Origin of the sequence: Arthrobacter oryzae, assembly GCF_031454875.1 — a bacterium.
Lineage (GTDB): Bacteria > Actinomycetota > Actinomycetes > Actinomycetales > Micrococcaceae > Arthrobacter > Arthrobacter oryzae_D.
In genome coordinates this window covers 282,200-337,820 of sequence record NZ_JAVDRQ010000004.1, presented here as the reverse complement: position 1 = coordinate 337,820, position 55,621 = coordinate 282,200, and the positions used below count along the sequence as shown (strand labels likewise).

Annotated in this window: 55 protein-coding genes, 1 tRNA gene, 1 pseudogene and 1 riboswitch (2 of these 58 cut by a window edge); of the genes and pseudogenes, 31 read left to right on the top strand and 26 right to left on the bottom strand. The window is 67.0% G+C overall.

Translation table 11 applies throughout. The features are described from left to right. Positions 1–232, top strand: partial view of a YhgE/Pip domain-containing protein gene (locus J2805_RS09765; protein ID WP_309975587.1) — the end only. 1,805 nt of this gene lie to the left of the window's left edge; the window shows 232 of its 2,037 coding nt (coding positions 1,806–2,037); its start codon lies off the left edge, out of view; the stop codon is at positions 230–232. Then, positions 229–846 (top strand): TetR/AcrR family transcriptional regulator, encoded by a 618-nt coding sequence (locus J2805_RS09760; protein WP_309975585.1) that lies wholly within the window; start codon positions 229–231, stop codon positions 844–846. The genes J2805_RS09765 and J2805_RS09760 overlap by 4 nt, the downstream gene beginning before the upstream one ends. 545 nt (positions 847–1,391) lie before the next feature. On the opposite strand, the gene J2805_RS09755 is transcribed toward J2805_RS09760, so the two are convergent. The 5 genes from J2805_RS09755 to J2805_RS09735 form a co-directional block, all read right to left on the bottom strand. Then, complete coding sequence (locus tag J2805_RS09755) at positions 1,392–2,489, bottom strand: EamA family transporter (RefSeq protein WP_309975583.1); 1,098 nt, start codon at positions 2,487–2,489, stop codon at positions 1,392–1,394. An 87-nt stretch (positions 2,490–2,576) separates the two neighbouring features. Continuing rightward, positions 2,577–3,245: a hypothetical protein gene (locus tag J2805_RS09750; RefSeq protein ID WP_309975581.1), complete on the bottom strand. Its 669-nt coding sequence runs from the start codon at positions 3,243–3,245 to the stop codon at positions 2,577–2,579. Between the two features lie 95 nt (positions 3,246–3,340). Then, positions 3,341–3,871 (bottom strand): SixA phosphatase family protein, encoded by a 531-nt coding sequence (locus tag J2805_RS09745; protein ID WP_307052370.1) that lies wholly within the window; start codon positions 3,869–3,871, stop codon positions 3,341–3,343. Positions 3,872–3,927: 56 nt separating this feature from the next. Further along, positions 3,928–4,131 (bottom strand): dodecin family protein, encoded by a 204-nt coding sequence (locus tag J2805_RS09740; protein WP_309975577.1) that lies wholly within the window; start codon positions 4,129–4,131, stop codon positions 3,928–3,930. A gap of 358 nt (positions 4,132–4,489) precedes the next feature. Then, complete coding sequence (locus tag J2805_RS09735) at positions 4,490–5,362, bottom strand: winged helix-turn-helix domain-containing protein (RefSeq protein WP_309975575.1); 873 nt, start codon at positions 5,360–5,362, stop codon at positions 4,490–4,492. Between the two features lie 683 nt (positions 5,363–6,045). On the opposite strand from J2805_RS09735, the pseudogene J2805_RS09730 reads away from it, so the two are divergent. The 5 genes and pseudogenes from J2805_RS09730 to J2805_RS09710 all read left to right on the top strand — a co-directional run bounded on the left by J2805_RS09730 (position 6,046) and on the right by J2805_RS09710 (position 10,662). Further along, positions 6,046–6,793, top strand: a pseudogene (locus J2805_RS09730) (response regulator transcription factor). Between the two features lie 3 nt (positions 6,794–6,796). After that, the gene (locus tag J2805_RS09725; protein WP_309975573.1) at positions 6,797–8,329 is read left to right on the top strand and encodes a HAMP domain-containing sensor histidine kinase; all 1,533 of its coding nucleotides are present in this window, start codon (positions 6,797–6,799) and stop codon (positions 8,327–8,329) included. A gap of 214 nt (positions 8,330–8,543) precedes the next feature. Beyond that, a riboswitch (cyclic di-AMP (ydaO/yuaA leader) is annotated at positions 8,544–8,719 on the top strand. Then, the gene (locus J2805_RS09720; protein WP_309975571.1) at positions 8,719–9,504 is read left to right on the top strand and encodes an aggregation-promoting factor C-terminal-like domain-containing protein; all 786 of its coding nucleotides are present in this window, start codon (positions 8,719–8,721) and stop codon (positions 9,502–9,504) included. Its footprint overlaps the riboswitch before it by 1 nt. 242 nt (positions 9,505–9,746) lie before the next feature. Next, entirely contained in the window at positions 9,747–10,223 is a 477-nt protein-coding gene (locus tag J2805_RS09715; RefSeq protein WP_309975570.1) for a hypothetical protein, read from the top strand. Between the two features lie 223 nt (positions 10,224–10,446). After that, positions 10,447–10,662, top strand: a complete 216-nt coding sequence (locus tag J2805_RS09710; RefSeq protein ID WP_396134282.1) for a hypothetical protein — start codon at positions 10,447–10,449, stop codon at positions 10,660–10,662. Here the strand turns inward: J2805_RS09710 and J2805_RS09705 are convergent. The 5 genes from J2805_RS09705 to J2805_RS09685 form a co-directional block, all read right to left on the bottom strand. After that, positions 10,649–11,017, bottom strand: a complete 369-nt coding sequence (locus tag J2805_RS09705) for a DUF7793 family protein (protein ID WP_309975568.1) — start codon at positions 11,015–11,017, stop codon at positions 10,649–10,651. The genes J2805_RS09710 and J2805_RS09705 overlap by 14 nt on opposite strands. A gap of 64 nt (positions 11,018–11,081) precedes the next feature. After that, the gene (locus J2805_RS09700) at positions 11,082–11,786 is read right to left on the bottom strand and encodes an HAD-IA family hydrolase (RefSeq protein ID WP_309975566.1); all 705 of its coding nucleotides are present in this window, start codon (positions 11,784–11,786) and stop codon (positions 11,082–11,084) included. Positions 11,787–11,830: 44 nt separating this feature from the next. After that, positions 11,831–12,208 (bottom strand): glyoxalase superfamily protein, encoded by a 378-nt coding sequence (locus J2805_RS09695; RefSeq protein WP_309975564.1) that lies wholly within the window; start codon positions 12,206–12,208, stop codon positions 11,831–11,833. Between the two features lie 128 nt (positions 12,209–12,336). Continuing rightward, positions 12,337–12,972 (bottom strand): uracil phosphoribosyltransferase, encoded by a 636-nt coding sequence (gene upp, locus J2805_RS09690; protein WP_011690514.1) that lies wholly within the window; start codon positions 12,970–12,972, stop codon positions 12,337–12,339. Positions 12,973–12,984: 12 nt separating this feature from the next. Further along, positions 12,985–13,833 carry a phosphatase PAP2 family protein gene (locus J2805_RS09685; RefSeq protein ID WP_396134281.1) on the bottom strand — a complete coding sequence of 283 codons (849 nt, stop codon included), beginning with the start codon at positions 13,831–13,833 and terminating at the stop codon, positions 12,985–12,987. 61 nt (positions 13,834–13,894) lie between these two features. Between J2805_RS09685 and tadA the strand changes: the two genes are divergently transcribed. Beyond that, positions 13,895–14,398: a tRNA adenosine(34) deaminase TadA gene (gene tadA, locus J2805_RS09680; RefSeq protein ID WP_309975562.1), complete on the top strand. Its 504-nt coding sequence runs from the start codon at positions 13,895–13,897 to the stop codon at positions 14,396–14,398. Here the strand turns inward: tadA and J2805_RS09675 are convergent. The 4 genes from J2805_RS09675 to J2805_RS09660 are packed head-to-tail and all read right to left on the bottom strand — an operon-like array spanning position 14,395 to position 18,283. Then, positions 14,395–15,663 carry a DNA glycosylase AlkZ-like family protein gene (locus J2805_RS09675; protein ID WP_309975559.1) on the bottom strand — a complete coding sequence of 423 codons (1,269 nt, stop codon included), beginning with the start codon at positions 15,661–15,663 and terminating at the stop codon, positions 14,395–14,397. The genes tadA and J2805_RS09675 overlap by 4 nt on opposite strands. Before the next feature lie 5 nt (positions 15,664–15,668). Further along, entirely contained in the window at positions 15,669–16,847 is a 1,179-nt protein-coding gene (locus J2805_RS09670) for a glycosyltransferase (protein WP_309975557.1), read from the bottom strand. A 2-nt stretch (positions 16,848–16,849) separates the two neighbouring features. Continuing rightward, entirely contained in the window at positions 16,850–17,260 is a 411-nt protein-coding gene (locus J2805_RS09665) for a 6-pyruvoyl trahydropterin synthase family protein (RefSeq protein WP_309975555.1), read from the bottom strand. 3 nt (positions 17,261–17,263) lie between these two features. After that, positions 17,264–18,283, bottom strand: coding sequence for a zinc-dependent alcohol dehydrogenase (locus J2805_RS09660; protein WP_309975553.1), 1,020 nt, complete (start codon positions 18,281–18,283; stop codon positions 17,264–17,266). A gap of 106 nt (positions 18,284–18,389) precedes the next feature. Between J2805_RS09660 and J2805_RS09655 the strand changes: the two genes are divergently transcribed. Then, positions 18,390–18,479 (top strand) — tRNA-Ser (locus J2805_RS09655). Positions 18,480–18,561: 82 nt separating this feature from the next. On the opposite strand, the gene J2805_RS09650 is transcribed toward J2805_RS09655, so the two are convergent. Next, a complete protein-coding gene (locus J2805_RS09650; protein WP_309975551.1) occupies positions 18,562–19,338 on the bottom strand; it encodes a type 1 glutamine amidotransferase domain-containing protein in 777 nt (258 codons plus the stop codon). Between the two features lie 217 nt (positions 19,339–19,555). Between J2805_RS09650 and J2805_RS09645 the strand changes: the two genes are divergently transcribed. From J2805_RS09645 to J2805_RS09625, 5 genes are all read left to right on the top strand, one after another. After that, the gene (locus tag J2805_RS09645) at positions 19,556–20,119 is read left to right on the top strand and encodes a hypothetical protein (protein ID WP_309975549.1); all 564 of its coding nucleotides are present in this window, start codon (positions 19,556–19,558) and stop codon (positions 20,117–20,119) included. Beyond that, a complete protein-coding gene (locus J2805_RS09640) occupies positions 20,109–20,576 on the top strand; it encodes a hypothetical protein (protein ID WP_309975547.1) in 468 nt (155 codons plus the stop codon). The genes J2805_RS09645 and J2805_RS09640 overlap by 11 nt, the downstream gene beginning before the upstream one ends. An 11-nt stretch (positions 20,577–20,587) precedes the next feature. Next, the gene (locus J2805_RS09635) at positions 20,588–20,995 is read left to right on the top strand and encodes a hypothetical protein (RefSeq protein ID WP_309975545.1); all 408 of its coding nucleotides are present in this window, start codon (positions 20,588–20,590) and stop codon (positions 20,993–20,995) included. Next, complete coding sequence (locus tag J2805_RS09630) at positions 20,992–21,297, top strand: NIPSNAP family protein (RefSeq protein ID WP_309975543.1); 306 nt, start codon at positions 20,992–20,994, stop codon at positions 21,295–21,297. The genes J2805_RS09635 and J2805_RS09630 overlap by 4 nt, the downstream gene beginning before the upstream one ends. A gap of 335 nt (positions 21,298–21,632) precedes the next feature. Then, the gene (locus tag J2805_RS09625) at positions 21,633–22,214 is read left to right on the top strand and encodes an adenylate kinase (protein ID WP_309975715.1); all 582 of its coding nucleotides are present in this window, start codon (positions 21,633–21,635) and stop codon (positions 22,212–22,214) included. 4 nt (positions 22,215–22,218) lie between these two features. Here the strand turns inward: J2805_RS09625 and J2805_RS09620 are convergent, their stop codons facing one another. The 5 genes from J2805_RS09620 to J2805_RS09600 form a co-directional block, all read right to left on the bottom strand. Further along, positions 22,219–23,679, bottom strand: a complete 1,461-nt coding sequence (locus tag J2805_RS09620) for an amidase (protein ID WP_309975541.1) — start codon at positions 23,677–23,679, stop codon at positions 22,219–22,221. After that, positions 23,676–24,908, bottom strand: a complete 1,233-nt coding sequence (locus J2805_RS09615) for a M20 family metallo-hydrolase (protein WP_309975539.1) — start codon at positions 24,906–24,908, stop codon at positions 23,676–23,678. The genes J2805_RS09620 and J2805_RS09615 overlap by 4 nt, the downstream gene beginning before the upstream one ends. 44 nt (positions 24,909–24,952) lie before the next feature. Next, positions 24,953–26,338, bottom strand: coding sequence for an MFS transporter (locus J2805_RS09610; RefSeq protein WP_309975537.1), 1,386 nt, complete (start codon positions 26,336–26,338; stop codon positions 24,953–24,955). A 359-nt stretch (positions 26,339–26,697) separates the two neighbouring features. Beyond that, positions 26,698–27,615, bottom strand: a complete 918-nt coding sequence (locus J2805_RS09605; RefSeq protein ID WP_309975535.1) for a LysR family transcriptional regulator — start codon at positions 27,613–27,615, stop codon at positions 26,698–26,700. A 77-nt stretch (positions 27,616–27,692) separates the two neighbouring features. Further along, the gene (locus tag J2805_RS09600) at positions 27,693–29,465 is read right to left on the bottom strand and encodes a PucR family transcriptional regulator (RefSeq protein WP_309975534.1); all 1,773 of its coding nucleotides are present in this window, start codon (positions 29,463–29,465) and stop codon (positions 27,693–27,695) included. A 121-nt stretch (positions 29,466–29,586) separates the two neighbouring features. On the opposite strand from J2805_RS09600, the gene J2805_RS09595 reads away from it, so the two are divergent. Together J2805_RS09595 and J2805_RS09590 are read left to right on the top strand one after the other, a co-directional pair. Beyond that, complete coding sequence (locus J2805_RS09595) at positions 29,587–31,074, top strand: CoA-acylating methylmalonate-semialdehyde dehydrogenase (RefSeq protein WP_309975532.1); 1,488 nt, start codon at positions 29,587–29,589, stop codon at positions 31,072–31,074. A gap of 26 nt (positions 31,075–31,100) precedes the next feature. Beyond that, positions 31,101–32,474: an aspartate aminotransferase family protein gene (locus tag J2805_RS09590; protein ID WP_309975530.1), complete on the top strand. Its 1,374-nt coding sequence runs from the start codon at positions 31,101–31,103 to the stop codon at positions 32,472–32,474. A 117-nt stretch (positions 32,475–32,591) separates the two neighbouring features. Here the strand turns inward: J2805_RS09590 and J2805_RS09585 are convergent, their stop codons facing one another. Then, positions 32,592–32,942 (bottom strand): hypothetical protein, encoded by a 351-nt coding sequence (locus tag J2805_RS09585; protein WP_309975528.1) that lies wholly within the window; start codon positions 32,940–32,942, stop codon positions 32,592–32,594. 223 nt (positions 32,943–33,165) lie between these two features. Here J2805_RS09585 and J2805_RS09580 point away from each other — a divergent pair, with 223 nt between their 5' ends. The 7 genes from J2805_RS09580 to J2805_RS09550 all read left to right on the top strand — a co-directional run bounded on the left by J2805_RS09580 (position 33,166) and on the right by J2805_RS09550 (position 43,598). After that, complete coding sequence (locus J2805_RS09580) at positions 33,166–33,384, top strand: hypothetical protein (RefSeq protein ID WP_309975526.1); 219 nt, start codon at positions 33,166–33,168, stop codon at positions 33,382–33,384. A gap of 222 nt (positions 33,385–33,606) precedes the next feature. Next, positions 33,607–34,239 carry a hypothetical protein gene (locus J2805_RS09575; RefSeq protein WP_309975524.1) on the top strand — a complete coding sequence of 211 codons (633 nt, stop codon included), beginning with the start codon at positions 33,607–33,609 and terminating at the stop codon, positions 34,237–34,239. Between the two features lie 152 nt (positions 34,240–34,391). After that, positions 34,392–35,135, top strand: coding sequence for a YcnI family copper-binding membrane protein (locus J2805_RS09570; RefSeq protein WP_309975522.1), 744 nt, complete (start codon positions 34,392–34,394; stop codon positions 35,133–35,135). A gap of 108 nt (positions 35,136–35,243) precedes the next feature. Next, positions 35,244–35,876 (top strand): DUF4232 domain-containing protein, encoded by a 633-nt coding sequence (locus J2805_RS09565; RefSeq protein WP_309975520.1) that lies wholly within the window; start codon positions 35,244–35,246, stop codon positions 35,874–35,876. Positions 35,877–36,030: 154 nt separating this feature from the next. Further along, positions 36,031–37,554 (top strand): FAD-dependent oxidoreductase, encoded by a 1,524-nt coding sequence (locus tag J2805_RS09560; RefSeq protein WP_309975518.1) that lies wholly within the window; start codon positions 36,031–36,033, stop codon positions 37,552–37,554. 184 nt (positions 37,555–37,738) lie between these two features. Beyond that, entirely contained in the window at positions 37,739–42,766 is a 5,028-nt protein-coding gene (locus J2805_RS09555) for a DNA glycosylase AlkZ-like family protein (RefSeq protein WP_309975516.1), read from the top strand. Beyond that, positions 42,759–43,598, top strand: coding sequence for an Fpg/Nei family DNA glycosylase (locus tag J2805_RS09550; RefSeq protein ID WP_309975514.1), 840 nt, complete (start codon positions 42,759–42,761; stop codon positions 43,596–43,598). The genes J2805_RS09555 and J2805_RS09550 overlap by 8 nt, the downstream gene beginning before the upstream one ends. Before the next feature lie 25 nt (positions 43,599–43,623). Here the strand turns inward: J2805_RS09550 and yczE are convergent, their stop codons facing one another. Next, the gene (gene yczE, locus J2805_RS09545; RefSeq protein ID WP_309975511.1) at positions 43,624–44,313 is read right to left on the bottom strand and encodes a membrane protein YczE; all 690 of its coding nucleotides are present in this window, start codon (positions 44,311–44,313) and stop codon (positions 43,624–43,626) included. A 61-nt stretch (positions 44,314–44,374) separates the two neighbouring features. Between yczE and yczR the strand changes: the two genes are divergently transcribed. Then, positions 44,375–45,868 (top strand): MocR-like transcription factor YczR, encoded by a 1,494-nt coding sequence (gene yczR / locus J2805_RS09540; protein WP_309975509.1) that lies wholly within the window; start codon positions 44,375–44,377, stop codon positions 45,866–45,868. A 10-nt stretch (positions 45,869–45,878) separates the two neighbouring features. Here the strand turns inward: yczR and J2805_RS09535 are convergent, their stop codons facing one another. Beyond that, positions 45,879–46,571, bottom strand: coding sequence for an SRPBCC family protein (locus tag J2805_RS09535; RefSeq protein ID WP_309975507.1), 693 nt, complete (start codon positions 46,569–46,571; stop codon positions 45,879–45,881). Next, complete coding sequence (locus J2805_RS09530; protein WP_309975506.1) at positions 46,564–47,193, bottom strand: helix-turn-helix domain-containing protein; 630 nt, start codon at positions 47,191–47,193, stop codon at positions 46,564–46,566. Before J2805_RS09530 ends, J2805_RS09535 begins: the two co-directional genes overlap by 8 nt. A gap of 156 nt (positions 47,194–47,349) precedes the next feature. Here J2805_RS09530 and J2805_RS09525 point away from each other — a divergent pair, with 156 nt between their 5' ends. Then, complete coding sequence (locus J2805_RS09525) at positions 47,350–48,294, top strand: RluA family pseudouridine synthase (protein ID WP_309975713.1); 945 nt, start codon at positions 47,350–47,352, stop codon at positions 48,292–48,294. A gap of 24 nt (positions 48,295–48,318) precedes the next feature. Further along, positions 48,319–48,975 carry a DedA family protein gene (locus tag J2805_RS09520; protein WP_309975504.1) on the top strand — a complete coding sequence of 219 codons (657 nt, stop codon included), beginning with the start codon at positions 48,319–48,321 and terminating at the stop codon, positions 48,973–48,975. A gap of 15 nt (positions 48,976–48,990) precedes the next feature. Here J2805_RS09520 and J2805_RS09515 read toward each other — a convergent pair whose 3' ends face one another. Further along, a complete protein-coding gene (locus J2805_RS09515; RefSeq protein WP_309975502.1) occupies positions 48,991–49,296 on the bottom strand; it encodes a hypothetical protein in 306 nt (101 codons plus the stop codon). Between the two features lie 81 nt (positions 49,297–49,377). Further along, complete coding sequence (gene nicT / locus J2805_RS09510) at positions 49,378–50,508, bottom strand: Nickel transporter NicT (protein ID WP_309975500.1); 1,131 nt, start codon at positions 50,506–50,508, stop codon at positions 49,378–49,380. A gap of 137 nt (positions 50,509–50,645) precedes the next feature. Between nicT and J2805_RS09505 the strand changes: the two genes are divergently transcribed. From J2805_RS09505 to J2805_RS09485, 5 genes are all read left to right on the top strand, one after another. After that, complete coding sequence (locus J2805_RS09505) at positions 50,646–50,975, top strand: hydrogenase maturation nickel metallochaperone HypA/HybF (protein ID WP_309975498.1); 330 nt, start codon at positions 50,646–50,648, stop codon at positions 50,973–50,975. 69 nt (positions 50,976–51,044) lie between these two features. Next, positions 51,045–51,869 carry a hydrogenase nickel incorporation protein HypB gene (hypB, locus tag J2805_RS09500; protein ID WP_309975496.1) on the top strand — a complete coding sequence of 275 codons (825 nt, stop codon included), beginning with the start codon at positions 51,045–51,047 and terminating at the stop codon, positions 51,867–51,869. A 21-nt stretch (positions 51,870–51,890) separates the two neighbouring features. Further along, a complete protein-coding gene (locus tag J2805_RS09495; RefSeq protein ID WP_309975494.1) occupies positions 51,891–52,949 on the top strand; it encodes an NADH-quinone oxidoreductase subunit B family protein in 1,059 nt (352 codons plus the stop codon). Positions 52,950–52,976: 27 nt separating this feature from the next. Continuing rightward, positions 52,977–54,770, top strand: a complete 1,794-nt coding sequence (locus J2805_RS09490) for a nickel-dependent hydrogenase large subunit (RefSeq protein ID WP_309975492.1) — start codon at positions 52,977–52,979, stop codon at positions 54,768–54,770. Between the two features lie 5 nt (positions 54,771–54,775). Then, a protein-coding gene (locus J2805_RS09485; RefSeq protein WP_309975490.1) for a NifU family protein crosses the window boundary here: on the top strand, positions 54,776–55,621 show its 5' portion. 171 nt of this gene lie beyond the right edge of the window; only the first 846 of its 1,017 coding nucleotides appear in the window; the start codon lies at positions 54,776–54,778; the stop codon falls past the right edge of the window.

The following is a 55,621-nucleotide window of genomic DNA, read 5'->3' as shown; positions in this document are numbered from 1 at the left end:
CCCGTGGCAGACCACTCCGCAGCCGCTGCACGTAGTGCATGAGATCCTGCCCATGGGCTACGTGGTCACCGGGATGCGGCACCTGATCTACGGCGCAGACCTATCGATGATCCTGCCAACCGTGGCGGGCCTGCTTGGCTACACTGTGCTGGGGGCCGCGCTGTCAACGCTGGCCGTCCACAAGCACAAGTTCTGGACCCTGAAATCCCTGAAACCGGAGATCGCCGTATGAGCATGCAGGAAGCCGGCGACAAGAAGCTCCGCCCCGCCCGCACCAACGCGACGAAGCAGAAGCTGTTCGAAGCCTCCATGGAACTGATCGGCGAACGCGGTGCGGCCGGCGTCACCGTGGACGAGATCGCTGCGGCGGCAGGCGTTTCCAAGGGAACCGTCTACTACAACTTCGGCAGCAAGTCCGTCCTGATCGCCCAACTGCTGCGCCACGGTGTGGACATCCTGCTGGCCAGGCTGCTGAGCGTAAAGGACTCCTCCGCTGACCCGCTGACGGCCATGGACGAGATGATCGGCCAGGCGATGGACTTCATGGCCGAGTACCCGTCCTTCGCCAGGCTATGGGTCAGCGAAAACTGGCGGACACCCAGCGAATGGCAGGACACCTTCGCCGAGCTCCGCGGCCACCTGCTGGAAGTGATCGGCGCGGCGATAGGAGGCGTGGCCGAACAGTACGACGTGGATGAATCCATCTCCCGGGGGAGCCTGGAAACCGCCATCTTCGGAGCATGCTTCGTGGTGGGCCTGGACCGCCAGACCTACAATCCCGAGCGCACCCGCGAACAGAGCGTCGCAGCCATCATGGCAATCATGCGTGGCTACGTCAGGAAGTAGCACCCATCGGGGAAGATTAGTCACATGCGCCACATGGGTTACAGCGGAAAACTAGCGGTCAGTGCGGCCATCGCCGCCTCGGGCCTTCTAGTGCTCACTGCGGTCACTCTCGAAGAGGCGGCGCTGTACGGATTCCTCGGAGCCGTGGGCGTTGGTTACCTTGCCTGTGTCATCCAGGTGGTGGCACGGAGACGCAATGTGGCACTGCTGGCGGGAGGCGTGGGTACGAGCCTGTTCATCGGTTTCGCCATCGCGTTCCTGCGCATGTGGGGGCTGGCCTTCACCGCGGAGCCGGATCCGCTGGGCGCGGCTGTGACCACCCAGGACTCGGACATCTACTTCTACCTCGCCGCGGTTTCCGGCGCCGGAACACTGCTGGTTCTGTTCGCCGGCGCGGTGTGGCCCGCCGGCAAGCGGCTTCCGTCCGGCCGAAATCAGTCCGACCGTCGTCAGACCGGACAGCGTCAGACCGGACGGCGCGGACCTGCGGTGAATGCCAGGCGACCGGTGGTCAAGCCTGCCGCACGCGCGGCTGCAGGCACGGGCTACGGACGTGTTCCGGCATCGAGGTCGGGCGCCACCCGCGCGCCGGCGGCGAAGCGGCCTGCGTCGTCATCCGCCAAGGCTCCTGTGACGCGCGTGCCCGGCCCGGCGCCCAAGTCCGCCGTGCCCAAATCCGTGCCTAAACCGGCACCCAAGCCATCGCCCAAGTCACCGGCGAAGGCCACGTCACGGCGTTGAGCATGCCACCGGCGCTGGCCCGGCGTGGCTCCCAGCCGGTCCGGCCGGAGCACGGCGATGGCCACCCCACCCAGCAGCAGGAGCCCGCCGGCCACCTCCGCAAGTGAGGGAACCTCGCCCAGGACCAGCCACGCCGTCGTCATTCCTACCACCGGGACCAGCAGCGTAAAGGGGACGACTGCTGATGACGGATAAAGGCCCAGGAGCCAGTTCCAGATGCCGTAGCCCACCAGGGACCCGAAGACGGCCGTGTAAATGGCGCTCAGGATGGTAACCAGCTGCATGCCGGCGAGGGTGCCTCCCACGGCGGCCGGCCCATCGATCCACAAGGACAACCCGATCAGCGGCAGCGGAACCACAGCGCCCGACCACACCACGAGGCCAAGACCGGAGGAGGCCTTGGCACGGCGGGCGATGATGTTGCCGGCTGCCCAGGACAATGCGGCCGCCAGGACGATGATGAGTGGAAGGACGGGGGCCACCATGCTGCGGCCGACTGCCACTACAGCAAGTCCCGCCACGCCGAGGACGACGCCGGTGAACTGCCTGGCGCTGGGGTGTTCACCCAGGATCCCGGCAGCCAGCAGCACCGTGAGCAGCACTTGGGCCTGCAGGACCAGGGAGGCCAGCCCGGCAGGCATGCCCAGGGCCATGGCCAGGTAGAGAAGGCCGAACTGTCCGGCACTCATGAACAGGCCGACGCCAAGGATGGCCCGCCAGCTGACGTCCGGCTTACGGATGAAGAAAATCCACGGAAAGACGACCAGCACGAAGCGCATGGCCACAAAAAGCAGCGGCGGCACTTCCGTGCCGTTGGCGTGCAGGCCAAGGTCGATCGCGACGAAGTTCGCGCCCCACAGGACGGCCACGAGGACTGCAAGGGCGGAATGGCGGAAGGTCACCGGGCTGCCGGGTTCAGTGCTTCCGCGTCACAGCACGCGGGGTCACAGCACTCAGGGTGACAGCACGCGGAGTCACAGGTTGCAGAGTCACAGGTTTCGCGGGCGTTCTCCGGGAGTACCGTCGGCTTCGCCGTCGCGCCGGTCGGCGCCGGGGACGGCGCCGGTCCGCCGCGGTGCAGCGGGGCCTGTGGCATCCCGTTCAGTGGTGGTGCCTTCGGTTGCAGGGCGTTCGGTTGCGGGCACCGCGGTGCGGGGTTCTGTCGTGCGGGGTTCGGCAGCGGCTGGTCCTGCACCCGCCGGAAGGTTGTCCCCGCTCCCGCGGGTTCCCGCTTCTGCCCGTGTCTGAGGCTGGCCAAGGGTGTCGTCATGCCGGTCAGTGTCGCGCCGGTCAACGTCGTGTTTGTCGGTGTCGCGCCGGTCGGCGGTCACGACGTCCGGATCGACCTCATCGGCTTTGCGGAGCTGCTCCTGCGAAGCGACGCGCACGCGTTCGGCTTCCTGCTGCTTTTCGCGGGCATCCCGGCGCAGCCGTTCGGCCTCCACCTCGGCCTGTTTGGCATCGGCTTCGGCACGCGCGGCCTTGGCTTCACGGTCCCGCGCTCCGAGCTCATCGGCCTTGGCTTTTTCGCGCATCTCGGCGGCCCGGTTCCGGTCCGCCTCCACCTTGCGCTTGCGGTTGAAGAACAGCAGCGCCGCAATAATCGCCACCACCACCACAACGCCGATGATGATGCCCACTAGCTGTCCTGAGTCCATGATGATCTCCTCTAACCTGGGCCGCCGATGAATATCTCCAGTAAACATCACAAACCCACTGCTGACCATGAACCGCGGCGGCTAATTGCAGAGGCCTACTTGTGAGCCCGGGGCACCTTGAAGTGTGTGAGCCTGGCGTCCTGGCCATCCAGCTCAGCCCAGGTCTTTTCAGTTTCCAGCACGGTCAGCCCGCTGGTGGGAAACCGGGTGGCAGCGTCCATGTACGCATCGTGGTTGGAGTCGCGCGAAGCCAGGTGCATAGCCAGGTCCTGCACGCCGGGCATATGGGAGATCACCATCAGTGTGGTCACGGTATCCGGCACATGGTTGATGACCGTAAGCATCCGCAGCGCCGAAGCGCCGTAGAGGCCGTCTTCGAGTTTCGGGGTTGGGGCCTTGTCCCCCAGTTCCGCGCACACCCACGTGCACGTCTGCCGGGTCCGAAGCGCACTGGAGCACAGGATGAAATCGGGAACGACTCCGTGCTTGCGCAGCCACTTGCCGGCCAGCGGGGCCTCGCGGTGTCCGCGCTCTTCCAGCGGCCGCTCATGGTCCGGCACGCCTCCGGGCCAGTCGGCCTTGGAGTGCCGCATGAGGACCAGCCGCCTGATGTGATGCTCGCTCATGCACCAATCCTAGTGCGGCGGCCTTGCCCCTCAGGTCACGGCCGCCCCGCGAAGGTTTAGTCCTCCAGAACGAAGGTCACTTCGAGCACGACGTGCCAGGCGACGACGGCGCCGTTGGCGATCTCCACTTTCTGTTCCTTCACCCACGCGCCGCTGACACCCCGCAGCGTCTTGTTGGCCCGGTCGATGCCTTCCTTGATGGCATCATCAAACGAGGTTTTCGAGTTCGCGCTCAGGGTTGTAATGCGTGCAACTGACATGGCTCCTCCTGATGGTCGGATGGACGATCAGAGCCTACGCCGCCCCACCCAAGCCCAACAGGGTCAAAAGGCCACACCCCAACCCCGCCAACGCCCCCCCAAACAGCCGCGGAGGCACATACTTCAAGAGCCCACCCCGCGCGAAAACGGAATTGCGGTCAGGTGAGGGCGCTGTAGCGCAGCGGCGCATCCCGAAAGCGCCGTTGTTGCGCGGGCCCCCGCCGTCAGGGTTCCCTGGCCGAGCTTGCGAGGCTAGGGAGACGGTGGGAGGCAAGAGCGCAGGCGCCGAGGGATCGTGCCGCGAAAGCGAAAGCGCCCGCTCCCAGAAGGAACGGACGCTTTTGCGCGTTGTTTAAGGCTAGATGGAGTATTCCGGAGCGGCCCAGACAACGACCTCCGGGTGCTCGTAGAACCGGTAGCCCTGGCCACGGACCGTGCGCACGGTGTTGGCGAGGCGGCCCAGCTTGGAGCGGAGGCGGCGGATGTGGACGTCGATGGTGCGCTCGTTGGGGACCTCTTCGGCGTTGCGCCACAGGCCCTCGAGCAGCTCGTCGCGACCCACGGTGCGGGTACCGTTCTCGACGAGGTAGTTGAGGAGCTCGAACTCCTTGAAGGTCAGGTTCAGGGATTCGCCGTCGAGGTGGACCTCGCGGCGGGCCAGGTCGATGAGGACGCCGGAAGGCCGGGGATCCTGCGGCTGGGGCAGCCGGGCGGCTTCCGTCCGCTGGCGGGAGTTGACGGTGGGGTCACCGAAGGTGGACCGTACGACGTCGAGCGCGGAACCGGGGGCGCTGGCGGGGGCAACCGCCACCGCGGCGTAGCTTTCCGCACCGGAGACGAGGGACTGTGCGTAGGCCCGGATTTCCTGGGCAAGCTTTGCAATGGAAGTGCCGGCTGCTGCCGCGGTTTCCTCATCAATGCCCATGTAAAGGACAAACCCACGGGCAACGTTTTCGTTGGCAACGGGGCGGACGGCGCTGCCGTTGGCCGGTGCGATCACGGGGGTGGGCGCCGTCTGCGGGGCGGACTCGGCGGCGGGAACCGCTCGAAGCTGGCCGTACGAGTTCGGGTTGTAGCCCTGCGGCGCATAGCCGGGGGCCGGGAAGCTGTTGCCGGGGGCGGCCGGGGCGAACGCCGGGCGGGCACCGAAACCCTGGCGGAGGCCGGATGGCTGGCCACCCTTGTTGGCGTTTCGGACGGAGATGTGGACGTAACCAGATGCAACTGACATGGAATGCTTACCTCAATGTGAATGGCCGTCATCGCGGCTCGAATGCTGGCTTTCCCCGCAATGAGATCTGGGGAGTGGCGCCCTACGCTGGGCTTGGGCGAATGCCTAAAAACTTCTTGGGTGGGAAAGTTAGGCGTGCATTCGACAACAGCGCATGTCTTCGCCAGCAGGTGGGCTGGTCCAGGATTCTGCGGCTGCAGGTGCTGTTGAGTTCTTGTTCACAATTGAAGTGTGCAACGTAACAATGAAAACTTGCAAGTAACAATGGACCAGATCGTCCGCATCGTGAGACAGAATTCGGCATTGTGGCCCAAATCACGATTCTGGAATGCCAATAAAATAACAGGTGTTTTACAGAACGATCGATCGGATTTTGCGGATTGCCGAATTTTATTTGCTAGAAGGGGCCCAGGGAGGCCAAAAATTCAGCCAGCCTTGAATTGCTGAAATACGAGGTCCGCTGAGTACGGATGTCCAGCCCCCGCCCTGGCTTCACGGAAAAAACTTGCCCAAGGAACCCCGCATAGCCCCTCCAGATCAGTTTGACTGCCCTGTGAGCGTAGTGGCCACGTGCTGCCGCGACGCCCCATCCCCCGGTGCATTCAGCTCGCTACGCTGGGATTCACAGCTGGCCCACAGGATCCCCATAGCGCCGGCTAACCCGGAGATCGGAGAGTTGCCCCATGGCCACTTCGCACTCCATGACCAACAACCTTCCCCAGCTCACCCATTCCGACGGCTCCCCCATCCGCGCCCTGGTGGTTGACGACGAACCCAGCCTCTCCGAGCTCATGAGCATGGGCCTGCGGATGGCAGGGTGGTCCGTTGCCGTCGCAGGCGACGGCCCCGAGGCCGTGAAGCTCGCCAAGGAGTTCCGCCCGGATGTCCTGGTGCTGGACGTAATGCTCCCCGGGTTCGACGGCGTTGAGCTGCTCACGAGGATCCGCGCCTTCGCGCCGGAGGTACCCGCGCTGTTCCTGACGGCGAAAGACGCCGTCCAGGACCGCATCCTCGGCCTGGCTGCCGGCGGCGACGATTACGTCACCAAGCCCTTCAGCATGGAAGAAGTGCTCCTCCGCCTGCACCGGCTGGTCCAGCGCTCCGGTGTTGCCGCCATGGACACGGCGGAACTGGTGGTGGGCGACCTCGTCCTCAACATCGATACACGCGAGGTGACCCGGGCCGGCGGGGAACTGCAGCTGACGGCCACCCAGTTCGAACTCCTCCGCTACCTCATGGAGAACCCAAGCGGGTGGTCAGCAAGGCAGCAAGGCCCAGATCCTGGACCGTGTGTGGGACTACGACTTCGGCGGCCAGGCCAACATCGTGGAACTCTACATTTCGTACCTGCGCAAAAAGGTGGATGCAACGCACCCGCCCATGATCCACACGGTCCGCGGCGCAGGCTACGTCATCAAACCGGCGGATTAAGCGGTGCCCACACTTTCCGGGGTCGTAGGCCAGGAAGGCCGCCGCTGGCTCGATCCCTCAACCTGGCACCTGCGCACCCGACTGGTGCTCGTGGCCATGGCGTTGCTGGTGGCCATCTGCGGGGCGATCGGCCTGTTCAGTTACGTCTCCATGGATTCATTCCTGACCAGGCAGCTCGACGATCGCCTTGGCCAGGCATCGAGGCTGTCGAATGAGGCGGGCCGGCCACGGCTCGGCAACCCGGCCGGCAGGCCCGACCCTCTGGACGGCCCGGGCCAAGGCGTCGGGACGCTCATCGCGCGCATCGACAACGGAGATGTCAGCAGCGCCGGTTTCCTCGCAAGTGATGCCACCAGGGCTTCGCTGTCCCCCGAGGATGACCAGGTCCTGTTGGCCCTCCGACACGACGGAACGCCGGTTGACCGGACCCTCTCCGCCGGCACCTTCCGGCTGGTGGCCGTGGAGGCGCCGTACGGAGACGTAATCGTTACCGGACTTCCCCTCGGCCCAAAGCAGAACACGCTCAGCTCTTTAGTGTGGACAATGGGGATCGTCTCGATGGGAGGCCTGGTACTGATCGGCCTTGCCGGAACGGTCCTGATCCGCCGGACCATGAAGCCGCTCGAGCAGCTGTCCGAAGTGGCAACGCAGGTTTCGCAGCTCCCACTCGACGCCGGCGAGGTTGCCCTCGCGGTGCGCGTGCCGCCGTCGAACGCGCACCCTGGAACTGAAGTGGGTAGCGTGGGCCACGCCCTCAACCTCATGCTGGACAACGTCTCCCGGGCGCTTGAAGCCAGGCAGCAGAGCGAGACCAAGGTGCGCCAGTTCGTGGCCGATGCCTCGCACGAGCTGCGCACGCCGCTCACGGCCATCCGCGGCTACACAGAACTCATGCGGATGACCGAGGACTTCACGCCGGACGGCAAGAAGTCCCTGGCCAGGGTGCAAAGCCAGTCCGAACGGATGACCACCCTGGTGGAGGATCTCCTGCTGCTGGCCCGGCTGGATGAAGGACAGCCGCTCAAAATCAGCGACGTGGACCTGACGCAGCTGGTGGTGGAGACCGTCAGCGACGAGAAGGTGATGGCACCGGACCGCATCTGGCAGCTCGAATTGCCCGACGAACCGGTAGTGGTCCGCGGGGACGCGGAACAGCTGCACCAGGTGCTGGCCAACCTGCTCTCCAATGCCCGCAAGCACACGGACCCCGGAACCACAGTTGTTACCGGTGTGATGCGTTCCGCTGACGGCAGTGCCGTGGTAACCGTGACGGACAACGGTGCCGGGATCCCGCCGGAATTTGTGGAACGGGTCTTCGCCCGCTTTGCCCGGGCAGACGCCGCCCGGACCAGCAGGGCAGGTTCCGCATCCGGTTTAGGGGCCGCGGGCGCGGCGGCCGCCGAGGGCACCAGCGGGCTAGGCCTCTCGATCGTGCACTCGATCGTTGAAGCGCACGGCGGAACGGTCGAGGTCACCTCCCGTCCGGGACGCACCGAGTTCGCGCTGCGCCTCCCCTGCGAACCGCCGGCAGCCTAGCTCGCAACGCACTATTCCGGACCCCGGAATCACGGCCGGTCGTGGCCCGTTCTGGCCGGCCGGGCCTTTTTCGTGAGGGAGCGAATGCGGGGCGGGGCGGGCGCAAGTCAACGCGCCGTCATCGTGATCCTCGTTACCGAAATGTGACTTAAGGTTCGATCTCCTGTACGGTTTTTAGAGTGCGGCCACCGTTCCGGCCGCATATCCGGATGGACGCCAAACTCTGCCGCTACCCGGATTTCCTCATGATTAGGCAGAGGCGGGGGACCCAGGTCTCCGGGCATTCTGCATCAGTCGCCCTCGGGGTGAAGCCGACACGTGAAGTTCCGTGCGGCCGGATGACCTCATCCGAACCCGACAGCTAACTCCGCCGGCATCGAGAGGCAACCATGACTAAATCCACGCCAGAAGTACGTCCAGCGCGCCCTTCCAACAAGGCCGCGACGCCCGCGGAACGCTCCCGCCACCGCGCTGAATCAGTCAAGACAACGTCCCCGCTGTCCCGCTTCGCCGCCAGCGTGCAGGGCTCCGGCCGCCGCGCTGCAGTGATAGCCACGGCATGCGCCGTGCTGATCGGCGTCGGTGCCGCCGGCCAGGCTTCCGAGCCCACCGCACCGGCAACCTCGGCGACTGGTGCTGAAAGCGCCGGAACCACCGCTGACACCGAGTCGAAGCTTGCGTTCGAAAAGATCCTCGTTTCGGCCATGCCGGCACCGGCGTCCGTGAGCGTATCCCCGCAGTCGTCTGAGGAGAAGCCGTCCGAGGAGGCGGCATCCGAGGAGCCGGTTGCGGAAGCCCCGGCCCCCGCCCCGGCACCTGCAGCGGCTCCGGAACCCGCACCGGCTCCCGCCCCGCCTGTTGCCGTGGACGACCCCGCAGCTGCACAGGCCTATGCAGCCTCGCAGCTCGGCAACTACGGCTGGGCCGCCGACCAGATGCAGTGCCTGGTCACGCTGTGGACGAAGGAATCCGATTGGAAGACCACTGCCATGAACCCCAGCAGTGGCGCGTACGGCATTGTCCAGTCGTTGCCGGCCGAAAAGATGGCCAGCGCCGGCGGGGACTACCTGACCAACTTCCGCACCCAGATCAACTGGGGCCTGAACTACGTCAAGGAGCGTTACGGCTCCCCCTGTGACGCCCTGAATTTCCACTACGCCAACAACTGGTACTAAACCGGCCCATCTCCGCCGGACCAGGTCCGCATCAGCCGAAGGCTCCGAATCCACGTGATTCGGGGCCTTCGGCCGTCTGGTGGACATGTCCCTCCTGCGGGTTCGGCATGCCGTTGCGCGCGCCTTCCGGGATCACAAGGTTTTCACAAGGTTGCGGGGTGACTCTTGGTCGCCGCCGCTTTCAATCGTCTTCCAAGCGGCAGCCGGCCACCCGCCGTCGTCACGATCTAGGGAGCACAACAATGAAAAGATGGTTAGTTCCAACGGCCGTCCTGGCCTCAATCTTCGCTGCCGCCGCTCCGGCCGCTGCCGCACCCTCGGGCCCGCCGATATCGCTGGAGGGCGTCGAAATTACACGACAGTGCGGCGTCCAAGGGTCTGGCGGCTTCCTCGTAACTGGGGTTCTGTCCGGCAGTTTCAAGGACATCACGCTACCAAGCGGGACGATCCTTTCGCCGTCCCCCGCGCTTAAAGTGACGCTGACGGCAGAAAATGGAAACACCGTAAGTTACGTCATCACCGGTGTCACACGCGTCACCACATTCACGGATCGCACAGAAGTGGTAGCCACCGGCCGAAATCTCATAAGCAGGCCCAATATCGGCGGACTGTACATAACGTCCGGAAACGTGAGTTTCACGAACAACCCAGACGGGTCTGAGCAGATTCCGTTCTCTGGACCGGGGCGGGTCATCGACGTCTGCGATGTTCTGTCCTAAACAACCAAACCGCGGCGGCGGTGCGCCCACCAACGAGGGTGGGCGCCCCGCCGCCGCCTCGTCTCAGTTCCCGTTCATCGAGTCGACGAGTTCCACAGCAGGTCCACAGCTGCGGCCTAAATCCTTCATGTGCACCGGCCGCATAGTGGAACCATGACGCTCACAGACCAGGCCCCGGGGATCCTGCCGCAGACGCAACTGCGGGCCGCCGTCGGCTCCGGGTGTGCACGAGGTGCCGGTGGACTGGGTAAACGACGCCGACGCCGGCGTGGATCTTGTCCGGAACGCACTCGCCGATCTGCGCGGCATGGGCCGCCTTGGCCGCGACCTGGCGACCGGCCGCATACCGGTTCCCGAACTTCGCTCAGCCCTGGACAGCAATTCCGCGCCCGCAGCTCCGGCTGAACCACCTTCAATCGCCGCGGCTACTCGCCCCTAAGCCACGTCATCGCTTCATCCGCGCAGGTGAAATAGCGTGTCGGAGCAGCCGGCGAATGCATGCTGAGAAAGAAATTGGCCATGGCCCGGTCCACCGGTGACGATCCGAGGAGCGCCACCCGTTCCACTGTGCTGGGACGGGCGAAGACCCGCCGTGCACCGCGGCTCATGGACGTTGCTGCGGCCATGTCCACCAGCATCGGATAGGGGCGCCCGCCGCTCAGCTTCTTCACGGCCGCCATGACGGCTGTCGCGGCATCCTCGGATATGGCCAGGCCTTGAACCCACTGCACATGAAGGACACCCTTGCGTAGGACGACAGTCCCTCTGGCACCGTCAATCGAAACCTCGGTCATCCTATCCCCCCAGATAGCGTCAGCGTCTTCACTGACCCTAGCGGACAGAAGGCCGATTGAAACGTCAGAACCGGAAGAAAATCGTCCTCACGCCGTCGCCGTCCACTTCCGTGGTCACGGACACGGCGGAATAGTCGTCTATGTGCAGAACGCCGTCCGGCAGTTCACCGGTGTTGGGCCCGATGGCAACGGTCCTGATGCCGGCAGCAAGTCCGGCCGCAATGCCTGCGGGGGCGTCCTCAAAGACCAACGCGTCGGCCGGGTCCACACCGAGCAGTTCGGCCGCCCTGAGGTAGCCTTCCGGGTGGGGCTTGCCTCGGGTGACGAGCTCAGCCGTGACGGCGGTGACGGGCATGGCCAGTCCCGCGGCGCCCATCCGGATATCGGCCAGGATCCGGTCGGCGGACGTCACCAGGGCGACGGCGTCTGCCGGCAGGCTGCGCAACAGTTCAGCGGCGCCGGGCAACGCGACAATGCCTTCGGTCCTGACCCGTTCCATGGCGCCGAGCTCCGCGGTGAGCGCAACGACGTCGGTACCGGCCGGCGCAAACCGCCTCACCGTGTCCCCGGCCTGCACACCGTGCGAGGTCCGGAGGATCTCGGCGAGGTCCAGCCCGTAGCGGGCAGCAAGTTCGCCCCACACCTGCTCCACAATGGCCGTGGAATCAACCAGGGTGCCGTCCATGTCGAACAGCACGGCGCGGGCGGCAAGGGTTGTTCCAGACGGTATGGCGGTGAGGGGGCTAGCGGCGTCAGCAGGAAAGCTCATGCTTCCATCCTGCCCCACACGGGGGCGTGGCAGGATTTTGTGACTCAGCCGTTCGGCCTTTGGGGCAGGTACTGCACGGCCCATTTGTTGCCGTCGGGATCTGCGAAGTAGACGAAGTGGCCCCAGTCCTGGACGTCGATCTCGCTGACGTCCACGCCGTTGTCCTTGAGCTGCTTGTGCGCGGCCTGGATGTCGCTGACCACGACCTGCAGGCTCGGGGCGGTCCCGGGAGGGGCATCGTTCAGGCCTTCGCCTATGGCGATCGAACAGGCCGAGCCCGGCGGGGTCAGTTGGACGAAGCGGATGCCGTCCATGGGCCGCTCGTCGTAGTCGGCGTTGAAGCCCACTTTGTTGACATAAAAATCCTTGGCGCGGTCCACGTCGGACACAGGGACAAACACGAGTTCAAGTTTCCAGTCCATGGGGCACAGGCTAACCGGGGCCGTCGGAAACCGGAAGGGGGCAATCGCTTCGCCGGTTGTACCTCGTCCCCTCAACCTGCGCCGGGAAAGCGGCACGCCCTGCCAGCCGACGGCCAGCAGGGCCCGTGTTAGCCGGCGATGCCGTAGAGGCGGTCCCCTGCGTCACCGAGTCCGGGCACGATGTAGGACTTCTCGTTGAGCTTCTCGTCAATGGAGGCCAGGACGATGGTCACGTTGGCGTCCGAGAGTTCTTCCTCCAGCTTGGCCAGCCCCTCGGGCGCGGCCAGCAGGCAGATGCACGTCACGTCCGACGCGCCGCGCTTGAACAGGAACTTGATGGCTTCGCGCAGCGTGCCGCCCGTTGCCAGCATGGGGTCCAGCACGAAGATCTGCCGGTCCGTCAGGTTCTCGGGGAGGCGCTCCGCGTAGGTGATGATGTCCAGCGTCTCCTCATCACGGGCCATTCCCAGGAACCCGACCTCGGCCGTGGGCACGAGTTTGGTCATGCCCTCGAGCATGCCCAGGCCGGCGCGGAGGATGGGAACCACCAGCGGAGTGGGCTTGGTGAACGCGGTGCCGATCGTGGTGCTCACCGGCGTTTCGATGGTGACCGGCTCGGTGCGGACGTCCCGGGTGGCCTCATACGCGAGGAGCGTGACAAGTTCCTCGGTGAGTTGCCGGAAGACCGGGGAGGGGGTGTTTTTGTCCCGCAGAACGGTGAGCTTGTGAGCGACCAGCGGGTGGTCCACGACGAGTGTGCGCATGGGTCAAAACTATCACCCGGCGCTGGCGTCCCCGCCCCGGGCGCGGTGGGGTTCGCCACCGCCGTCGGCCCCGCTGTCGCCTTCCCGTCCGTGGTGCGCACCGGGCTCTTCCCGGAGCAACGGATGGTCGAACGTTGGCGCCGGTCCGGCATGTTCGCGGTGCCGGATTATGTGGAACAGCCTGTGCGCCAGGATCACGATGCCGACCCACGCGAAGCCAAGGAGCCATCCGGCAATAACGTCGGTGAGCCAGTGATGGCCCAGGAAGACCCGGCTCAGGCCCATGGCGATGATGAAGGCCGCACCGACCGTGATGAGGGACACGCGAATCGCTGTCCGTTCCAGTTGGATGCACGCCAGGTACACGATCAAACCGATCACTACGGTGGTGTTGAGTGTGTGCCCGCTGGGGAAGGACGGGGAAGTTTCATACGGGGGAACGGCATCGGCATGGTCCGGCCGAGTGCGGCCGAACAGTTTTTTGCCAAACGTGGTGGCAAGGGTGGAGACAGCCGCCGCGCCTCCTACCAGAATCAGGGGGCGCCAGGTGCGCCCTGCGAACGTCAGCCAGGCCGTCAGGACACTGGCCAGGATGGGCATTCCGATGCCGCCGCCAATGTTGGTGAAGGCAGTGACAGCGGAATTGAGCTCGGGGCTGCGCAGGTCCTCCGACAGTGCGAGCGCCGGTTTATCCAGGTTGGCGAGGCCCGCCTCGTCCACCACGTCCTCGTAGACTTCGGCACCCATAAAAGCCAATGTGATAACAATGGCGCCGCCAATCAGCATGGTGATCCAGAGGGCAGCGTAGGGAACAACCCACCGCCCCCAGCGGTCCGAAATATGGTCAGTCAAGATCTTCACGTCGTCTCCCGGGCTCATCCGTCGTCTGCGCCTGCCGTACCTTCGAAACTATCATTGAGCCATGACTTCCCCGGAGCCCCGCCATGCCGAGTGGATGGGCATTGCCCTGACCGAGGCACGGCGCGCCCTGGCCACCGAGGATGTGCCGATCGGCGCCGTCGTGATCGGTCCTGACGGCGCCGTGCTGGGTACCGGAAGGAACGAACGGGAAGCGCACGGGGATCCCACGGCGCACGCCGAGATGGTGGCGATCCGTGAGGCGGCCGCCCGGCTGCAGGTGTCGGGAGCCCAGACCGGCGGAAGCGACGGCTGGCGGCTGGCGGACTGCACCCTCGTGGTGACCCTGGAACCCTGTGCCATGTGCGCCGGTGCCATTGTGCTGGCGAGGATCCCGCGCGTGGTGTTCGGCGCGTGGGATGAGAAGGCGGGGGCCGCCGGTTCGGTGTTCGACATCCTCCGCGAGCGCCGGCTCAACCACTGGGTGGAGGTCTACGCGGGCGTGCGGGAGCAGGAGTGTGCCGCGCTGCTGCGGGATTTCTTCGCCGGCCACCGGCAGGTCAGCTAACCGGCATTCGCCGCATCCAGGGCATCAATACGCTCCCGCCGCGACGCGGGCGAATCCAGGCTGAAGGAACGGAAGTCACCCAGGTCCTCCCGAATCCACGCTTCCACCTCGGCGATCCGGTGCCCGATGCGCGGCGAAGATCCGCCGAACAGCCAGTGGGCGATCCTCTGCCCTGCGGGATCGTACTGCCAGAGTCCGATGATCCGGCCCCTGTCCAGGATGGGGTGGTCCGGCAGGTCCGGCTGCTCCGCCAGGGCGGCCCGGAGCAGTGTCGCACCACCGTCGCCGTCCGCGAAAAGGTCCGCGGCGTTCCGCCGCTGTATAACGAGCGAATCCGTCCCGGCAAGGAGCTGGATCTGTTCTTCGGCGGGCACGTCGAAAGCCGCGAGGCGGTCGACGTCGTCGGGCAGCATCCACAGCGCTTCGCCCTTGGCGGCAGGATGGGCGGTGGGCACCTCAACGGCACCGACCGCGGCCAGGGCCGCCCTGCTCTGGGCGACTGTGAACCCGGAGAACCACTGGGATTGCTTGAGCGTGGCACCGCCGGTCCAACCCAGATACCTGCTCATCAGCTCAGTGCGGGCGCCGTCAACGTCCACCATGCTCGGCGGCAGATCCCACAGGGTGTAGGCGTAGCGCTGCTGGTCCAGACGACCGTTGGCGGGGACGCGGCGGATCCGGCCGTCGCGCTGCAGCAGCCCGAGGGCAGTGGGAAGGGTGGTGGATACGCCCTGCCTTTTGCCCTCCTCGCCAAGGCTCCGAACGGAATCGCCCAGTGCATCCTTGAGCTGCTTAGGATCCAACGGCCGGCCGGCTTCCGCCAGGGCATGCAGCACCTGCTCCTCAAGCAGCGTGAGTTCTCCCCGGTCCACTCCCAGCCGTCCGAGCACCCTGAAGACTTCGGCGGAGTCCTTGCCCAGCTGCAGCGCCCACGCGAAGTCGTCCGCACCCAGGATGTAGGTGCAGCCGCGGGCGCTGGGGAGTTCGTAGATCCGCAGCGCCAGGACGTCGGCATCAACCTGTTCGCGCCGGATCCCGGCACGGGCGAACAGCGTGAGGTAGGGGTTGGCACCGCCCAGGGAACGTGCCCAGCCGGCCCTGGCCAGGACTTCGGCTGCGCTATGGCCGGCGAGGCTGCCGTCGAGGCCCTGTTTGTGCCAGGCCCAAGCGCGCAGGCGTTCCGACGTGAGCGTGTGTGCGGGCGGCGGGCGGACGTCTGCGGGACTAGCCGCTGGAGTCTCAGCAGTGAGGGGCTCGGTTGCCATAGGGGTCATTGTCCATCAGCCGGTACGGCAACGGAATGACCCGGCGCAGTCCGGTTGCGCGGCGCGTTCTGTCCCGGCCGTTCCGCTGCAATGCTGTCCAGCACGGTCCTGGCTGTTGCGTCCCAGCCAGGCAGCCTGGTGCGCGCAGCATGCGCGGCGTCGCGCCACCGCGTGCGAACGTCGGGATCCGTGAGCCAGCCGCGGAGAACCCGTGTCAGCGGGGCAGGGTCCGTATCCAGTACGACGGCGGCGCCCGGCAGCTCGGGTCCCCCGCCGCCGTCGGGAGCTGCTGCCCCCGGCGAGCCCGCCGTATCCGGTGACCCCGCCGCGAGTGCTTCGACGGCGCCGGTGCCGGCCCGCACCACCACCGGGATTCCACGGGCGAGGGACTCCGTGACCACCATCCCGTAGGCCTCTGCCCGCGAAACGAGCAGGCTGAGATCGGCACGGTGCCATGCCCCGTCCAGTGCCTCCCCGCTGAGCTCGCCGCGGACTGTCACCCGTTCGGCCAGCCCGAGCCGGGTTACCGCGCTGCTGACCGCGCGGGCATAGTCGGCGTCAGCGGAATCGGAGCCCACCAGTGCCGCGGTCCAGGGCAGGTCCGTTAGTCCGGCGAGCGCCTCAAGCAGCAGGAGCTGGTCCTTGTTCGGCAGCAGCGCGGCCACCGCCACCAGGTGCGGCGGGTTCGAACCGGCCGCAGGCCTGGCGGCATCAGTGCCTGGCAGCGCCACGTGGATCGGGGCAGGGCAGCGTTTGTCCCGGGCTGCCGCGGCCGTCGTCGAACTGGTGCAGATCACGCCTGCGGAGGCCGCCAGTGCGCGTTGCTCCAGGTCCGGGTGCGTTGCCAGCGGCATGTGCAGCAGGATCCACGCGGGTTTTCCCGCGGCGGCTGCCTCTTCCATCTGCAGCGGCGCGCCCAGCGCCACCAGACCGTCCACGATGGTCACCGGCGTACCGGCCGCCCCCTCGGCGCCGGCTTCGCGCAGCAGCCCGGCCAGCCGCCGTCGTTCTTCCTCGAGGCCCACCGGCCAGTGGCCGTCAACGGGCCAGACTTCCACCTCCGCGCCGAGGGCGGTGAGCCCGCGGACCAGCGCGGCGTTGTAGGCGTTGCCGCCTGAGTGGTGCAGCACGTTGCCCGGCACGATCAGCCGGACCGCCAGCCTGGCCGTGCGGGTCCCGGTCATTTTTACTCGGCTCTTTGCTCGGCGTCGAAGTCGAGCGCGAACGACGCCCAGGCGTCGGGGTTCTCACGGAGGGTGACGTCCAGTCCCGACAATGCCCGGCCGTCCTCCCCGACCCGGACCTTGGCTGCGACGGTCTCGGCGATGTACTGAGCCAGCGCTTCGGTTGTAGTCAGCTTCCCGGCAAAGTCAGGGTGCTCGTCCAGGTTTTTGTAGTTCAGGCCGGCCAGCACTTCCTCAATGAGCCCGCCGGCGGCACCGATGTCCAGGACGATGGCGTCGTCGTTCAGCGACCGACGGCGGAAGGTCACCTCCGCCACGAAGGTGGCCCCGTGCAGGCCCTGGGCGGGGCCGAACGCCTCGCGCGGCAGGCTGTGGGCAATCATGAAGTGGCGGCGGACGGTCAGGCTGAACAAAGGTTACCTCTTGTCTTCGGCGGGGTATTCAGTGTCGGGGTATTCAATGACGTGGCAGAGCGCATCCAGGTTGCCGTCGGCCAGTTTATGGACGACGGCAGGAAGTTCCGCAAAGGGGGACGACCCGGTGATGAAGGTGTCGTAAACGGGATCGCTGAGCAGGGACACGGCCAGCGCCAGGCGGTCGGCGTTGGTCCGGCGGTGGCGGCGTGAACGGGCCACGACCCCCACCTGGCTGGCCCGGATGGAGAGCCGGCGGGCGTGGAAGTCCTCCCCCAGCGGGATGGTGACCTGCTTGTCCGCGTACCAGGACATCTCGATGACGTCCCCCTCGTCGCCCACCAGCTGCAGGCTCCGTTCGAGGCCTTCCTGGGAGGCCGAACAGTGGATCACGATGTCACAGTCGGCCAGGGCGTCGTCGGGGTGGGCGAAGTCGACGCCGAGGGTGTCGGCGAAGGCGCGCTTCGCCGGGTCGATGTCGATCAGCTGGAGACGCTGCAGCGGAAAAGTGCGCAGGAGGGTGGCCACCATGCCGCCGACCAGGCCGGCGCCGACGACGGCCACGCGGTCGCCCAGCCGTGGCCCGGCTTCCCATAGTGCGTTGACGGCGGTTTCCACCGTTCCGGTGAGAACCGCCCTCCGAGCCGGGACGTTGTCCGGGACCACGGTCAGGGATTCAACCGGCACAATGTAGCGGTCCTGGTGCGGGTGCAGGCAGAACACCGTGCGGCCCACCCATTCCTCCGGGCCTGCCTCCACGGTTCCCACCGAGAGGTAGCCGTACTTCACCGGTGATGGAAAGGACCCCTCCTGAAGGGGCGCCCGCATCTGTTCGGCAACCCGTGGCGGCACATTGCCGCAGTGGACCACAGTTTCGGTGCCCTTGCTGATGCCCGAATAGAGGGCACGGACCAGCGCTTCACCCGGGCCCGGCGCGGGCAGGTCCTCGCTCCGGAGCTCGCCTTTTTCGTGGCCGACGGTCCAATAGGCCCTGGCTTGGGAATGGTGCTGGGAATTGATCATCTTGCTTACGAATCTAGTCCCCGTCGGGTGCGCGGGGAAGACATCCGGCCCCCGGCGCGCCGTCGTTTTGGGGAAGCGAGCCATGCTCCGGTAACCTATTCAGGTTGGTGACGTGTCCGAGCGGCCGAAGGTGCAACACTCGAAATGTTGTTTGGTGTCAAAGCCAACGTGGGTTCAAATCCCACCGTCACCGCCACGTAGCGAGGCCCCGGGTTTTCTTTCGTTTGAAAGGGAACCCGGGGCCTTTGCTTTGCCTGAAATTTGCCCCGCTGCGGGCGTTAGTGCTCCGCTTCCGCGGCCGCCTTCTTGGCGTTTTTCTCGGCGTCCTTCTCGGCGCGCAGCGCCTCCGCATCGTGCTGTTCCTCGGCTTTTTCCTTGTGGATGACCTCTGCCAGGAGCTTCTCCATCTCCTTGGCGACGCCGGCGGCTGACGCCGGATTCTGGCCGGTCACCAGCCGGTCGTCCACCACAACCTTCTCTTCAAAGACACCAGCGGACACGTGGGTCGCGCCCTGTTCCTCAAGCCGGTCGGCCAAAAAGAACGGGATGACCTTGTCCTTCCCTGCGGCAACCTCCTCGTCGTTGGTGAAGGCGGCGACCTTCCTGCCCTCGACCAGCCGAAAGCCGTTGTCCAGTTCGACGTTCAGCAGACCGGCCGGCCCATGGCAGACAGCGCCCACCACGCCGCCTGCGTTATAGACGCTGGCTAAGAGGTTCTGCAAGCCTTCGCTGTCCGGGAAGTCCCACATGGTGCCGTGGCCTCCCACGAGATAGACGGCGTCGTACTGTTCGGGATCAACGACGTCGACGCGGGCCGTGTTGTAGAGACCGGCGCGCGTGGTCTCGTCCTCCGTAAAGGCAACCTGGATGGGATCGCCTGAATCCACCTCGTCGCGCGGGGGCTGGCCGCCCTGGATGGACGCGAAGTCGACGAAATGCCCGGAATCCTTGAAGACCTTCCAGGGGTGAGCCGCCTCGGCCACGTTGTAGCCGGTCTTCTCTCCGGTATCGCCGATCTCGGAAACGCTGGTCAGTACCATGAGGATTTTCTTCATGAAGTGCTCCTATCGTCTAAATTCCACCCTACGCCTAGCCCAAACTCAGGTCTTCCCTCCCCTGATAGACATGGCCTGCCGCATCTTCGTTAGGCTGAGGGATGTGTGTACGGCAGGCGGCCGGTGATTCGCCGTCTCCTGTGGTCGCATCGTGTGGGGGCGCGCCGCCTTCGCGCGTCTTCGGACATCCTCTTACGAGAACGGACATTGCGGACAAATGCCCGGCACTGAACCCCAACAGCATCCAGGACTGCGCAAGTACTGGTACGGCTACGGAGGGTGGAGCAAAGAGGTTGTCATCCACGCCTACAGTCATGAGGAGTGGGGCTTGGGAGGCCACAGTGCCACCGAATCCGCCAACACGGCCAACAGCTTTGTTGGCCAGAGCATCGTTGCCCTGCTGATGACGGTCCCCGCTATCCTGGCCCCTCTCGGAATACTCTTCGGGATCCTTGCCCTGATCATGTCCTTCCCGGATCCGGGGGACATGGGTATGGGCTTGATCATCATGCTGGGCTCCGCGGTATGCACCGTCCTGTTCACTGGCGGCTGGTTCGCCAGTGTTACGGCCCTTCGCGCTGAACTCCGTGCCCGCAAGCTCCGCAAGCCCAAGGGGCTGCCCAAACCGGCGTACGCGGTCACCGACGATAAGGCACGCAGATGGTTCGAGGAGCACCCCGGAACCCTGGAGATCACCCGGGAGAACTTCCCTGATAGCACCCGCCCCTTTCCCGGGGAGCCGGGATATGTCGAACCCAAGAGGACCGGCCATGCTTTTTGACCGTGAGCGTGAGCGGCGCAACGATGCCGTGTACGCCGAACACAAGAGGGCTGTAGCGGCCGGTGAGAAGCGTGTTCTCCGGAGGACCAGCACCGGCGACCTGCACAGTTACCCGGGTGACGAGATCGGCTTCACCCCCGGCCGCGGCCAGGCCCAAGTCAGCAGCTGGTGGGGCATGGGGATACTCGCGGTCATCTCGGGGATCGGATTCATCACCATGTGTTGGCTGTTCCAGCGCCCCCTGTGGGCAGGTGAAGCACCCGAGTGGGGTGCGTTGTGGCCCATTGGGCTCTCAGGGTTCTTCACTCCCTATGCGTTCATTCTGGCCCGTGACGAATACCGGGCGACCCAGCTCCGCAAGCGCCATGGGTCCCCAAAACCCGGCACCGGCAGCGTCGACACTGATCTCCTTGAGTTGGGGCAGAAAAGTCCCGACCGACCCGACATGTCCCGATAGGATTCGTTCCGATGTTCAACCAGGATAAGCAGTTCCGCAGGCCTGACGGCACCCTGTACGACCCGAGCAGCTTCAACGTGCGCCAGTACGAGGAGCAGTACGGTCCCGGTGGCGTGCCGGAGGGATACGCCATGGATGCCATCACGCCTGTGCAGAGCCCGGGACTGATCATCGCACTCGGAGTCTTCACGTCGCTCGTCTCCGTCGGCCTGCTCAGTGTGAGCCTCATGGTTATCGGGTCGGGCGGGGAACTGAAGCTCATCCTGTTTGCGTTCGCTGTCGGCATCGGCGGGCTGGCGATGTCGGTGCAGGCATTCAGAATCGCCGTAAAGCGGCGGCGCTGGCTGCGGCAGCAACAGACCGAAGCGGCCGGGGTGAACGTCCCGGCACGCCCCCTAACGAAAGAGGACCATCCGTGATCACAGTGCACCTTCGATATGAGATTGATGCAAGCAAGCTCGCTGACTTTGAAGAATATGGACGGCGGTGGATCCGCCTCGTCAACAGGCTGGGCGGATCGCATCACGGCTATTTCCTTCCGAGCGAAGGTGACAGCGACGAGGCCTTCGCCCTGTTCACCTTCCCGTCACTCGCCGATTACGAGAAGTACCGATCGGCTGCGGCCGTGGATCCCGAGTGCATCGAGGCCTACCGATTCGCGACGGAAACGAACTGCATCCGACGGTACGAGCGAAGGTTCCTCTCACCCATGTTCGAGTAACCGACGAAGAAGCTGACAGGGTGGCACTTCTAGTGGTGATGGGACCTGGCGCGGATGATCCCGGCAGATAGCCCTGCCGCGGCTATCAGGGATCCAAGCATGATGGCTACGCCTGAGAAGTAGTCAGTGATCGTCATTTCGGTACACCTTCCATCTAGTGGTGTACCGAAGGTACCCACGCAAACCCTGCCGCCGCGCAGGATCGCCGAAAGATTTGCTCACGATTGGGACACGGAACGGGCGAGGCACCCCGCCCCTTGTGCTGAGCACGTCCCGGCGGACACCATGGAGGGACACCTTTCAATGGCGCCCAAGGAGTGGTCTCACTGATGCGAATGCTGATCTTGGGCCCTCCGGGGTGCGGCAAGGGCACCCAGGCTGAACGCCTGTCCCGGCGCCTCCGCATACACGGCGTATCCACGGGGGACGTCTTCCGCGCGCACGTGAAGAACCTGACGCCGCTGGGCCGTGACGTCATGGCGCATCTGGACGCGGGCGATTTCGTCCCCGACAGCCTCACGAACCGCATGGTGCGAGACCGCCTGAACGAGGATGACGTCCGCGACGGCTTCCTTCTGGACGGATACCCCCGCAATACGGCGCAGCTGGCTGAGCTCGACATCATCCTTGCCGCCAACGGGCAGGCCTTGGATGTTGCGCTCCAGCTGACGGCCGACGACGCCGAGCTGGTCCGCCGGGTGCTCCACCGCGCCACCCTGACCGGACGCAGCGATGATACCGAAGACGTGATCCGGCACCGCCTGGAGCTCTACTACCGCGAGACTGAGCCCGTGGCTTCGGCGTACTCGCAGCGCGGAATCCTCCTGAGCGTTGACGGCATGGGCAACGAGGACGAGGTCTTCGACCGGCTCCTCGCAGCACTCCGGGAGTCATTCCCTTCGGCTGTACCCGACTAAGCCGCTAAGCCATCGCAAGAATGTCCGGCCGCCTCGCAGCCCACGGCCGCAACGCTTCCACGGCCGCACCGACGGTAAACACCGTGGCGTCGTCGTAGGGGTGCCCCACGATCTGTACGCCCGCGGGGATGCCGCAGTCCGCCATGCCGCTGGGCACAGCCAGCACCGGGCAGCGGTTGGCGATGTTGAACGGCGCCGTCATGTGCGCCTCCCAGTAATGCTCGAGCTGCCGGCCGCCGGCGTCGATCCCGTCCAGGTACATGCCGTCCGCATCCAGTCCGGCGACGGCGGAGGCGGGGCAGATCAGGGCGTCAAAACCGGTCATGGCGGCGGCCAGTTCCGCCTGCAGTCGGGTCTCCGCGCGGATGCCGTCCACAAAGCGGTTCCCGTCGGCGGCCCGGCGGGCGTCCGCCATAAAGCGGCGGGTGTAGGGGGCAAGGAGATCGGTTGAGCCTTCTGTTTCATCCTCCATGGCCGGGCCCAGCAGGTAGCCGAAGTGCGTAAACATCGTGCGGCTGATGGACTCCGTGGTCCACGGGAGTTCGATCTCCTCCACAACGGCGCCGGCGTCCCGCAAGGCCGCAGCGACGGCGCGGGTGTTGGCCTCGACGTCGGGCGCCACCGGGTAGTTCCCCAGCCTGATGCACAGGGCGATCCTCATCCCGGCGACCGAAGCCGCGGCGACGGAGGCGCCGCCGTCGTGCGTTTCCAGTCCCGCGACCGCAAGCCCGGGCGAGTCAGCGAGCGAGGTGTGGTCCCCCGGGTGCCGGCCCGCCATGACGTTGGCCAGCAGGGCGGTGTCCGCGACGGTCCGGGCCATGGGCCCGTCGCCGCGGTAGTGGTCGGCGGAGAGCGGCGCCAGGCCGGGGATCCGCCCGTACGGCGCCTTATAGCCCACCGTCCCCGTGAACGACGCCGGCAGGCGGGTTGAGCCGGCAATGTCCGAGGCCGTAGCCAGCGGAGCCAGCCCGGCCGCCAGAGCGGCCCCGGAGCCGCCGGAGGAGCCGCCGGGCGAGAACTGCAGGTTCCAGGGGTTCCGGGTGACTCCCCACAGCGGACTGTGGGTGACAGTCGCGCAGCTGTATTCGGGCGTGGTGGTGCGGGCGTGGATGATGCCGCCCGCACGCCGGATCCGGTCGATGACCGGATGGTCTTCCGCTGCCAGCTCGTCCTTCCTGGCCACGAGTCCCTGCGAGAGCGTCCGGCCTTTGAGCCCATGCTTTTCCTTGGCGGCCACCGGCAGGCCGAGCAGCGGGGTGAGGTCCCTGCCGCGGGCGTATTTGGCGGCGGCCAGCCGGGCTGCGGGCAGCGCTTCCTCGAAGAGCGTTTCCGTCAGGGCGTTGATTTCGCCGTTGACGGCCTCCGTCCGCGCAATCACGGCTTCCGTCAGCTCCACCGGGGAGAGCTCCCGGGTGCGGAACAGCCGCAGCGCCGTGGCGGCATCGAGGTAGTGCAATTCCGTCATGCCAGGGCTCCGCCGACGAGCTCGCGGGCCACGCCGGTCAGCATGTCCACACCCGCCACCATGTCGGCATCGGTGGTGAATTCGCGTTCGCAGTGCGAGACACCGTCCACGCTGGGAATGAACAGCATCACCGACGGTGCCACGGTGTTCATCGCGACCGAGTCATGGCCGGCCATGGTCTGGATCCGCCGGGCGGAGAGCCCAAGGTTGGCGGCGACTTTGTCGGCCAGATCCAGCCCGGCCTCGGGGAAGCGGCGAATGGGCCGGATGTCGAAGTCCTTCACGTTGACCTTGATGTCGTGCTCGCGGGCCAGCACGTCGATCTTCGCCAGGAGCGTGGCCCGGGCTGCCTTAACGATTTCCGGATCGCCGGAGCGCAGGTCCGCCACGAGGTGCACCCTGCGCGCCACCACGATCGGGGAATTCGGTTCCAGGGTCAGCTGGCCCACGGAGGACACCAGTGCCTCGTCCTCGAAGTCGCCGGTGACGTCGTGCACCATCAGGATGATCTTCGACGCCGCCACCAGGGCGTCGTGCCTGTCCGCCATGGCGGTGGCGCCCGTGTGGGACTGCTCCCCCAGTACCTCGATGTCCAGCTTCTGCGTGTACCAGCTGCTGTCCACCAGGCCAATGTTGATGCCTTCCCGCTCCAGGATCCGGCCCTGTTCGATGTGGATCTCCGCGTAGCTCGCCACCTCCGGGCCCTCGGCGGCACCCAGGTATCCGATGCCGTCCAGGGCTTCGCGGACGGTGACCCCCTGCAGGTCCCGGACGTCGAGCATCCGTTCCCGCTCCAGCAGGCCGGCGAAGACCGAACTTCCCATGATGCTCGGCGCGAACCGTCCGCCTTCCTCGTTGAACCAGTTCACCACCGCCAGGTTGAAACGGGGCGCTTCACCGCCCTCCGCAACCTCGGCATCCACCCGGCGCGCCGCGTGCAGTGCGGCGATCACGCCGTACGCGCCGTCGAAACGGCCGCCCAGCGGCTGGCTGTCCAGGTGTGATCCGATCAGCACGTACGGCGCGCCGGGCGTCCACTCCAGCAGCCCGAACATGTTGCCGATGCCGTCCACCCGGAGTTCCCAGCCGGCGTCGTGCACACAGGCCGCAAACCAGTCGCGCGTCTGCGCGTCCTCGGCCGTGGCCGCCTGGCGGTCAACACCGTTGTTGGGGGTGGCCCCGATGGTGGCCACGTGGTGGAAGTCGGAAAGGAAAGCTGCTGAAGTCATGGAAAGTCCTTTGTGTATTGCTGTGAAGAGGGCGGGCGGCGGGCTTAGCCCATGCGTCCGCGGGTCTCGGGCACCTTGGTGAACAGCACCAGGAGGAGTACGACGGCGGCAGCGGCCGCCATGTAGAAGCCCGGCGCGTGCGGTACGCCGGTTCCTCCCACGAGGGCGGTGCCGATGAACGGTGCGGTGCCGCCGAAGAGGGCGTAGGCGCCGTTGTAGCTGATGGCCGCCGACGTGAAGCGGGTGCGGGTGGTGAAGATCTCGACGAAGAAGGTGTAGCAGCCGCCGCCGTAGATGCAGAGCGCGACTACGAACAGGGACTGTCCCAGCAGGGCCAGGGGCAGGCTGCCGCTGGTGACCAGCATGAAGCTCGGCACGGACAGCACGGCGAGGGCGAGGGAACCGGCGATGAGCATCGGCTTGCGGCCGAAGCGGTCCCCGAGGCGGCCGCCGATCGGCAGGAGGATGGCGTAGAGGGCCAGTGCTGCGGCGTTCACCATGAGCGACTGTTCGCGGCTGAGGTGGCCGGTGGTCTGCACGTAGGAGACAAAGTAGGCCGAGAGGAAGTAGAAGCCCATGGCCGTCAGGCCCATCACGAAGATGACCTGCACCATGCGGAGGCGGTTCTCACGGAAAGCCTCGCGGACGGGGCTGAATTCCTTGGTCCGTGCGGCCTTGGCTTCGTTGAACGCGTCGCTTTCCACGGTTCGGCTGCGGATCCAGACTCCGAAGAGCGCCAGCGGCAGTGCGAGCAGGAACGGCAGGCGCCAACCCCAGGCCATAAAGTCTTCGTTGGGCATCGACTGGCTGAGGATCAGGATCATGGTGCCGGCAACCACCGAGGGCAGGGCGGTGGCGGCGATGGTGATGTTGAGCCAGAAGCCGCGCTTGTTGACCGGGGCGTGCTCGAAGACGAAGGACGGCGCACCCACGGATTCACCGCCGGCTGAGAAGCCCTGGATCAGGCGGCAGAGCACCAGGAGTGCAGGGGCCCAGGCGCCGATCTGGCCGTAGGTGGGCAGGAGCCCCATCAGCGCGGTCGCACCGCCGATGGCAACCAGGGTGATGGTCAGGACGCGGCGGCGGCCGATCCTGTCGCCGAGCGCGCCGAAGAACAGGCCGCCGATGGGGCGGACCACGAACGCGACGCCGAACGTGGCGAAGGTGGCCAGCATGGCGGCGACCGGGTTGCTGCCGGGGAAGAACAGCTGCGAGAAGATCACGGCGGTGAGGCCGTAGAGGGTGAAGTCGTAGAACTCGATGAACTGGCCGATGCTTCCGCCGGCCAGGACCCGCTTCTGCATCCTGGTGGTGCCGGCGCTTCCGGGGCGGGCGGTGTCCTTCCCGAGGGTCGCGGTGCCGGGACCGGCAGACTTGGTGCCCGGCTCAGCGGCCGGCTGTGGCTGGTTTGTGATGTCGTTGATGGTCATGAGAGCCACGCTAGGTTTGCCGTGTTTCCGGTAGCCGATGCCGCGTTACGGGCGTTTGAAGAAATTTCCGCGGACGTTGCCGCGCTGTTGCTGCGACCCACCTGTCCGGACATGCTTCGGACACATTGTGTGTGATTCGGAACCATTGAATCTCCTTTGATCAACATGGTCAGTTCGCTTGGGGGTTTCGGCCAAAGCCGTGTTTGCGGGGTTCTCACCGCTGGAGGATTCCCAGATCCACCGGGTTGCATCAACTGTGTGTGATCCCGTTCACATCTGTCCAATTGATTGTTTTTGAGCAAGCGATCGATTTTGTCAATGCCTAATTGACCGGTTTGGGGCGGGCCCGGCCGTTCCGGTCAGTTGCGTGATGCCCCGTAAAGGCGGAGGCAGGTCTCTTCAAAGGCCAGGGCACGCCGCGTCGGCTGCACACCCTCGGGGCGGACCAGCATCACTTCGATCGGCGGGAAATTGTCCGTCAGGGTCAGTGCCACCACCTTGCCGCCGGAGTACGTCATGTCGCTGTGGAGCCGCTGGTTCAGCAGTGCGTATCCGTGGCCCTTCGCCACAAACGACCGGACCGTCTCATACCCGGCGAAACGGTGGCGGACGTTGGGCGCCACACCGGCCATGACATAGAGCTGCTCGAAGTACTCCCGGCTGTGTGGCAGGTCCAGCACCACGGAGGGTTCGCCGTCGAGCTCCCGGAGTGAAATGGTCTTCTCGGGGCGCGCCGCGGCGGGATGCTCGGCATGCACCAGCACGTGCGGCGGGACGCGTTCCAGCACCTGGTGCGTAAAGCCGCGGCCCAGGCCGAGGCCGTACGTCAGGGCGACGTCGCACTGGCCTTCCAGCAGGGCCGTTTGGAGGCTGGCCAGGTCGGCTTCCAGGAAGGAAACCTCAACGCCGGGGTGCTGCACCTCGAACGTCTGCAGGATCGCCGGAAGCCTGAAGGGCGCCAGCGGAGCAAACACCCCCACTTTGAGCTCCCCCACCAGGCTGGCGGCCAGGCCGCGGGCGGATTCGTAGAGCGAGTCAGCGTGCTCCAGCAGCACCTTGATGTCCTGCGCAAGCTGCCGGCCGGACGGCGTCAGGCGCAGGCCGCGGGTCCTGAGCCGCACGAACAGCTGGGTGGACAGGCTGGCTTCAAGCTGGGCCATCGCGGTGGACAGGGTGGACTGTGTAACGAGCAGCCGGTCCGCGGCCGCGGTCATGTTCTCAAGCTCCGCTACCACCGCGAAATACCGCAGCTGGGTCAGGGTGAAGGGCTTAGCCATCCGTCAAGGTTCGCATTCTGCGGCATCGGCCGCGGTCGGGGAGTTGTGGGGTGGTCTGGTTGGGTCGGGGGGTGGGGTCACAGTGCGCGGAGCCGGTGCAGCAGGAGGGCGACGTGCAGCGAGGTCCGGGATTCGGCGTCGTCAAGGTCCACCGCCAGGAGTTCCTCCAGCCGGGCCAGCCGGGCGTAAAGCGTTGGCCGGCTCAGATAGCCGCTGCGCGCCAGTGCCGCCTTGTTTCCGCCGGACTCGAGGTATTGGCCGAGCAGCTCCAGGTGCCCGCCGTTCCCCCGGGCCTCGGCCTGCAGCAGCATTTCCAGTTCGGACTCCACAAACTGCTGGACGCGCGGATCGTTGCGCAGCAGCGCCAGCAACCCCCTGAGCCGGACGTCTGTGGCCCGGTACAACGGCTTCCTGGTCCCCCTCAGCGTCGCCGCTGTTTCGGCGACATGCGCAGCCTCATCAATACCCGCTGCTGCCTCGAGCAGGGAACCCCGGGGACGTCCGACGCCGATGGTCCAGTTGGGTGCCGCTGCCCCGCGAAGGCGGATGGCGCCGTCGTCCGCTGCTTGCGTTCCGCTGTCGCCGCCTTGCACCGCCAGGGCGTCCGCCAGCCGCTGCAGCGTGGCCTCCTCGAGCTGCTTCGCCGGGAGCGCGAGGATCATGCCCACCGACCCGGACTGGATACTGGCGGTCAGCGCGCTGCCGGCCGTGGACCTGACCACTTTGGCCAGCAGTTCCAGGAGGGCGCGTTCCTCCTGCTGGCCGGCGAGCGGGTCACGGGACTGGGCGCCGTCGGACGTTGCCGCAGCCTGCACGGACGCACCGCTTCGGTACACGATCGGCACATACAGCGGCGAACGCTTCAGGCCCAGGGCGCCGGCGCGCGCCAGCGCCTCCGCCTCACCAAGTCCCCGCGGGTGGCGCAGGGCGTTCAGCAGCCCGGCCTGGGCCTGCTGGCTGAGTTCGCGCCGGTCCCGCTCGGCGAGGCGGTTGATCGCCAGGGTCTGTGCCGCACGCTCAAGGACCATGGCCGCGGTTTCCTCGTCGTCCGGGGCCAGGGGGTGGTCCGGGGCTACCGGAAGGACCAGCCGCCCCCACAGCTGCTCCCGGACACCCACCGGAACCTGCAGCCAGTTCTCCGGTCCGGTGCGCACCGTTCGCGCGGCCGAGGGCGTGGTCCGCGACCGGCGTTCCCAGTCATGCAGGAGCTCCGTGGTGGCAAGCCCCTGCGCCGAGTAGGCAAGGACCAGGTGGGACAGGTCCTCCAGCACCACCGGCGCGCCGATCATTCCGGCAGCCTGCTCCACGACCCGCTCGGTGCCGGCGCTTTCCAGGCTGAGGACGGTGAAGGCCTCGTGTACGTCGCGGGCGCGTTCCACGCGTTCGAGCTGCTCCGCCACGATCATCCGGTGCACCACCTCGGTGACCTCTACGAAGCGCACCCGCCGCTGCACCACGATCACCGGCAGCGTGCATGACTTCGCCGCGGCCTGCAGCGCGGCCAGGCTGCGGGCCCGTTCGCCCACCAGTTCCACGATCAGCCCCGCCGCCGAGGACTCCTCCAGGGACCTGATGAACGACGCCGTGGCTTCCGGCTCCTTCTCCAGCTCCAGTCCGGTGGTGAGCACCAGCTCACCCCCGGAGAGAAGGCTGGAAATGTCCAGCAGCTCGCTGACATGGACCCAACGCACCGGCGCATCGAGGCCGGCTGCTGCGGGAACGGCGCCGCCGTCCGCGGCCGCTGCGGAAGCGGCAGCACTGCCGGCGGCGGTGCCGCCGCCGCCGAGAACCTGCGGCGAGGCAGCACGAAGCACGGGGAGGCCCAGGATGGCGCGGAGGGTTGGCAGCATTTACACAGTGTAACGGCCGTCACGTTTTCCTTTACACATCGCCCCTTATGGCGGGTATGCTCCGACGACAGACTGGAGGCAACGCATCAAGCGACCACAAGCCACCACCTGAGGAGATTCCTTGAACATCGTCGAGCACTGGATCAACGGCAGCTATGTCCCGGTCGGCGAGCGCACCGCGCCCGTCACCAACCCCGCCACTGGGAAAGTCACCGCCCAGGTGGCACTGGCCAGCACCGAGGACAGCAACGCCGCCATTGCCGCCGCGAAGGCCGCCTTCCCTGCCTGGCGTGACACGTCCCTGGCCCGCCGCACCCAGGTCCTCTTCGCTTTCCGCGAGCTGCTCAACTCCCGCAAGGACGAGCTGGCCGCCATCATCACCTCGGAGCACGGCAAGGTCCTGGACGATGCCCTGGGCGAGGTGACCCGCGGCCAGGAAGTGGTCGAGTTCGCCTGCGGCATCCCGCACCTACTCAAGGGCAGCTACACCGAAAATGCGTCCACGAAGGTGGACGTCCACTCCGTCCGACAGGCCCTCGGCCCGGTGGCAATCATCAGCCCGTTCAACTTCCCGGCCATGGTCCCCATGTGGTTCTTCCCGCTCGCCATCGCCGCGGGCAACACCGTGATCATCAAGCCGAGCGAGAAGGATCCCACGGCTGTCAACTGGATGGCCGAGCTGTGGAAGGAAGCCGGGCTGCCGGACGGCGTCTTCAACGTCCTGCACGGCGACAAGGTTGCCGTGGACGCCCTCCTCACCCACCCCGATGTCAAGGCCGTGTCCTTCGTCGGCTCCACACCGATCGCCAAGTACGTCTACCAGACCGCCACGGCCCACGGTAAGCGCGTTCAGGCCCTCGGCGGCGCCAAGAACCACATGATTGTGCTGCCCGACGCCGACCTGGACCTCGCGGCGGACGCTGCGGTCAACGCCGGCTTCGGCTCCGCCGGTGAGCGCTGCATGGCGATCTCGGCCCTGCTGGCCGTGGGCGACATCGCCGACGAACTCGTGGCCAAGATTGCCCAGCGCGCCAACTCCCTGCGCACCGGCGACGGCCTGCGCGGCTGCGACATGGGTCCGCTCGTCACAGCCCAGCACCGGGACAAGGTGGCCGGCTACGTGGACGCAGGCGAAGCGGCCGGCGCAACTGTCGTCGTCGACGGCCGCACCATCTCCCCCGACGCCGAAGGCGAGGGCTTCTTCGTGGGCCCCACCCTCTTCGACAACGTCACCACCGACATGTCCATCTACCAGGACGAGATCTTCGGCCCCGTCCTCTCCGTGCTTCGGGTGGACACCTATGACCAGGCCCTCGAGCTGATCAACAACAACCCCTACGGCAACGGCACCACGATCTTCACGAACGACGGCGGCGCGGCCCGCCGCTTCGAGAACGAGGTGGAGGTGGGCATGGTGGGCATCAACGTTCCCGTCCCGGTTCCGATGGCCTACTACTCCTTCGGCGGCTGGAAGAACTCTCTGTTCGGCGACACCCATGCCCACGGCACCGAGGGCGTGGGCTTCTTCACCCGCGGCAAGGCCGTTACCTCGCGCTGGCTTGATCCCAGCCACGGCGGCATCAACCTCGGCTTCCCGCAGAATGCCTGACCGGCGCCCCTTCGAAAGGAACACTCATGACTTCCACGGTTGAAAGCGTTGTCCTGCCCCTGTCAGAGGACGCAGAGGCGGCCCGCCGCGCCTACGAGCTGGACCGCAAGCACGTCTTCCACTCCTGGTCCGCCCAGGACACCCTCGATCCGATGGTCATCACGGCTGCCGAGGGCTCGTATGTGTGGGACGGCGAAGGCAAGAAGTACCTCGACTTCTCCTCCCAGCTGGTCAACACCAACATCGGTCACCAGCACCCCGCCGTCGTCGCCGCCATCGCGGCCCAGGCTGCGAAGCTGTGCACCATCGCCCCGAGCTATGCCAACGACGCCCGGTCCGAAGCGGCGCGCCTGATCGCCGAACGCACGCCGGGAGAGCTGGACCGGGTCTTCTTCACCAACGGCGGCGCGGACGCCAACGAACACGCGGTCCGCATGGCCCGGCTGCACACGGGCCGCCAGAAAGTTCTCTCCGCCTACCGCTCCTACCACGGCGGCACCCAGCTGGCGATCAACCTGACAGGCGACCCCCGCCGCTGGTCCAGCGACACGGCCAGCACGGGCACCATCCACTTCTTCCCGCCCTACCTCTACCGCACCGCGTTCCACTCCACTACGGAAGCGGAGGAGAGCCAGCGCGCGCTGGAGCACCTCGAGCAGCTGATCAGCTTCGAAGGCCCCGCCACCATCGCGGCGCTGATCCTGGAATCCGTGCCCGGCACCGCGGGCATCTACATGCCGCCACCGGGCTACCTGCAGGGCGTCCGGGAACTGTGCACCAAGTACGGCATCGTTTTCATTGCGGACGAGGTCATGGCCGGCTTCGGGCGCACCGGCAAGTGGTTCGCCGTCGACCATTTCGACGTCGTCCCGGACCTTCTGACCTTCGCGAAAGGCGTCAACTCCGGCTACGTCCCGCTCGGCGGGGTAGCCATCAGCCCCGAAATCGCTGCCACCTTCGGCACGCGGGCCTACCCCGGCGGCCTGACGTACTCCGGACATCCGCTGGCAACGGCAGCCGCCGTCGCCACAATCAACGCCATGGAACGCGAAGGCATTGTGGAGCACGCCGCGTTCCTCGGCGAAACTGTTATCGGCCCTGCCCTCCGGGGCTTTGCCGAACGGCACCCCTCAGTGGGCGAGGTCCGCGGCACCGGAGTGTTCTGGGCCATCGAACTCGTCAGGGACCGGGCCACACGGGAGCCGCTGGCGCCCTACGGCGGCTCAAGCCCCGTGATGAACGAGCTCGTGGCCGCCTGCAAAGCCAGGGGCCTGCTGCCGTTCGCCAACTTCAACCGGATCCATGTGGTCCCGCCCTGCAACACCAGCGTGCAGGACACCGAGGCTGGCCTGGCGATCCTCGACGACGTCCTGGCAATCGCCGACCGGGCCGTCGCCTGACCGCTTCGGCCTGACCGCCCAAGAGCCGGGCCCCGGATTCCCCCGAAGGGAACCGTGGCCCGGCTCTTGGTCTGTTGCAACCCGTTTGCTATACGTCCGGATTACCGAGCGTCCGCGTTACGGAACGTCCGTTCCCTGGTCCGGCCGCTGGTCCGGCCTGTGGCCGCGCAGGTTGTCCTGGACCTTGCCGAAGAGATCCTTGATGGTGGATTCCGTGTTGGTGAGCATGTCCGGCTGGACGTAGACATTCTGCGTCGGGGGCAGGCTGTAGTGCGACGGCAGGCCTCCGGTGCCGTCGACACCGTCCAGTGCGATGGTCACCCCGCCCTCCTTGCGTGCAATGGCACCGATCCGGCCGAACACCAGCGTGAACTCGTCCGACTGGAAGCTGACGGTGTGCCCGATGTGTGTCCGGTTGAGCTCGCCCGCAGCTACCGCTTTTTCGTTGCCGGTCCCTGAGTAGTCCATGGTCTTCTCCTAAAGGTGGATGGCAGCTTACGCCAGCAGTCTAGGGCGGGGCACGGATGCCGCATAGACCCCGCTGGACGGCTGCACAATTCTTTCCGGCGCCATCATCACTTCATCCATTGAAAGCCGTCCCGGCCAGCGGTTTAGATGGATCCCGTCGGCGCTGACACCAGTTGCCGCAGCGAATCAGGCAGGCTTCCAGGAACGGGCATCGAGGAACATTGTGACTTCACAGACGAATACGGTTGGCAACGCGCCGGGCTGGGACGACGTGCAGGTTGGCGAGAGTGTGCAGCTGAGCCGGAACGGGCGCATCGAGTTCACCGGGCAGGTGGATGACCGCACCGCGGACGGCGATGTCGTCTGGATCAAATCGAGCCTGGGCCGCAGGCGGCTCTTCCATGTCGAGGACGGCTTCCAGCTCACCGGGGGCGCCCAGTGAACGCGGCAGGTGATGACGCTCCCTGCGAAGATGACTGCCACTACTGTTCGGGGCCGGAAACGGACTAGCCGTAGAGGCATGGTTTTCCCACGCTAGAATTACAGGGATCCGCCAGCTCCACCTGTACCTATGCCGTGCTGCACCAACGCCGGTGCTGCACCTCCGCCGGTGTTGCGGGGCACGGATCGCAGCCGGCAACAAACCAGCCTGAGGGAGGACTCCGTGCGCACTCACCACGCCCGGACTCCTTTCCATTCCCTTCGCGCGGCCATGGTTTCCGCCATGATCGTGACTCTCGCCGCGGCCGCCCACATGGCCGGCGGCGGCGAACTGCCGGTGCCGGGCATCATGCTGGCTGTCCTGGCGCTCACCGGCATGGCGGCCACCGCGGCCACCAGGCTCAGACTGAATTACCCCGCCATGGCTGCGCTCCTGGGAGCCGGGCAGCTGGTTTTGCACGAGGCCTTCAGCGCCTTCAGCTCCCCTGCCGCGCCGATACGGGCCGGCGTGCCGGGGCATCACCCCGCGACGGCGTCCCTGGCCGGATTCCCGCTGGAAACCGCCGGCGCCGCCCACCTGCACCAGTTCGATTCCTCCTGGGCTGCCTCGCTTATGTTCGGCGGGCATGCCCTGGCCACCCTCGCGTGCGCCCTCCTGCTCGCCAAGGGCGAGGCCGCGCTCTGGTCACTCGCGGCGTGGCTGCGGCCGCTCGTTCAACTTCCCGAAGCGGCAATGCCCGACGCCGTCGCGGCGCCTGCCGCCGCCGGGTGGCCGGCGGATTCCGCGCCCCTCCCCTGGCGCAACCTCAGGCCTGACTGCAGGCGGGGGCCGCCTGCCGCCGTCGTACTCTCCTGACACCTTATTTCCTGGCTCCGGCCTGCCCGCACAACCGCCGTTCCGGCGGTCCCTTGGGGACTCTGTGCCCCGAGCTCCGGCACCGGACGCCGCTCCATAGTTTTGTGCACCGCCACTGGCGCTTCGTGCACCCTTGAAAGGCCCCCTTGAAAATGTCATTCCCCAAGTCCTTCCGCCGTACCCTCTCCGCAACGGCCGTGGCCGGCGGAACCGCAGCACTCATGCTGGCCGGAGTCACGGCGGCTTCCGCGCACGTCGGAGTCACCCCGGACAAGACCGGCGCCAATTCCTATGCCCTGCTCACCTTCGGCATTCCGCATGGCTGCGATGACTCAGGCACCACCAAGGTGACCATCACGCTGCCCGAGGAACTCAACGACGCCCAGCCCACGGTCAACCCGAACTGGACCGTGGAAAAGGTCGTGGAGCAGCTGCCGGAGCCGAAGAAGCTGGCGGACGGCGCAACCATCACCAAACGGACCAGCCAGATCGTTTACACCGCCAAGACTCCGCTGGACGCCGAGCTCCGGGACGCGCTGGTGCTCTCCGTCAAGCTCCCCGACGCCGCCGGCAAGACGCTCCATTTCCCCACCCTCCAGAACTGTGAGCAGGGTCAGACGGACTGGTCCGAGATCCCCAAGGACGGCCAGGACCCGCACTCCCTCGAGGCACCGGCGCCGTCGCTCACCGTCACTGCTGCCGCTGAAGACAGCCACGGCGCTGCAACACCGGCGGCCGCGGCCCACGCCTCCTCCGTCTCGGACGCCGGTACGGACGACGGCTCGCAGGCGCGCAGCTGGGCCGGCCTTGTGACCGGCCTCGGCGGCCTCGCCCTGGGCGGCGTGGCGCTGCTGCGCAGCAGGAACGGTAAAGCCGCTTCCGAAACCGGAAAGTAGCTCAGGTAGCACGCGGACTGATGCCCGGAAATCACAATCCGGGCATCAATCCGCGGCAGCGGTCGTGGCATCGTTGACTAGGGCAACCGCGAGCATCAAGGTTGAGCCATGAGGTCTCAGCCAACTAAAAAAGGTCTTGTCATCACGACGGCGGTCGCGGCCGCCGCCCTCCTGCTCACAGCATGCGGGCCCAGCCAGCCTCAGTCCCAGGGGACTCCGGAGCCGGCCTCCACTTCCAGCACTCCGTCCGGTTCGTCCGAACCGGCCGCAAGCCAGGCGCCCACTGCAACGCCGCCGTCGTCCGCACCCGCGCCCGCGGGACCCGGCCTGTGCAAGGCAGCGAACCTGACGGTGACGGAGGATTCCACCGGCGGGGGCGCTGCCGGCAGCGTCTATTCCCAGCTCATCCTCACCAACACCGGATCCGAATCCTGCCTCCTGAGGGGCTTCCCGGGGGTCTCCCTCACGGCGGATGCCAATGGAGCCCCCATCGGGGCTCCCGCCCGGCAGGACGGGGCTTCGCCTGTCGCGGACGTGCTGCTGGCCCCCGGCCAGGCCGGCGGAGCGGAGATGCGCTACACGCAGGCGGGCAACTACCCGGACTGCACCGTGACGGAGGCTGCCGGCTACCGGATTTATCCGCCCGAAGACACGGCCTCGCTGTTCCTGGCCAAGCCCCGGAGCGCCTGCGCCAATGACGAGATCGAGCTGCTGACAATCGGGGCGTTCCACACCCGATAAGTAAGCCTCTACCGCGTGCGGGAAACGTGCGGGTGTTTTCGCCGTGCCGGCACTGTTCCCCGGCCACGCGGCCCATGACATGATAAGTCGACTTATGAACTCCTTCGGAGTCCCGACGCTGGCGTCATGGGACTGAGGAAAGGCAGGCCGGCCGATGACCTCGTTATGGTTGGACCGCACCCACACGTTCCGCAGCGACCAGTTCCATCCACGCGGCACGTATGACACCGTCGTGGCCGGGGCCGGGCTGACCGGGCTCGTGACAGCCCTGCTCCTCGCCCGGTCAGGCAAGAAAGTGCTGGTTGTCGAGGCCAGGAGCCCGGGCGCCGTGACCACCGGCAACACCACCGCGAAGGTCTCCCTGCTGCAGGGCACTGTGCTGTCGGCACTGAGGAACCAGTATCCGCAGAAGGTGGTGGATGCCTACGTCGAGATGAACCGCGAGGGGCAGGCCTGGCTGCTGCGGTACCTCGAGAGCCGGGGCGTGGCCTTCCAGCGCCGGGATGCCTACACTTACGCCACCTCCGAAGACGGCGCCGAAGTCCTCCGCAAGGAACTGGCAGCGGCGCGGGCCGCCGGACTTACTGTGGAGTACCTCCGCGAACCCGGGCTCCCTTTTGCGGTCAAGGGTGCGCTCCGCCTGGGCCAGCAGGCCCAGATCCATCCTATGGAAGTCATCGACGCGCTGGTGGATGACGTCCGCTCGCACGGCGGGCAGATCGTCTCCGGCGTGCGCCTGAACGGGCTGCAGCGGTTTGGCGGTCTCCGGGGACTGGACGGGCGGCGCGCCGAAGTGGAGGTTCAGACAGATCACGGGCCCGTGCACGCCCGGGACGTGGTGCTGGCTACGGGGACGCCGGTCCTCGACCGGGGGCTCTACTTCGCCAAGCTCAAACCGCTGCGGTCCTACGCGGCGGCCTTCGAACTGCCCGGAACAACTGCCGTCCCGGACGGCATGTTCCTGTCCGTCGAGCAGCCGGTCCGGTCCCTGCGCGATTTTCCCGCCGACGGCCGGCGGCTCCTCCTGGTGGGAGGCAATGGGCATCCCGTGGGCCGCGCCAGGTCAGCCCAGGCCTACCTGGACACGCTGATCGATTGGACCACAGCGAAGTTCCCGGGCGCCAGCCTCACCCACTCCTGGTCCGCCCAGGACTACCAGGCCACCAACCTGATGCCTTTCTTCGGCAAACTGCCCCGGGGGCTGGGCCGGGTCTATTTCGCCACGGGCTACAACAAATGGGGCATGACCAATTCCGTGGCCGCCGCCCTGGACATCACCGCCGACATCCTCGGCACCCGGCTGCCCTGGGCCAACGTGATCCATCACCGGGTCACCTCCCCTTCCGGTGCCGCCTCGGCGGCAACCCTCAATGCCGCAGTTGCCGCCACGCTGGCCAGGGACTGGGCCCAGGTGGGGCTCAAGCGTATGGACGAGTCCCGGGAGCAGCCGCCGGAAGGGGCAGGGCTGGTGACCCGTCGCGGCCGGAAACCCGTAGCCGTGTCCACCGTTGACGGCACGCGTTGCGAACTGTCAGCCGTGTGCACGCATCTGGGCGGGATAGTGCGCTGGAACGACAGCGAAAAATCCTGGGACTGCCCGCTTCACGGCTCGCGCTTCAGCAGCAACGGGACAGTGCTGGAAGGACCTGCCACCCGCGATCTGCGGCAGATTGATTGACCCGGCGGGGGCCGGGGCGGGGGCCGGGGCGGACCCCGCCGGGAGGGCCGCCAATAGTGTCAGTGGCGTAAGGCATGATGGAGGAATGCAGGGGAAGGACGTCGCCGACGGGCCGTCAGGGAAAAAACCGTCAGGCGACAAACCATCAGGAACGCCAGCCGGCGGGGCTTCTTCCGGGCGGAGCATGGACAGGTTCAGCCAGTCCACCAGGGAATGGTTCCTCGGTGCATTTTCCGCGCCCACGCCCGCGCAAAACGGGGCCTGGAACGCCATCTCGTCCGGCGCACATGCGCTGGTGGTCGCCCCGACGGGCTCCGGCAAAACCCTCGCAGCCTTCCTCTGGGCGCTCGACCGGCTTCAGGCGTCCGCGCCCACCGAGCCGGAGGCGCTGCCCGGCCTGGACCCGGCCGCCAAGGGCCGGAAGCCGAAGGCACCCAAGCGGAAAACCCGCGTCCTGTATATATCCCCGCTCAAGGCGCTCGGCGTCGACGTTGAACGCAACCTCCGTGCGCCGCTGATCGGCATCACCCAGACAGCCAAACGGCTGGGCCTGCCGGCCCCGCTGATCACCGTCGGCGTCCGTTCGGGGGATACGACGACGTCGGACCGCCGCGCGCTGCTCACCAACCCGCCGGATATCCTCATCACCACTCCGGAGTCCCTCTTCCTGATGCTCACGTCCCGGGCCCGGGAAACCCTGGCCGAGGTGGACACCATCATCGTGGACGAGGTCCACGCCGTCGCCGGTACCAAGCGCGGCGCGCACCTGGCAGTGTCGCTGGAGCGGCTGGATGCGCTCCTGCCCAAACCCGCGCAGCGGATCGGCCTCTCAGCCACCGTGGAGCCGCGCGAACTCGTGGCCCAGTTCCTGGCCGGGTCCGCTCCGGTGGAAATCGTGGCGCCGCCGTCAAAGAAGAACTGGGACCTGACTGTTTCGGTGCCCGTGGAGGACATGTCCGATCTGCAGGGGGCAGCCGGCGCGTTCGACTCCGGCCCTGCCTCAGGACTGCAGCCGCAGGCGTCCATCTGGCCGCATGTGGAGGAGAAGATCGTGGACCTGGTGATGGCCAACCAGTCCACCATTGTGTTTGCCAATTCGCGCCGTCTCGCCGAACGCCTGACGGCCCGGCTTAACGAGATCCATGCCGAACGCGAGCTGGTGGCAGCCGGCGGCGGCTGGGGCGAGTTCGGTGCAGGGGCGCCGGACGTCGAGTCGGCGCCTTCGGCAATGCCGCCTGCACTGCCGGCCATAGGTGCCGGCCTACCGGCGTCGACCGCAACCCCGGCGCACATGATGGCGCAGGCGGGGAGCACCGCCGGCGCGGATCCGGTGCTGGCCCGGGCGCACCACGGTTCGGTATCGAAGGATCAGCGCGCGCTGATCGAGGACGACCTGAAGTCGGGCCGGCTGCGCTGTGTTGTGGCCACGTCCTCGCTCGAGCTCGGAATCGACATGGGCGCGGTGGACCTGGTGGTGCAGGTGGAGTCGCCGCCGTCCGTGGCCAGCGGCCTGCAGCGGGTGGGCCGCGCCGGGCACCAGGTGGGTGAAGTGTCCCAGGGTGTCCTGTTTCCCAAGCACCGGGCCGACCTCGTGCACACCGCCATCACTGTGGAACGGATGCTGGGCGGCAAGATCGAGCGGCTCAGTGTTCCCGCCAACCCGTTGGACATTCTGGCGCAGCAGACCGTGGCGGCCACAGCCCTGGGCTCCATCGACGTGGAGGAATGGTTCTCCACGGTCCGCCGGTCCGCCCCGTTCGCGTCCCTGCCGCGGTCCGCGTTCGAGGCCACGCTGGACCTTCTGGCCGGCCGCTACCCGTCCGACGAATTCGCCGAGCTCCGGCCCAGGATCATCTGGGACCGGAACGCCGGCACCATCGAGGGCCGCCCCGGAGCGCAGCGGCTGGCCGTGACCTCCGGCGGCACTATTCCGGACCGTGGGCTCTTTGGCGTCTACATCATCGGCACCGAGGTGGAAGGCTCGGCGTCGCCTTCGGCTGAGGGCAGGGCTGCCAGTCCCGGAGCGTCCGCGGCCAAGGGCGGGCGGCGCGTGGGCGAACTCGATGAGGAGATGGTCTACGAGTCCCGGGTGGGTGACATCTTCGCCCTCGGCGCCACCAGCTGGAAGATCGAGGACATCACGCACGACCGCGTCCTGGTGTCTCCGGCCTTCGGACAGCCGGGCAAGCTCCCCTTCTGGAAGGGCGATTCGCTCGGCCGGCCGGTGGACCTGGGCCGCGCCCTGGGCGCCTTTGTGCGCGAACTGTCCGCGTCCGACGTCGGCCCCGCCACCGAGCGGTGCAAGGCGAGCGGGCTCGATGATTTCGCCGCGAACAACCTCGTCCAGTACCTGGCCGAGCAGAAGCTGGCCACCGAAGTGGTCCCCAGCGACACCACTTTGGTGGTGGAGCGGTTCCACGACGAACTGGGCGATTGGCGCGTGGTCCTGCACAGCCCCTTTGGCATGCCCGTGCACGCCCCCTGGGCCCTCGCGGTTGGCCAGCGCCTGCACCAGCGCTACGGCATGGACGGCTCCGCGATGGCCGCGGATGACGGCATTGTGCTCCGGGTGCCCATGATGGAGGACGAACCGCCGGGTGCCGAGCTGTTCCTCTTCGAACCCGAGGAACTGGAACAGATCGTCACGGCCGAGGTGGGCGGCAGCGCCCTCTTTGCCTCGCGGTTCCGCGAATGCGCCGCCCGGGCGCTCCTGCTGCCCCGGCAGAACCCGGGAAAACGGCAGCCCCTGTGGCAGCAGCGCCAACGCTCCGCGCAACTGCTGGATGTAGCCCGGAAGTATCCGACGTTCCCCATCGTGCTGGAAACGGTGCGCGAATGCCTGCAGGACGTCTACGACCTCCCGGCGCTGAAGGACATCGCAGCCTCCATTGAGCGGCGCGAACTGCGGATCCTGCAGACCACCACCCAGCAGCCCTCCCCGTTCGCGAAGTCCCTGCTGTTCGGCTACGTCGCGCAGTTCCTCTACGAGGGCGACTCTCCCCTTGCGGAGCGCCGGGCTGCCGCGCTGGCGCTGGATTCAACCCTGCTGAACGAGCTCCTGGGCCGGGTGGAGCTGCGCGAACTGCTCGACGCCAAGGTCATCGAGGCCACGGAACGGGAGCTGCAGCGCCTCGCCCCGGACCGTCGGGTGCGCGGCATGGAGGGCGTCGCGGACCTGCTGAGGCTGCTCGGTCCGCTGACCCCGGAAGAAGTGGCCGCACGGCTGGAACCCGCCGTCGAGGCGGTTGAGCCTGCCGAAACCCCGGTGTCCGAGCCTGCAGAGACCCCGGTGTCCGAGCCTGTCGAAAACCCGGTGGTTGAGCCTGCCCCGGTCGCCGACGCCGTTACCCACCTCAGCGCCCTGCAGCGGGCCAACCGCGCGCTCCGGGTGAACATCGGCGGTGCCGAGCGCTTTGCCGCGGTGGAAGATGCGGCCCGCCTGCGGGACGCCATCGGTGTTCCGCTGCCGATGGGAGTGCCGCTGGCGTTCATCGAGCCTGTCGCCGACCCGCTCGGCGACCTCGTCTCCCGCTACGCCCGCACCCACGGCCCCTTCACGGCAGCGGAAGCCGCAGCGAGGCTGGGGCTGGGCGTCGCCGTCGTCGGTACCGCGCTCAAGAGGCTCGCCGCCGACGGCCGGGTGGTGGAAGGCGAGTTCCGCCCGCATGCCGCGCCGCCCGAACACACGGCCCCCGTCAAACCCCCGGAACCGGGAGACGCCGATGCCCAGGCGCAGCCGGCAGCCACCGTCATGCCCTTGGCCGGCACCAGTGAATGGTGCGACGCCGAGGTGCTGCGAAAACTGCGTCGCCGGTCCCTGGCGGCACTTCGCGCTGAAGTGGAACCGGTGGACACCGCCGCCTACGGCCGCTTCCTTCCGGCCTGGCAGAACGTCCGGATCCCCGGCCGCGGCCGGGGCCAGTCAGCCCTGCGCGGGCTGGACGGCATCATCACGGCTGTCGATCAGCTCTCCGGTGTGCCGGTTCCGGCTTCTGCATGGGAACCGCTCGTCCTCGCCAGCCGCGTGGCCGACTACCAGCCCGCCATGCTGGATGAGCTGATGGCTGCCGGCGAGGTCCTCTGGTCCGGCGCCGGCGCGCTCCCCGGCAACGACGGCTGGGTGAGCCTGCACCTCGCCGACTCGGCGGAACTCACCTTAAACCCGGCGATCGACTTCGAACCCGGGGACGCCCAGCAGCGGCTGCTGGACCATTTGCAGAATAATGGCGGCGGCTACTTCTTCCGCCAGCTGACAGACATTGCCGGCGGCATGGACTCCGTGCTGAGTGACCAGGACGTTGTGGCAGCCCTCTGGGACCTTGCGTGGGCGGGGCGCATCACCGGTGACACGTTCGCGCCCGTCCGGGCCATGATCGCCGGCGGCCACACAGCCCACCGGCAGGTTGCCCGGGCGCCGCGGGCGCGCGCACCCCGGATGAGCCGGCTGGGACGCGCCCACGGCACCGGCCTGCTCGGATCACCCGGGCTGACCGGAGGGCGCTACGGCTCGGCCGCCGGAGCCCCTCCCACCCCGCTGCTGGCGGCCGGCCGGTGGTCCGCCCTGCCGTCGCCGGAACTGGACCCCACCATCCATGCCCGCGCCACGGCGGAGCTGCTGCTGGACAGGTACGGCGTCGTCACCCGCGGGTCAGTCATGGCGGAGAACATCCTGGGCGGGTTCGGGCTGATGTACAAGGTCCTCGCCAGGCTGGAGGAAGCCGGACGCTGCCGCCGGGGATATTTCATCGAGCATCTCGGCGCCGCGCAGTTTGCGGTGCCGGCAACGGTGGACCGGCTGCGGTCCTACACGGAGGACACGCAGCTGGCGAAGCCGGAGCCCGTTGCCCTGGCTCTCGCCGCGACGGACCCCGCCAACCCCTACGGCGCTGCATTGCCGTGGCCCGGCCTGAACGTCGAGGCCGGCAGCGGCCACCGTCCGGGGCGGAAGGCGGGAGCCCTGGTGGTGATGGTCAACGGCGCGCTGGCGCTTTACGTGGAACGCGGCGGCAAGACGCTGCTCGCCTTCGACGAAGACCCTGAGGTGATGGCCGCCGCCGCGGCCGCCCTGGTCGGGGTGGTGAAACGCGGCGCGGTGGACAAGCTCATCATGGAGAAGGTCAACGGCCACGGCATCCTGGATACGCCTGCGGCCGCCGCACTGACCCAAGCCGGCGCCTACTCCACGCCGAAGGGACTGAGGATCCGTGCCTGAGGGGGATTCCGTCTGGCGGGCGGCGGCGCAGCTTCATGCCGCCCTGGCAGGACAGCAGCTCACAGCCTCCGACTTCCGCGTGCCCAGATTCGCCACGCTCAAGCTGGCCGGCTGGACCGTGATCGAGGTGGTTCCCCGCGGAAAGCACCTGCTGATGCGGCTTCAGGGCCCGGCGGAGGAAAAGCTGACCATCCACTCCCACCTGAAGATGGAGGGCACCTGGCAGGTCTACCCGCCGGGCGGCCGCTGGCGGAAACCGGGGTTCACCGCGCGGTGCGTGCTGCGCACCGCCACCGCGGACGCCGTGGGATTTTCCCTCGGCGTCCTGGAAGTGGTCCGCACTGCTGACGAGGACTCGGTCGTGGGCCACCTCGGGCCGGACCTCCTCGGCCCGGACTGGGACATGGCGGAGGCGGAACGGCGGCTGCTCGCTGCGCCCGACGTTCCCATCGGCGTGGCCCTCCTGGACCAGCGCAACCTGGCGGGCATCGGCAATATCTACCGCTGCGAGGCCTGCTTCCTTTCCCGGATCCATCCCGCCGCACCCGTCTCCGCCGTCTCGGACCTGCCCGCCATCATGGCCGATGCCAAGCAGTTGCTGGAGGCCAATCTGGGACCGGGCCGGCGGACCACCGTGCTCAACGCCCGCGGAACGCCCGTGGGCCGGCAATCCGGAAGGCCTGGATACTGGGTATACCGTCGCGAGCACCAGCCGTGCCTGAAATGCGGCACGCCCATCCGCCGCGGCGTGCTGGGAAAAGACACCGGCACGGAAGAACGGGACATCTACTTCTGTCCGACATGCCAGCCGACGCCGGGAACAAACGCCTGACCTCGGCGGGGACCGGCCGCCTGGCTCAGGCGGCCGTCACCGCCGTCTCGGACGAATCCCCCGCACCCGGCGCGCCGGCTTCGTTGGCACCCTTGTTGGCACCCTTGCCGGGCCCCTTGCCCGCCTTGCGATTCCGGGCCTCAGGCACCGTGAACCGCGGCAGCAGCAGCTGCACCAGCGGGCCGATGGCCAGGGCGTAGACCACCGTGCCCACGCCCACGGATCCGCCCAGTAGCCAGCCCGTGCCCAGGACTACAATTTCGATGCCTGTGCGCGAGGTTCGGACCGACCAGCCGGTCCGCCGCGCGAGCCCGGTCATCAGTCCGTCGCGGGCACCGGGGCCGAACCGGGCGCCGATGTAGCAGGCTGACGCGATTCCGTTCAGCAGCACGGCCCCGGCCAGCATGCCGATCTGGCCGCCAAGGTGCGAGAACTCGGGGATAAGCGCCAGCCCCACATCGGCGAAGACACCCACCAGGACGGCGTTGCACAAGGTTCCGAATCCGGGCCACTGCCGCAGCGGGATCCACAGGAGCAGGACGAGGAAGCTGACGATGACAACCACCGCTCCGATGGAGAGACCGGTCTTGCCGGCAACACCCTGATGGAATACATCCCAGGGGTCGAGGCCGAGACCGGCGCGAATGAACATGGCCAGCGAAATGCCGTACATGGCCAGGCCGGTGAACAGTTGAAGGAGTCTGCGGGGCATCATGAAATCCATCCTCCGTTAGAACTGGCCTTGTAATCCATATCCAGTTTGAGATACTGGCTACATGTCCGGCTCCCTGAACCCCACTGCACTGGCACGGCTCCTCGGCGGGTGGAACCGCGGCGCGGGCCCCGCCTACCGCGAGCTGGCCGACGTCGTACGCCTTTTGGTCCTGGACGGCCGCGTCCCGCTGGACATGGCGCTGCCCAGCGAACGGGCAGTCGCTGAAACACTGGGGGTCAGCCGAACCACCGTAACCGCCGCCTATGCGAGCCTGCGTGAACAGGGATTCCTCACCAGCCGGCAGGGCAGCCGAGGCCGGACCTGCATTCCCCGTCGGATGCCGCCAGGCGCCAACGGCCCCGGCGGCGCCACGGACCTGATCAGCCCAACCGCACTGGCCGGCGCGCCGGGGCTTGCACCACCGCCCGGCCTGCTCGACCTCGCCTACGCGTCCCTGCCGGCCAGCGGCGAAGTGGTGCACCGCGCCTTCGCGGCCGCGCTGACGGAGCTCCCGGCGCTACTGCCGGGCTTTGGCTACGACGCCATTGGCATTGCCCCGCTCCGTGAGGCGATCGCTGCACGGTATTCCGACGCCGGTGCCCCCACCACGGCGGACCAGATCCTGGTGACGTCAGGCGCACAGCATGCCCTGAACATCGTGCTCCGCACTCTGGCCGGCCGGCAGGACAAGGTGCTGGTGGACCATCCCACCTACCCGCACGCCCTGGATGCCATCCGCGCCAGCGGCTGCCGGACCGTCCCGGTTGCCCTCCCCCACGGACACGGCTGGGACGTGGACGGCATGGAAGCCGCCATGGTGCAGCAGCGCCCCAAGATGGCCTACGTGGTACCGGATTTCCACAACCCCACAGGCCGGATGATGTCCGATGCCCAGCGCCGCAGGCTTGTCCGGGCCGCCGCCGCGGCTGGAACGGTGCTGGTGGTGGACGAGACCTTGCGCGAGCTGAACCTCGACGGTGTGGAGACGGCCCCGCTGGCGGCGTTCAGCCCGGGGGTGGTGACCATCGGCTCCCTGAGCAAGTCGCACTGGGCGGGGCTGCGCACCGGCTGGATCCGGGCCAGCGGGTCACTGATCCAGCGCTTCGCCGCCGCCCGGACCATCATGGACCTGGGCGGACCTGTGGTGGAACAGCTGGCTGCCGCGCATCTGGTCCGGTCGCTCGCGGAGCCGCTTCCGGCCCGGCTGGCGGCCCTCCGCGAGAACCGGGCCGCACTGCTTGAGCTGATCGGGGGAATCCTTCCCGGCTGGCGGCCTGAACAGCCCGACGGCGGCCTGAGCGTGTGGTGCCGGCTCCCTGCACCGATCAGTACTGCGCTGACGGTCATCGGCCCCGACGTTGGGGTCAGGCTGGCGGCCGGGCCCAGGTTCGGCGTGGGCGGAGCCTTCGAACATTACCTCCGCGTCCCCTTCACGCTTCCGCCCGCTCAGTTGGAGACCGCCGTGCTGGCACTCCGCTCCGCCCAGGAAAAGCTCGACGCCTCGCCCCAGCTGCGGCGCAGCCTCCGGCACACGCCCGCCGTCGCCATCGCCTGACGCGCGGGTGCTACGCGTAAACCTTCCCGAGGTAGTCGGCCCAGGCCTTGGCTGTGGCCTCCGAATCCCCGCTGCCGCTGAAATCGTGAACCGTCATGCCCACCGGTGCACCGAAGACGTTGCGGCCAAAGAACCGGTACATGGTGTCCGCGGTCCGCAGGCCCAGGAAGTTTTCGTTGGCGAAGTCCACCTGCCCCCTGAGCCGCCCGACGCCGTCGACCTCCACGTCAAACGTGTCCCCCTGCGACGCCGCATCCACGCCCAGCGCCTTCTTCAGCTGCACAAAGCCTTCCGGCGTCTGCGAGGCTGCGGGCCCCTGGATGTCTGTAAACACCACGGCCTGGCCGTCGAAGTACTTCAGGTACTGCCCCAGGGTGTGGAGGTAGAACTCCGTGTGCTTGCTCGCGCCGTCGTACTGCTGGTCCCAGCTGTCCGCGAAGATGCCGCTGTGAACGTAGTGGAGCCGAGCGCGGCCGCCGTCGAGCGGTTCCAACACATGCTCCAGCTGGTTGAACCAGCCGTCCGGCCCGTCCATGCGCGACACCAGGTGCTGCGGGTACTCCTCGACGGTCTTCACGTCCGGCCACTGGTCCGTCGGGAACATCCAGCCGGGCGTGCCCTTGGTGACGGCTTCCCAGACACGCTCCGGCGTGCCGGGCAGCTCGGTGTCGTAAACAATCTCGAATTTCCGGTTGTCAATCATTGTCCTGCTCCTGTTCCTTCTCCCCAGACGGGTTGGTTTTAGCTGGTTGTTTGAGTGCCGGATGAAGCGCGACGACGAGCCGGTGCTTCCGCCCGCCCGCGCCGCCGTCGTGGTACTTGTCCACCAGCCGGGTGACCGCAACGCCGAGCTCCTCGGCGAAGGCGGCACGGTCAGCGGCCGTGCGGAAGGTGATCTCGCCGTCGATCGCGAACGTTGCGAGCTTCTGCCGCGCGGCGGCAGCCCCGGCGATGAGCTTCCCCACCTCCTGGACCATGCGCCCGGCGAGCGCCAGCAGCCAGAAGGCGGAAAACCGGTCGGCAAACCGGTGCGGATCGGGCGCCACGGAGGCCAGCGCCACGGGCGAAATGAGGTAGGACGCCGCGGTGGCCTGCAGCACGCGCTCCGTGACGTTGCCCTTCCGGCGCTCCTCGACAAGCTCCACCAGTCCGTGCCGCTCCAGCGCCTTGAGGTGGTAGTTCACCTTCTGCCGCGGCAGCCCCACCTTCGCGGCGAGCTGGGTGGCCGAGCCGGGTTCCGCAAGCTCCCGGAGGATGCGGGTGCGGATGGGGTCCAGCGAGGCTTCGGCCGCCGCCGGGTCCTCGATCACTTCGATGTCCAACATGGCTTAAGTATCATCACCGACAATTTTATTTGTCAAGAACTTTTTTACCGTCGGTGCCGTTTCGATGGTTCCCTGCGCGCTAGGTGTTCGGCAGCGTCGAGCACGCGGGGAACCGTCGAAACGGCGAACGCAGGCGCAAAGTAGAATGGACCGGTGATGCAATCCCCCCTGCCCGTGCGCGACGGCGTGAACGCGACCCGCCTGCGCCTCCCGGACGAGGGACCCTGGGATACCGCGATGGACTACATGATGCACCGCTGGGGGCACATCGATCCGCAGGGCATCGAGGACCGCTTCGACGCCGGCGAGATCGTGGGCGAGGGCGGCATTCCCCTGGACCGGGCCACCAGGCTCGAGGACCACACCTTCATCTGGTACTACCGCACGCTCCCGCCGGAGACGCGGCTGCCCGTTGAGCTCAGCATCCTGCACCAGGACAACCACATCCTCGTGGTGGACAAGCCCCATTTCCTGCCCACTACCCCCGGCGGCACCTACATCCAGGAGTCGGCCCTGGTGCGGCTCCGGAACCAGCTGAACCTTCCGGACCTGATCCCCATGCACCGCCTGGACCGGATGACAGCCGGCCTGCTCCTGCTCTCCACCAACCCCGAGACCCGCGGCAAGTACCAGGTTCTTTTCGAGAAGCGTCAGGTCCAGAAGGAGTACGAGTGCGTGTCCGCGGCGGAACCGGCAGCGGGATATCCTGCCGTCGACTTCCCCGTAGTGGTGCGGAACCGCATGACCAAATCCCGCAGCTACCTCCTCGCCGAGGTCATCGACGGCGAACCCAATGCGGAAACCCGCATTGAACTGCTGAAGACGTACGACGCCGGCACTTCCGCGAGTGGACCGGCGCGGCGGGGCCTGTACCGCCTTGAGCCGCACTCGGGAAAGACCCACCAACTGAGGGTCCACATGGCCTCGCTGGGGCTGGGGATCGTGAACGACGCGTTCTACCCCGACCTGCTGGACAAGGCCCCGGACGACTACACCAGGCCGCTCCAGCTCCTGGCTCGCGGCATCCGCTTTGTGGATCCCATCACCAAGGAACCGGTGGAGTACCGCAGCCGGCTTCAGCTCAGCGAAGCCCCTGCCTAGGGCGGGCCGTCCCTTGGCCCGAAAATGAGGTACCTTGTGCCCATGGACCTGGGCAACGCTGACACCTGGGGAGCCGCGATCTATTTCTGGATCATCCCCATCGTCCTTGGCGATGCCATTTTCCCGCCCATCCCGTCCGAAATGGTGGTGATCACCGGCGGCGCACTCTCTGCGGAAGGCCGCGCCAACTTCCTGCTGGTGGGCCTGCTGTCCGCCCTCGCCTCGTGGATCGGCGACGTTGTGGTGTTCCAGCTGTTCAAGCGCCGCCTCAGCCATGTCCTGGACCGGTGGCGGTGGGGCCGCAAATTCCACAGCGGAATCCACTCGGCCATCGCCAAGGCGGGCCGTTCCACCACGTACGGCGCCATCATCGGTGTCCGGTTCATTCCGGGGGGCCGGCTCGCGACGTCGGCCGCTGCAGGCATCGCGGACGTCACCACCCGCGCGTTCAGCTTCTGCGCCGCCCTGGGCGCCGTCCTCTGGGCCACCTATCTCGTAGGCCTCGGCTACTTCACGGGTTCCGCGACCAAGCTGCCGTTCTGGGCCAGCTCGCTGATCGGCGTCGCCGTCGGCCTGGTGATCGGCGGGGTGGTGGGCATGATTGTCACCCGCCGGCGGGGCAACCGCTCGCCGGTGGATGAGGCAACCGACGATCCGCGCCCTGATACCGCACCGACCTGACCCGGCACGTTCGAGCTAGACGGGAGCCCAGCGGCCGCGGCTGCGCCGGAGCACCAATAGTGCGCCCGTCACCGCAACACGCTCGACGGCGTCGCGCATCATTGCGGCAGATTCACGCGCCTGGTTGTTCTCGCCGACAAACTCCGTTGCCTCCACCAGGAAGCGGAGGTTCAGTTCCGGCACGCCGCCCGCGATCTGCAGCTGGTTCGATTCCACGTGGTGCCGGGTTCCAAGGGCTTCCACGGCGGCAGCCATCACGGCCTCGGGAGCGTTTCCAGGCTTCAGCCCGGTGATCTTGAGTCTGGTCTGGAACGAAGGCATGAAAACAACCCTAGCGTCAGCGCGAACCGGCAGGTAACAACCTCAAATCCGCTTCCACGGGGCATCGGCTGCCGGTTCGCGCTAACCTCGCGGGGAAGTATCCGCGTCGCGGACCGGTGCAGCCCAGCGTTCCTCGATGTGCCCGAACCGCCACACTCCCAGCGCCAGAATCCACGTACAGACGAAGAGTGCGACGACGGTGTACCCCACCGAATCCAGGTCGATTCCGCCGATGGCGGCCAGCGGACCGGTGCTGATCCCGGCCCGTTCCACGAGGATGGAGATCAGTTCGATCGACCCGATCCCCAGGGCGACGGCCACGGACAGTGCCGTGATGACGATGTTGTAGTAGACACGGCGGACCGGCCGGGACAGCGCCCACCCGTAAGCGAAGTTCATGAGGCAGCCATCCAGCGAGTCCAGCAGGCTCATCCCCGCGGCGAACAGGATGGGGAGCGTCAGGATCGCGTACCACGGCAACGCCGAAGCGGCCGCACCACCGGCGAGGATCAGCAGGCTGACCTCCGTGGCGGTGTCGAACCCCAGCCCGAACAGCAGCCCCACCCCATACACCTGCCACGGGCGCGTGATCAGCCGCGTGGCCCGCCCGAACACCCGGTACAACAGCCCGGGCGCCGCCGACTGACCGGCAAGGTCGGCCACGCCGCCGTCCGTCCGCATTCGCAGGACCGACCTGATGATGCCGCGCAGCACGGCAAGGTTCAGGACACCGATGCACAGGAGGAACAGTCCCGAGACGGCGGTCCCCACGAGTCCCAGGAAAGCATGCAAGTCAGCCGTCCCGTCCGCTGTCCGGTCAGCGAGGCTCCGGATCCCCGCCGCCAACAGGGCGCACAGGCCGAACACAACACTGGAGTGGCCCAGCGAAAACCAGAAACCCACGGACATACTGCGTTTGCCTTCGCCGCGGAGCTTGCGGGTGATGTTGTCGATCGCGGCGATGTGGTCGGCATCGAAGGCGTGCCGCAGGCCAAGCGTGTAGGCCGCCACGCCGAGGCCAACGCCAAAAGCGCCCGTTGATGCGGCCGGGAGGTTCCCCGGGGCGACGACACCCGCCAGCACTCCCCAGCCGAGGACGTGAAGGACCGCAACAAACGCGGCCATGCCGCCGATCGAGGCCCACTCCCGGCCCGACAGGGTACGGGTTGCGCCGCGGATTCGACCCGGACGCGCCGCCTCGGGTTGCTTCATGGTCCAGCCTCGGGTTCCATCTGAGAGTGAACTGCCATGGTGACTTCGCCGCTTTAGCGGAAGTATACGCCGGCGTCAATCCGGGTGGTTGCGTTTTATCCGGGGCGAGCCTATCTTGGCAGGAAGGAGTGCCGATCATGCACGAACTCTCTATCACGCAGAGCCTGATCGACGCCGTTCTCGACCGAACCGGAGAACGGACAGTCACCGCGGTCAACCTCCGGGTGGGGCCGTTGTCCGGTGTCCTGCCGGACGCCATGCGCTTCTGTTTCGACATTGCTTCCGCCGGCACTCCCCTTGAGGGCGCGAGGCTCATGATCGACGAACCGCAGGGCCTGGCCCGTTGCCGGAGCTGCGACGACGAATTCGAACTGGCTGACCTGATCCTGCTTTGCCACTGCGGAAGCGCGGATGTGGAAGTCCTCCGCGGCCGCGAACTCATGCTGATGTCGGTGGAGGTGGCATAGCAAATGTGTACAACGTGCGGATGCGGCGACGAAAGCAACATCAGGGTTTCCGCACTTCAGGAACCGGCGGTGTCTCTGCCTCAGGAACCTGCGGCGTCCGTGCACCGGCACGAGCATCCGCACAGCCATGAGCACGGGGACGGGCATCCACACGAGCATCCGCACAGCCACGGGCATACGCACGAACACGAGCACAGCCATCCCGAAACCATCCCCCTGGAGCAGAACCTGCTGGCCAAGAACGACCTGCTGGCGGCAAGGAACCGGGGCTGGCTGGAAGGCCGCGGAATCCGGGCATTCAACGTGATGAGCTCACCCGGGGCAGGCAAGACCACCCTGCTGGTGCGCACCCTCACCGACCTCGGGGACCGGCTGCGGGCCGGAGTCATCGAAGGGGACCAGGAGACCTCCCTCGACGCGGACCGCATCCGAGCCGTGGGCCGGCCCGTCGTCCAGATCAACACCGGAGCCGGCTGCCACCTGGACGCCGACATGCTCCGGCGCGGGCTGGATGCCCTGGACCCGGAGACCGGGTCAACGGTGTTCATTGAAAACGTGGGCAACCTCGTCTGCCCGGCGCTGTTTGACCTTGGTGAAGCAGCCAAAGTAGTGGTCGTTTCCGTAACGGAAGGTGATGACAAACCGCACAAATACCCGCACATGTTCATGGCAGCTGACCTGGTGATCGTCAACAAATCGGACCTGCTCCCCTACGTTGATTTCGACGTCGACGGTTTCCGGCGCCGCACCCGGCAGATCAACCCGCGTACCGAATTCCTGGTCCTTTCGGCCACCACTGGCGATGGCCTTGCCGGCTGGTATGACTGGCTTGGCGGCACCAGTTCCCGGTCATCCACCTTGACTGAATCCCTGACAGACACACTGAGCCCGTAAGGGCCTTCGAAAGAGGCAACGATGCCTACCGAAACTTCACTCAAGGCCGAAGAAGCCCTCATTCACGTGCTATGGATCAACGCAGGGCTCAGCTGCGACGGCGACTCCGTGGCCCTGACCGCGGCCACCCAGCCCAGCGTCGAGGAGATCGCCCTCGGCGCATTGCCGGGCCTGCCGCGGATCGCGATGCATTGGCCCCTGATCGACTTCGAGTGCGGCCCGCAGGAAGGGGCCGACGACTTCCTGGAATGGTTCCGCAAGGCGGACCGCGGTGAACTGGAGCCGTTTGTCCTGGTGGTGGAGGGCTCCATCCCCAACGAGAAACTCCACGACCCCGGCGGGTACTGGTGCGGCTTCGGGAACGACCTCGAGACCGGTCAGCCCATCACCACCAGTGAGTGGCTGGACCGCCTGGCACCCAAAGCAACGGCCATCATCGCGGCGGGCACCTGTGCCACGTACGGCGGCATCCATGCGATGGCGGGAAACCCCACCGGAGCCATGGGAGTGCCGGACTACCTCGGCTACGACTGGAAGTCCAAGGCCGGCATCCCCATTGTGTGCGTCCCGGGGTGCCCCATCCAGCCGGACAACCTCTCCGAAACCATGACGTACCTGCTCTACCAGGCCACGGGCCAGGCCCCCATGATTCCGCTGGATGACAACCTGCGGCCCACGTGGCTGTTCGGCAAGACCGTCCATGAGGGCTGTGACCGGGCCGGATACTACGAACAGGGCGACTTTGCCACGGAATACGGCTCCCCCAAGTGCATCGTCAAGCTGGGCTGCTGGGGCCCCGTGGTCAAGTGCAACGTCCCCAAGCGCGGCTGGATGAACGGCATCGGCGGCTGCCCGAACGTGGGCGGCATCTGCATCGGCTGCACCATGCCGGGCTTCCCGGACAAGTTCATGCCCTTCATGGATGAGCCGCCCGGAGGCAAGCTCTCAACGGGCACCATCCGCCCCTACGGTTCGGCCATCCGGGCACTGCGCGGCATCACCACGCACACGCTGGACCAGGAGCCCAAGTGGCGCCGGACCGGGTCTGAGCTCCTTACCGGTGCCAAACGCACCTGGTAGCCACCCACTTCCAGACAGGTGAAGAACATGACCTCAACGATTCCTATGCCTTCCGGAAGCGGAACGGGCAACAACAACCTGGTGGAGATGGCGTGGGACCCCATCACCAGGATCGTCGGCAGCCTCGGCATCTACACCAAGATCGATTTCGCGAACAACCAGGTGGTGGAGTGCAAGAGCACCTCCTCGATCTTCCGCGGCTACTCCATCTTCATGAAGGGCAAGGATCCGCGGGACGCGCACTTCATCACCAGCCGCATCTGCGGAATCTGCGGCGACAACCATGCGACGTGTTCCTGCTACGCGCAGAACATGGCGTACGGCGTGAAGCCGCCGAACCTGGGTGAGTGGATCGTCAACCTGGGCGAAGCCGCCGAGTACATGTTTGACCACAACATCTTCCAGGAAAACCTCGTCGGCGTGGACTACTGCGAAAAGATGGTGTCCGAGACCAACCCCGGCGTCCTGGCCAAGGCCGAAAACACCCAGGCACCGCACGCAGGCGAGCACGGCTACCGCACCATCGCTGACATCATGCGTTCGCTGAACCCCTTCACCGGAGAGTTCTACCGCGAAGCACTGCAGGTCAGCCGCGCCACCCGCGAGATGTTCTGCCTCATGGAGGGCCGGCACGTGCACCCGTCCACGCTCTACCCCGGCGGCGTGGGAACTGTTGCCACCATCCAGCTGATGACGGACTACATCACCCGGCTGATGCGGTACGTAGAGTTCATGAAGAAGGTCGTACCCATGCACGACGACCTCTTCGACTTCTTCTACGAGGCCCTGCCCGGCTACGAACAGGTGGGTCTGCGCCGCACGCTGCTGGGCTGCTGGGGCTCCCTGCAGGACCCCGACTACTGCAACTTCGAGTACAAGGACATGACCGAGTGGGGCCGGAAGATGTTCGTGACCCCCGGCGTGGTGGTGGACGGGAAACTCGTCACCACGGACCTGGTGCGGATCAACCTCGGCATCCGGATCATGCTCGGCTCCTCCTACTACGAGGACTGGGAAAACCAGGAGATGTTCGTGACCCGCGATCCCCTGGGCAATCCGGTGGACCGGCGCCACCCCTGGAACCAGCACACAAATCCGCGGCCGCAGAAACGGGACCTGCAGGAGAAGTACAGCTGGGTCATGTCGCCGCGCTGGAACGACGGCGAGAACAACCTGGCGCTGGACACCGGCGGCGGCCCGCTGGCCCGCCTGTGGGCAACGGCCCTGGCCGGGCTGGTGGACATCGGCTACATCAGGTCCACCGGCCGGAGCGTCCAGATCAACCTCCCCAAGACCGCGCTGAAGGGTCCCGTATCCTTCGAATGGAACATCCCGCAATGGAGCAACACCCTCGAACGCAACCGTGCCCGCACCTACTTCCAGGCCTATGCCGCGGCGGCCGCGCTGCACTTCGCGGAAAAGGCCCTCGAGGAAATCCGGGCCGGGCGCACCAAGACGTGGGAGACCTTTACGGTTCCGGATGAGGCCATCGGCTGCGGCTTCACGGAAGCCGTGCGCGGCGTCCTGTCCCATCACATGGTGATCCGGGACGGCAAGATCGCCAACTACCACCCCTACCCGCCCACCCCCTGGAACGCCAGCCCCACCGATTCCAACGGCGTGGCCGGACCGTATGAGGACGCCGTGCAGGGCCAGCCGATCTTCGAGGAGAACGACCGCGAGCATTTCAAGGGCATCGACATCATGCGGACCGTCCGCAGCTTTGACCCCTGCCTGCCCTGCGGCGTCCATATGTACCTGGGCAACGGCCAGACGCTCGAGAAGCTGCACTCCCCCACGCAGACCCTCACCGGCGAGTAGGAACAATGCCTGGCGACGACCGGCCACGGCAGGCCGGCGACCGGATTGAAAGTCTCCTCGACGCCCTCGGAGCAGGCGGGGCGGTGGCCCGCGGCCGCGCCGAGGAGCTGGTGCGCCAGGTGACGGATCTGTACGGCTCCGGGTTGGCCCGGATCCTGGAAATCCTCGACGACCGCGGCAAGCTGGACGACGCGACACTGGACGCACTGACGGCGGACGAACTGGTGTCGAGCCTGCTGGTGATCCACGGACTGCACCCCCAGGACCTGGAGACACGCGTGACTGCAGCACTGGACAGCGTCAGGCCTTACCTGGGATCGCACGGCGGCAACGTGGAGCTTCTGGACGTCAGCCCCGAAGGGGTGGTGCGGCTCAGGCTGCTGGGCACCTGCCAGGGCTGCCCGTCGTCGTCCGTCACGCTCAAGTTCGCCGTCGAAGAGGCCATCGAGTCGGCGGCACCCGAGGTGACCGACATCCAGGTGGTGGAGGAGGAAGCTCGCGCTGCCACGCCCGCCGTAATCCCCGTGGACGCGTTGCTGGTCCGGCTGAACCACCCGGCGGACGCCGGCACGCAGGGCGGCACAGGAACGGCCGACGGCGGCACGCCGGGCGGCGCAGGCACCGTACCTTCCCCCGGCTCCCCCGGTCATTGGCAGGAGCACGCCCCCGGTTCCTGGGAGGCGGTCCCGGAAATCGCCGGTCTGGAGCAGGGCGAGGTAGCCGGCTTTATGGTGGGTGGCTACCCGGTACTTGCCTGCCGGACCGGGCAGGATCTGTACGCATACCGCGACTACTGCCCGCGCTGCACCGGCTCCATGGCGGGGGCATCGCTGCAGCGCGCCCTCGCCGGT

What these genes read in the sequence shown, in the direction of transcription:
- J2805_RS09760 (WP_309975585.1), top strand. Translation starts at nt 229, where the DNA reads ATGAGCATGCAGGAAGCCGGCGACAAGAAGCTCCGCCCCGCCCGCACC.
- J2805_RS09750 (WP_309975581.1), bottom strand. Translation starts at nt 3,245, where the DNA reads ATGGACTCAGGACAGCTAGTGGGCATCATCATCGGCGTTGTGGTGGTG.
- J2805_RS09745 (WP_307052370.1), bottom strand. Translation starts at nt 3,871, where the DNA reads ATGAGCGAGCATCACATCAGGCGGCTGGTCCTCATGCGGCACTCCAAG.
- J2805_RS09740 (WP_309975577.1), bottom strand. Translation starts at nt 4,131, where the DNA reads ATGTCAGTTGCACGCATTACAACCCTGAGCGCGAACTCGAAAACCTCG.
- J2805_RS09735 (WP_309975575.1), bottom strand. Translation starts at nt 5,362, where the DNA reads ATGTCAGTTGCATCTGGTTACGTCCACATCTCCGTCCGAAACGCCAAC.
- J2805_RS09720 (WP_309975571.1), top strand. Translation starts at nt 8,719, where the DNA reads ATGACTAAATCCACGCCAGAAGTACGTCCAGCGCGCCCTTCCAACAAG.
- J2805_RS09715 (WP_309975570.1), top strand. Translation starts at nt 9,747, where the DNA reads ATGAAAAGATGGTTAGTTCCAACGGCCGTCCTGGCCTCAATCTTCGCT.
- J2805_RS09705 (WP_309975568.1), bottom strand. Translation starts at nt 11,017, where the DNA reads ATGACCGAGGTTTCGATTGACGGTGCCAGAGGGACTGTCGTCCTACGC.
- J2805_RS09700 (WP_309975566.1), bottom strand. Translation starts at nt 11,786, where the DNA reads ATGAGCTTTCCTGCTGACGCCGCTAGCCCCCTCACCGCCATACCGTCT.
- J2805_RS09695 (WP_309975564.1), bottom strand. Translation starts at nt 12,208, where the DNA reads ATGGACTGGAAACTTGAACTCGTGTTTGTCCCTGTGTCCGACGTGGAC.
- upp (WP_011690514.1), bottom strand. Translation starts at nt 12,972, where the DNA reads ATGCGCACACTCGTCGTGGACCACCCGCTGGTCGCTCACAAGCTCACC.
- tadA (WP_309975562.1), top strand. Translation starts at nt 13,895, where the DNA reads ATGACTTCCCCGGAGCCCCGCCATGCCGAGTGGATGGGCATTGCCCTG.
- J2805_RS09675 (WP_309975559.1), bottom strand. Translation starts at nt 15,663, where the DNA reads ATGGCAACCGAGCCCCTCACTGCTGAGACTCCAGCGGCTAGTCCCGCA.
- J2805_RS09670 (WP_309975557.1), bottom strand. Translation starts at nt 16,847, where the DNA reads ATGACCGGGACCCGCACGGCCAGGCTGGCGGTCCGGCTGATCGTGCCG.
- J2805_RS09660 (WP_309975553.1), bottom strand. Translation starts at nt 18,283, where the DNA reads ATGATCAATTCCCAGCACCATTCCCAAGCCAGGGCCTATTGGACCGTC.
- J2805_RS09650 (WP_309975551.1), bottom strand. Translation starts at nt 19,338, where the DNA reads ATGAAGAAAATCCTCATGGTACTGACCAGCGTTTCCGAGATCGGCGAT.
- J2805_RS09645 (WP_309975549.1), top strand. Translation starts at nt 19,556, where the DNA reads ATGCCCGGCACTGAACCCCAACAGCATCCAGGACTGCGCAAGTACTGG.
- J2805_RS09640 (WP_309975547.1), top strand. Translation starts at nt 20,109, where the DNA reads ATGCTTTTTGACCGTGAGCGTGAGCGGCGCAACGATGCCGTGTACGCC.
- J2805_RS09635 (WP_309975545.1), top strand. Translation starts at nt 20,588, where the DNA reads ATGTTCAACCAGGATAAGCAGTTCCGCAGGCCTGACGGCACCCTGTAC.
- J2805_RS09625 (WP_309975715.1), top strand. Translation starts at nt 21,633, where the DNA reads ATGCTGATCTTGGGCCCTCCGGGGTGCGGCAAGGGCACCCAGGCTGAA.
- J2805_RS09620 (WP_309975541.1), bottom strand. Translation starts at nt 23,679, where the DNA reads ATGACGGAATTGCACTACCTCGATGCCGCCACGGCGCTGCGGCTGTTC.
- J2805_RS09615 (WP_309975539.1), bottom strand. Translation starts at nt 24,908, where the DNA reads ATGACTTCAGCAGCTTTCCTTTCCGACTTCCACCACGTGGCCACCATC.
- J2805_RS09610 (WP_309975537.1), bottom strand. Translation starts at nt 26,338, where the DNA reads ATGACCATCAACGACATCACAAACCAGCCACAGCCGGCCGCTGAGCCG.
- J2805_RS09605 (WP_309975535.1), bottom strand. Translation starts at nt 27,615, where the DNA reads ATGGCTAAGCCCTTCACCCTGACCCAGCTGCGGTATTTCGCGGTGGTA.
- J2805_RS09600 (WP_309975534.1), bottom strand. Translation starts at nt 29,465, where the DNA reads ATGCTGCCAACCCTCCGCGCCATCCTGGGCCTCCCCGTGCTTCGTGCT.
- J2805_RS09590 (WP_309975530.1), top strand. Translation starts at nt 31,101, where the DNA reads ATGACTTCCACGGTTGAAAGCGTTGTCCTGCCCCTGTCAGAGGACGCA.
- J2805_RS09585 (WP_309975528.1), bottom strand. Translation starts at nt 32,942, where the DNA reads ATGGACTACTCAGGGACCGGCAACGAAAAAGCGGTAGCTGCGGGCGAG.
- J2805_RS09570 (WP_309975522.1), top strand. Translation starts at nt 34,392, where the DNA reads ATGTCATTCCCCAAGTCCTTCCGCCGTACCCTCTCCGCAACGGCCGTG.
- J2805_RS09565 (WP_309975520.1), top strand. Translation starts at nt 35,244, where the DNA reads ATGAGGTCTCAGCCAACTAAAAAAGGTCTTGTCATCACGACGGCGGTC.
- J2805_RS09560 (WP_309975518.1), top strand. Translation starts at nt 36,031, where the DNA reads ATGACCTCGTTATGGTTGGACCGCACCCACACGTTCCGCAGCGACCAG.
- J2805_RS09555 (WP_309975516.1), top strand. Translation starts at nt 37,739, where the DNA reads ATGGACAGGTTCAGCCAGTCCACCAGGGAATGGTTCCTCGGTGCATTT.
- yczE (WP_309975511.1), bottom strand. Translation starts at nt 44,313, where the DNA reads ATGATGCCCCGCAGACTCCTTCAACTGTTCACCGGCCTGGCCATGTAC.
- yczR (WP_309975509.1), top strand. Translation starts at nt 44,375, where the DNA reads ATGTCCGGCTCCCTGAACCCCACTGCACTGGCACGGCTCCTCGGCGGG.
- J2805_RS09535 (WP_309975507.1), bottom strand. Translation starts at nt 46,571, where the DNA reads ATGATTGACAACCGGAAATTCGAGATTGTTTACGACACCGAGCTGCCC.
- J2805_RS09530 (WP_309975506.1), bottom strand. Translation starts at nt 47,193, where the DNA reads ATGTTGGACATCGAAGTGATCGAGGACCCGGCGGCGGCCGAAGCCTCG.
- J2805_RS09525 (WP_309975713.1), top strand. Translation starts at nt 47,350, where the DNA reads ATGCAATCCCCCCTGCCCGTGCGCGACGGCGTGAACGCGACCCGCCTG.
- J2805_RS09520 (WP_309975504.1), top strand. Translation starts at nt 48,319, where the DNA reads ATGAGGTACCTTGTGCCCATGGACCTGGGCAACGCTGACACCTGGGGA.
- J2805_RS09515 (WP_309975502.1), bottom strand. Translation starts at nt 49,296, where the DNA reads ATGCCTTCGTTCCAGACCAGACTCAAGATCACCGGGCTGAAGCCTGGA.
- nicT (WP_309975500.1), bottom strand. Translation starts at nt 50,508, where the DNA reads ATGAAGCAACCCGAGGCGGCGCGTCCGGGTCGAATCCGCGGCGCAACC.
- J2805_RS09505 (WP_309975498.1), top strand. Translation starts at nt 50,646, where the DNA reads ATGCACGAACTCTCTATCACGCAGAGCCTGATCGACGCCGTTCTCGAC.
- J2805_RS09495 (WP_309975494.1), top strand. Translation starts at nt 51,891, where the DNA reads ATGCCTACCGAAACTTCACTCAAGGCCGAAGAAGCCCTCATTCACGTG.
- J2805_RS09490 (WP_309975492.1), top strand. Translation starts at nt 52,977, where the DNA reads ATGACCTCAACGATTCCTATGCCTTCCGGAAGCGGAACGGGCAACAAC.